This is a genomic window from Anabaena sphaerica FACHB-251 (assembly GCF_014696825.1).
In the GTDB taxonomy this organism is placed as follows: Bacteria; Cyanobacteriota; Cyanobacteriia; order Cyanobacteriales; family Nostocaceae; genus RDYJ01.
On the sequence record NZ_JACJQU010000007.1, the window covers coordinates 1 to 57,671 of the forward strand.

At 39.2% G+C, this 57,671-nt stretch carries 44 protein-coding genes, 1 tRNA gene and 1 pseudogene; 23 read left to right on the plus strand and 23 right to left on the minus strand.

What is annotated here, in order from left to right; all coding sequences use genetic code 11:
• Positions 1-324: 324 nt before the first annotated feature.
• The 9 genes and pseudogenes from priA to H6G06_RS13775 all read left to right on the plus strand — a co-directional run bounded on the left by priA (position 325) and on the right by H6G06_RS13775 (position 14,109).
• Positions 325-3,042: a primosomal protein N' gene (priA, locus tag H6G06_RS13735; RefSeq protein ID WP_190560980.1), complete on the plus strand. Its 2,718-nt coding sequence runs from the start codon at positions 325-327 to the stop codon at positions 3,040-3,042.
• A gap of 965 nt (positions 3,043-4,007) precedes the next feature.
• A complete protein-coding gene (gene kdpA / locus H6G06_RS13740; protein WP_190560982.1) occupies positions 4,008-5,693 on the plus strand; it encodes a potassium-transporting ATPase subunit KdpA in 1,686 nt (561 codons plus the stop codon).
• Positions 5,694-5,762: 69 nt separating this feature from the next.
• Positions 5,763-7,868: a potassium-transporting ATPase subunit KdpB gene (kdpB, locus tag H6G06_RS13745; RefSeq protein WP_190560984.1), complete on the plus strand. Its 2,106-nt coding sequence runs from the start codon at positions 5,763-5,765 to the stop codon at positions 7,866-7,868.
• 162 nt (positions 7,869-8,030) lie between these two features.
• Complete coding sequence (gene kdpC, locus H6G06_RS13750; protein ID WP_190560986.1) at positions 8,031-8,633, plus strand: K(+)-transporting ATPase subunit C; 603 nt, start codon at positions 8,031-8,033, stop codon at positions 8,631-8,633.
• A 44-nt stretch (positions 8,634-8,677) separates the two neighbouring features.
• Positions 8,678-9,802 carry a histidine kinase gene (locus H6G06_RS13755; protein WP_190560988.1) on the plus strand — a complete coding sequence of 375 codons (1,125 nt, stop codon included), beginning with the start codon at positions 8,678-8,680 and terminating at the stop codon, positions 9,800-9,802.
• Positions 9,803-9,986: 184 nt separating this feature from the next.
• Positions 9,987-10,457: pseudogene (locus H6G06_RS13760) on the plus strand (RNA-guided endonuclease InsQ/TnpB family protein); the annotation flags it as partial.
• A 146-nt stretch (positions 10,458-10,603) separates the two neighbouring features.
• Positions 10,604-11,797 carry an anhydro-N-acetylmuramic acid kinase gene (locus H6G06_RS13765; protein WP_190560989.1) on the plus strand — a complete coding sequence of 398 codons (1,194 nt, stop codon included), beginning with the start codon at positions 10,604-10,606 and terminating at the stop codon, positions 11,795-11,797.
• A 191-nt stretch (positions 11,798-11,988) separates the two neighbouring features.
• The gene (locus tag H6G06_RS13770; protein WP_190560991.1) at positions 11,989-12,435 is read left to right on the plus strand and encodes a hypothetical protein; all 447 of its coding nucleotides are present in this window, start codon (positions 11,989-11,991) and stop codon (positions 12,433-12,435) included.
• A gap of 75 nt (positions 12,436-12,510) precedes the next feature.
• The gene (locus tag H6G06_RS13775; protein WP_190560993.1) at positions 12,511-14,109 is read left to right on the plus strand and encodes a serine/threonine-protein kinase; all 1,599 of its coding nucleotides are present in this window, start codon (positions 12,511-12,513) and stop codon (positions 14,107-14,109) included.
• Between the two features lie 478 nt (positions 14,110-14,587).
• Here the strand turns inward: H6G06_RS13775 and H6G06_RS13780 are convergent, their stop codons facing one another.
• From H6G06_RS13780 to H6G06_RS13800, 5 genes are all read right to left on the minus strand, one after another.
• Positions 14,588-14,785, minus strand: a complete 198-nt coding sequence (locus H6G06_RS13780) for an NblA/ycf18 family protein (RefSeq protein ID WP_190560995.1) — start codon at positions 14,783-14,785, stop codon at positions 14,588-14,590.
• A 638-nt stretch (positions 14,786-15,423) separates the two neighbouring features.
• Complete coding sequence (locus tag H6G06_RS13785) at positions 15,424-16,158, minus strand: Stp1/IreP family PP2C-type Ser/Thr phosphatase (RefSeq protein WP_190560997.1); 735 nt, start codon at positions 16,156-16,158, stop codon at positions 15,424-15,426.
• Between the two features lie 18 nt (positions 16,159-16,176).
• Positions 16,177-17,862 (minus strand): ABC1 kinase family protein, encoded by a 1,686-nt coding sequence (locus tag H6G06_RS13790; RefSeq protein WP_190561357.1) that lies wholly within the window; start codon positions 17,860-17,862, stop codon positions 16,177-16,179.
• A 213-nt stretch (positions 17,863-18,075) separates the two neighbouring features.
• Positions 18,076-18,399 (minus strand): DUF6825 family protein, encoded by a 324-nt coding sequence (locus H6G06_RS13795; protein WP_190560999.1) that lies wholly within the window; start codon positions 18,397-18,399, stop codon positions 18,076-18,078.
• A 699-nt stretch (positions 18,400-19,098) separates the two neighbouring features.
• Positions 19,099-21,792, minus strand: a complete 2,694-nt coding sequence (locus tag H6G06_RS13800; protein ID WP_190561010.1) for a CBS domain-containing protein — start codon at positions 21,790-21,792, stop codon at positions 19,099-19,101.
• Positions 21,793-22,116: 324 nt separating this feature from the next.
• Between H6G06_RS13800 and psbZ the strand changes: the two genes are divergently transcribed.
• The 8 genes from psbZ (at position 22,117) to H6G06_RS13840 (ending at position 27,765) form a co-directional block, all read left to right on the plus strand.
• A complete protein-coding gene (gene psbZ, locus H6G06_RS13805) occupies positions 22,117-22,305 on the plus strand; it encodes a photosystem II reaction center protein PsbZ (RefSeq protein WP_190561012.1) in 189 nt (62 codons plus the stop codon).
• A gap of 167 nt (positions 22,306-22,472) precedes the next feature.
• Positions 22,473-23,030, plus strand: coding sequence for a 6,7-dimethyl-8-ribityllumazine synthase (gene ribH / locus H6G06_RS13810; RefSeq protein ID WP_190561014.1), 558 nt, complete (start codon positions 22,473-22,475; stop codon positions 23,028-23,030).
• A gap of 148 nt (positions 23,031-23,178) precedes the next feature.
• Positions 23,179-23,250 (plus strand) — tRNA-Gly (locus H6G06_RS13815).
• Positions 23,251-23,598: 348 nt separating this feature from the next.
• Positions 23,599-24,006, plus strand: coding sequence for a hypothetical protein (locus H6G06_RS13820; RefSeq protein WP_190561016.1), 408 nt, complete (start codon positions 23,599-23,601; stop codon positions 24,004-24,006).
• A 4-nt stretch (positions 24,007-24,010) separates the two neighbouring features.
• On the plus strand, positions 24,011-25,276 hold the full coding sequence (locus tag H6G06_RS13825; protein WP_190561018.1) for a glutamate-5-semialdehyde dehydrogenase: 1,266 nt from the start codon (positions 24,011-24,013) through the stop codon (positions 25,274-25,276).
• Positions 25,277-25,379: 103 nt separating this feature from the next.
• Positions 25,380-26,621 carry a hypothetical protein gene (locus tag H6G06_RS13830; protein WP_190561020.1) on the plus strand — a complete coding sequence of 414 codons (1,242 nt, stop codon included), beginning with the start codon at positions 25,380-25,382 and terminating at the stop codon, positions 26,619-26,621.
• Complete coding sequence (locus H6G06_RS13835) at positions 26,621-27,211, plus strand: ABC transporter permease (protein WP_190561022.1); 591 nt, start codon at positions 26,621-26,623, stop codon at positions 27,209-27,211. The genes H6G06_RS13830 and H6G06_RS13835 overlap by 1 nt, the downstream gene beginning before the upstream one ends.
• Positions 27,208-27,765, plus strand: a complete 558-nt coding sequence (locus tag H6G06_RS13840) for a hypothetical protein (protein ID WP_190561024.1) — start codon at positions 27,208-27,210, stop codon at positions 27,763-27,765. Before H6G06_RS13835 ends, H6G06_RS13840 begins: the two co-directional genes overlap by 4 nt.
• Positions 27,766-27,845: 80 nt before the next feature.
• On the opposite strand, the gene H6G06_RS13845 is transcribed toward H6G06_RS13840, so the two are convergent.
• From H6G06_RS13845 to H6G06_RS13855, 3 genes are all read right to left on the minus strand, one after another.
• Positions 27,846-28,922 (minus strand): fatty acid desaturase, encoded by a 1,077-nt coding sequence (locus tag H6G06_RS13845; RefSeq protein WP_190561026.1) that lies wholly within the window; start codon positions 28,920-28,922, stop codon positions 27,846-27,848.
• Between the two features lie 149 nt (positions 28,923-29,071).
• Complete coding sequence (locus H6G06_RS13850; RefSeq protein WP_190561027.1) at positions 29,072-30,130, minus strand: fatty acid desaturase; 1,059 nt, start codon at positions 30,128-30,130, stop codon at positions 29,072-29,074.
• Positions 30,131-30,387: 257 nt separating this feature from the next.
• Positions 30,388-31,206, minus strand: a complete 819-nt coding sequence (locus H6G06_RS13855) for an acyl-CoA desaturase (RefSeq protein WP_190561028.1) — start codon at positions 31,204-31,206, stop codon at positions 30,388-30,390.
• A 109-nt stretch (positions 31,207-31,315) separates the two neighbouring features.
• Between H6G06_RS13855 and H6G06_RS13860 the strand changes: the two genes are divergently transcribed.
• Positions 31,316-32,545, plus strand: a complete 1,230-nt coding sequence (locus H6G06_RS13860) for a methionine gamma-lyase family protein (RefSeq protein WP_190561029.1) — start codon at positions 31,316-31,318, stop codon at positions 32,543-32,545.
• Positions 32,546-32,655: 110 nt separating this feature from the next.
• Positions 32,656-33,033, plus strand: coding sequence for a GxxExxY protein (locus H6G06_RS13865; protein WP_190561031.1), 378 nt, complete (start codon positions 32,656-32,658; stop codon positions 33,031-33,033).
• A 60-nt stretch (positions 33,034-33,093) separates the two neighbouring features.
• On the opposite strand, the gene H6G06_RS13870 is transcribed toward H6G06_RS13865, so the two are convergent.
• Positions 33,094-34,293, minus strand: coding sequence for a Coenzyme F420 hydrogenase/dehydrogenase, beta subunit C-terminal domain (locus H6G06_RS13870; protein WP_190561033.1), 1,200 nt, complete (start codon positions 34,291-34,293; stop codon positions 33,094-33,096).
• A gap of 252 nt (positions 34,294-34,545) precedes the next feature.
• Between H6G06_RS13870 and H6G06_RS13875 the strand changes: the two genes are divergently transcribed.
• Positions 34,546-35,283 (plus strand): PspA/IM30 family protein, encoded by a 738-nt coding sequence (locus H6G06_RS13875; protein WP_190561035.1) that lies wholly within the window; start codon positions 34,546-34,548, stop codon positions 35,281-35,283.
• A 188-nt stretch (positions 35,284-35,471) separates the two neighbouring features.
• On the opposite strand, the gene H6G06_RS13880 is transcribed toward H6G06_RS13875, so the two are convergent.
• From H6G06_RS13880 to H6G06_RS13940, 13 genes are all read right to left on the minus strand, one after another.
• Positions 35,472-36,245, minus strand: coding sequence for a hypothetical protein (locus H6G06_RS13880; protein ID WP_190561037.1), 774 nt, complete (start codon positions 36,243-36,245; stop codon positions 35,472-35,474).
• Positions 36,246-36,298: 53 nt separating this feature from the next.
• A complete protein-coding gene (locus H6G06_RS13885; RefSeq protein WP_190561039.1) occupies positions 36,299-37,060 on the minus strand; it encodes a cobalt-precorrin-6A reductase in 762 nt (253 codons plus the stop codon).
• A 125-nt stretch (positions 37,061-37,185) separates the two neighbouring features.
• Entirely contained in the window at positions 37,186-37,605 is a 420-nt protein-coding gene (locus H6G06_RS13890) for a DUF1636 domain-containing protein (protein ID WP_190561041.1), read from the minus strand.
• A 129-nt stretch (positions 37,606-37,734) separates the two neighbouring features.
• Positions 37,735-38,229 carry a hypothetical protein gene (locus H6G06_RS13895; RefSeq protein WP_190561042.1) on the minus strand — a complete coding sequence of 165 codons (495 nt, stop codon included), beginning with the start codon at positions 38,227-38,229 and terminating at the stop codon, positions 37,735-37,737.
• A gap of 257 nt (positions 38,230-38,486) precedes the next feature.
• The gene (locus H6G06_RS13900; RefSeq protein ID WP_190561044.1) at positions 38,487-38,861 is read right to left on the minus strand and encodes a response regulator; all 375 of its coding nucleotides are present in this window, start codon (positions 38,859-38,861) and stop codon (positions 38,487-38,489) included.
• Positions 38,851-41,973, minus strand: coding sequence for a PAS domain-containing protein (locus H6G06_RS13905; RefSeq protein ID WP_190561046.1), 3,123 nt, complete (start codon positions 41,971-41,973; stop codon positions 38,851-38,853). The genes H6G06_RS13900 and H6G06_RS13905 overlap by 11 nt, the downstream gene beginning before the upstream one ends.
• 115 nt (positions 41,974-42,088) lie before the next feature.
• The gene (locus tag H6G06_RS13910) at positions 42,089-42,475 is read right to left on the minus strand and encodes a four helix bundle protein (RefSeq protein ID WP_190561049.1); all 387 of its coding nucleotides are present in this window, start codon (positions 42,473-42,475) and stop codon (positions 42,089-42,091) included.
• Positions 42,476-42,563: 88 nt separating this feature from the next.
• Entirely contained in the window at positions 42,564-43,010 is a 447-nt protein-coding gene (locus H6G06_RS13915; protein ID WP_190561050.1) for a response regulator, read from the minus strand.
• Positions 43,000-45,303, minus strand: a complete 2,304-nt coding sequence (locus tag H6G06_RS13920; RefSeq protein ID WP_190561052.1) for an ATP-binding protein — start codon at positions 45,301-45,303, stop codon at positions 43,000-43,002. The genes H6G06_RS13915 and H6G06_RS13920 overlap by 11 nt, the downstream gene beginning before the upstream one ends.
• A gap of 29 nt (positions 45,304-45,332) precedes the next feature.
• Positions 45,333-47,708, minus strand: a complete 2,376-nt coding sequence (locus tag H6G06_RS13925; RefSeq protein ID WP_190561054.1) for a response regulator — start codon at positions 47,706-47,708, stop codon at positions 45,333-45,335.
• Between the two features lie 42 nt (positions 47,709-47,750).
• The gene (locus H6G06_RS13930) at positions 47,751-48,143 is read right to left on the minus strand and encodes a hypothetical protein (RefSeq protein ID WP_190561056.1); all 393 of its coding nucleotides are present in this window, start codon (positions 48,141-48,143) and stop codon (positions 47,751-47,753) included.
• Between the two features lie 570 nt (positions 48,144-48,713).
• Positions 48,714-49,634, minus strand: a complete 921-nt coding sequence (locus H6G06_RS13935; protein WP_190561058.1) for a DUF4344 domain-containing metallopeptidase — start codon at positions 49,632-49,634, stop codon at positions 48,714-48,716.
• 397 nt (positions 49,635-50,031) lie between these two features.
• Positions 50,032-50,520, minus strand: a complete 489-nt coding sequence (locus H6G06_RS13940) for a DUF2243 domain-containing protein (protein WP_190561060.1) — start codon at positions 50,518-50,520, stop codon at positions 50,032-50,034.
• 134 nt (positions 50,521-50,654) lie between these two features.
• Here H6G06_RS13940 and H6G06_RS13945 point away from each other — a divergent pair, with 134 nt between their 5' ends.
• Positions 50,655-51,128: an NADAR family protein gene (locus H6G06_RS13945; protein WP_190561062.1), complete on the plus strand. Its 474-nt coding sequence runs from the start codon at positions 50,655-50,657 to the stop codon at positions 51,126-51,128.
• 489 nt (positions 51,129-51,617) lie between these two features.
• The gene (locus H6G06_RS13950; RefSeq protein WP_190561064.1) at positions 51,618-54,359 is read left to right on the plus strand and encodes a GAF domain-containing sensor histidine kinase; all 2,742 of its coding nucleotides are present in this window, start codon (positions 51,618-51,620) and stop codon (positions 54,357-54,359) included.
• A gap of 214 nt (positions 54,360-54,573) precedes the next feature.
• Here H6G06_RS13950 and H6G06_RS13955 read toward each other — a convergent pair whose 3' ends face one another.
• Positions 54,574-55,824 carry an RNA-guided endonuclease InsQ/TnpB family protein gene (locus H6G06_RS13955; protein ID WP_190561067.1) on the minus strand — a complete coding sequence of 417 codons (1,251 nt, stop codon included), beginning with the start codon at positions 55,822-55,824 and terminating at the stop codon, positions 54,574-54,576.
• A 696-nt stretch (positions 55,825-56,520) separates the two neighbouring features.
• On the opposite strand from H6G06_RS13955, the gene H6G06_RS13960 reads away from it, so the two are divergent.
• Complete coding sequence (locus H6G06_RS13960; protein WP_190561069.1) at positions 56,521-57,291, plus strand: hypothetical protein; 771 nt, start codon at positions 56,521-56,523, stop codon at positions 57,289-57,291.
• Positions 57,292-57,671: the final 380 nt, after the last annotated feature.

Below are 57,671 nucleotides of genomic sequence, written 5' to 3' on the forward strand. Positions count from 1 at the left end.
CAATTATTCGAGCAACTTACTTTTGACGAGGTGATATCTATCTCATCTTATAACTTTATTCTCGAAGCTCTTTTCTATGCAGCTTCATATTAACTTGGTATAAGATACTTTCATTTGTGTAGTTAGCATCAAATATTTATTGCACGTACTGTAGAAATTGATTTGTCTAGTAGATTACATCTAATCAAAGTTATCAAGTATGATGAGTAATAAAAGTATTGCAAAATACAGTTTGTTTGTAGTAAACTAAGAACTTAAAGTTAAGTAATTCTGGTGAAATTTCTCCAGACAAATGAGCGAATATCTATTAAAAAAGCCAAAAATATGTATATTCATGATGTAAGTTTATCCTCTCTAGTTGTAGCTGAACCAGGAGAATCATACCAGTCAAAAACGAATCTTTATCGATGGATTGAAGTCCTTGTAGATTTTCCAGGAAGCTCAGACTTATTTACATATAAATTACCAGAACAGTTAGAAATAAAACCAGGGGATATTTTGACAGTTCCCTTTGGGACACAACAGGTAGGAGCGATCGCAATTCGGTTCTTATCTCAACCCCCAGAAAATTTAGCACCAGAGAAAATTAGGGAAGTAGAAGATGTCGTCAGTAGAGGATTTTTTCCTAGCACCTATTGGGAATTACTCAATCGCATAGCGGCCTATTACTATACGCCCCTAATTCAAGTAATTCGGGTAGCTTTACCACCAGGATTATTAGGGCGATCGCAACGTCGGCTGCGTTTGACATCCTTGGGAAAAGATCAGGATGTCTCTAGCAATACTGCCATTTTCATGTCACCAACAGCGCAACAAGTTATCCAACTTTTGCAGAAAACCCCCACAGGTGACTATAGCTATTACTATATTCAACAAAAAGTTAAATCTGCCTATCGGGGAACTCGTGAGTTAATCCGCTTGGGATTAGCAGAAAACTATTTAGAACCACCACGACTAAACCAACCCAAGCTACAAAAAGCAGTCACACTATTAGATAACAATTACCAGGATTTAACACCCCGTCAAAGAGAAATTGTGGAAGTGCTAAGACGACAAGGTGGAGAATCATGGCAAAGTGAATTATTGCAAACTTGCAGTACCAGTACCTCTACTTTAAAAGCCTTAGAACAAAAAGGCTATATAGTAATTGAAGAACGGGAAATATTACGCAGAGAACAAAGTCCCCTTATGGCTGGGGATCAAGCTAAGTCATTAACAGCAGCCCAAACGAACGCCTTAGAAGCAATACAATCATTAAATGGATTTGCCCAAATTTTATTACATGGCGTAACAGGGTCAGGAAAAACCGAAGTTTACCTCCAAGCGATCGCACCCTTACTTAACCAAGGTAAATCAGCCCTTGTCTTAGTCCCAGAAATTGGACTCACACCCCAACTCACAGACAGATTTCGCGCCCGCTTTGGTAACAAAGTTCAGGTTTATCACAGCGCCCTTTCCGATGGTGAACGCTACGACACCTGGCGACAAATGTTCACCGGAGAACCCCAAGTAGTCATAGGCACTCGCAGCGCCATTTTCGCCCCACTACCCCACTTAGGATTAATCATCCTAGACGAAGAACACGACGGCAGCTTTAAACAAGATTCACCCATCCCCACCTACCACGCCCGCACCGTCGCCCAGTGGCGTGCAGAATTAGAAAATTGTCCCCTCATTTTAGGTTCCGCCACCCCCTCCTTAGAAAGTTGGGTGAGTGTGAAAGAGCAGGGGAGCAGGGGAGCAGAGGAGCAGGGGAGCAGGGGAGCAGAGGAGCAGGGGAGTAGGGGAGCAGAGGAGCAGAGGAGTAGGGGAGCAGAGGAGCAGAGGAGTAGGGGAGCAGAGGAGCAGAGGAGTAGGGGAGCAGAGGAGCAGAGGAGCAGGGGAGCAGGGGAGCAGGGGAGCAGAGGAGTAGGGGAGAATAACTTTATATCTAGTCCCCAGTCCCCAGTCCCCAGTCCCCAATATCTATCTCTTCCTGAACGCATCAACTCTCGTCCCTTACCACCGATAGAAATAATTGATATGCGGCGAGAGTTACAAGCGGGAAATCGTTCTATATTTAGTAAATCCCTGCAAGAAGCCCTAGAAGAGTTAAAAGAAAGAAAACAACAGGGAATTTTATTTATTCATCGTCGGGGACATAGCACCTTTGTCTCTTGTCGCAGTTGTGGTTATGTGCTGGAATGTCCAAATTGTGATGTGTCCTTGGCTTATCATCATGTAGAAGAAGGAGCGCCCCAATTATTAAGATGTCATTATTGTAATTATGGGCGATCGCATCCTCCCCACTGTCCCGAATGTAGTTCTCCCTACCTGAAATTCTTCGGTAGTGGAACCCAAAGAGTAGCCCAGGAACTAAACCGCCAATTTCCCCACCTGAAATTAATTCGCTTTGATAGCGACACCACCCGCAACAAAGGCGCACACCGTAACTTACTCAGCCAGTTTGCCAACGGTGAAGCAGATTTATTAGTCGGTACACAAATGCTCACCAAAGGTTTAGACTTACCCCAAGTTACCCTTGTCGGTGTAGTTGCAGCTGATGGGTTACTGCACTTATCAGACTATCGCGCCAATGAACGTACATTTCAAACCTTAACCCAAGTTGCAGGAAGGGCAGGAAGAGGCGAAGATCCGGGCAGGGTAATTATCCAAACCTACACCCCAGAACATCCAGTTATTGAAGCCGTTAAAACTCATGACTATCAATCTTTCTGTGATGCAGAATTAGAACAACGCCAAGCACTTAATTATCCCCCTTATGGCAGATTAATATTATTGCGTTTCAGTAGCCTTGATCCCATCCAAGTCCAAAACACAGCCCAAATCATTGCTACAACTTTCAGCGATCAAGAAGGATTTGAGATATTGGGACCAGCACCAGCTAGTATTTTACGAGTAGCTAATCGTTATCGCTGGCAAATATTGCTAAAATTTGCTCCTGACGCACTACCAAATTTACCAGATTGGAGAGAAATCAGGGCGCTTTGTCCTACTTCCGTCAGCTTAACAATTGACGTAGATCCAATTAATATCATGTAATCAAAACAGATGATCTCGTTCCCAGTCTCTGACTGGGAATGCCATTAAGAGGCTCTGCCTTTGCTTCAATTGCGGTTATAAGTAAATAGGTCTTTCCCAAAACTTTCTTTCCACCTATATTTGAGGCCGTATTTGCAGACGATATTTCCTACAGAGAAATTTTGCATAAATAGGATGTTTTAAAAGTTTTGAATGTATAAATAAACCCCTCTCCAAACCTCTCCCCGCGTCGGGGAGAGGCTTTGAAACCCCCATTCCCTCTTAGGGAAGGGGGGTTAGGTTGCTGAAGATTATTGGTTTCATCTAATACTTTTCAAACAACCTCTAATACCAAGGTTGGATATCCAAAGTCAAAAAGACTAATGATCAGTTTTTCTCCAGTGCAGAAAATATCTAAATTAGGGTTTCCTGATAGCGTAGCGTGGCATCAGCCATAAAAGTTTTTTGGATAAAGATTTTTGATACATGATAAATTATAGAATGTCCGGCACATCACCCTGAATATGTCATTGCAAGTGAAACTACGCAATCTAAAGGTTTTTAGGATTGCTTCCCTACGGTCGCAATGACGGTTATTTGAACAGACATGATATTATTAATGGTATGTATAAATAAAATTAATGTAATAATCAAGATTTTTTCCCAAACTCAAAAATATAGAATATAATCATCTGCTAACCTCAGTCCTTTTAGTATCAAATTTATCGTATGGTGATAACTTATACAAATAAACAGTATTAGTGTAATAAAAATATCATCTTTTTTATATTCTTGCCAGAGTAAAATTGAAATATTCTTAATACTAAATTCAGTAAACATCCAGAAACCAGTAAAACAATATTGATAAATTGAGATGAAATGAAATATCATCCAATCCCTAGCAATCAAACTTACTTACCAGTAAGTTAGGTATTATTTTTTAGCATTGAGCGGTTATAAATTCAGTTTAATTGAGTAATAAATACATGGGACAAGGTTTTTTACAAATTGCGTTAACGCTGTGTATTGTCATAGCTATCACTCCCAGATTAGGAAAATACATAGCCCGCGTCTTTTTGGGAGAAAGCACAATGCTTGATCCCATCATGAACCCCATAGAGAAAATTATCTATATAGTAGGGGGTGTCAGTAAAAAAGAGGAGATGACAGCTTGGCAGTATATCCGGGCAGTAATATGCAGTAACCTAATTATGGGTATTTCTGTGTATACACTAATCTCTTTGCAGAGACTTCTACCGTGGAATCCCCAAGGATTTAGTACGCCCACGTGGGATATATTACTACACACTACAATTTCTTTTTTGACTAACACCGACCAACAACACTACACTGGGGAAACTACCTTAAGCTATTTTAGCCAAACAGCCGCTTTAGGCTTTTTAATGTTTACTTCAGCAGCAACCGGTTTAGCAGTAGGAATTGCATTTATTCGGGGTTTGACAGGTAGAAAGTTAGGGAATTTTTACGTCGATATTACCTGTGCCATCACACGCATATTGTTGCCCCTGTCTATGATCGGTGCGATCGCTCTCATTGCTTTAGGTGTACCGCAAACATTAGAAGATACTTTAGTTGTCCAAACCTTAGAAGGAGGAACTCAGTATATACCTAGAGGTCTAGTTGCTTCCTTTGAAATCATTAAAATGCTAGGCCAAAACGGTGGTGGCTTTTTTGGTGCTAACTCTGCCCATCCCTTTGAAAATCCCAATGGCGCTTCTAATTTACTAGAAATCATCGCCATGATTGCTATTCCCTCATCTTTAATATACAGCTACGGTGTATTTGCCAATAATCTGAAACAAACTTGGTTACTGTTTTGGATGGTGTTTATTATTTTTGTGATTTTGATATGGGTGAGTGCCGTTGGTGAACTACAAGGAAATCCCATCATTAACCAAGCCCTGTCTACAGAACTACCGAATTTAGAAGGTAAAGAAGTAAGATTTGGCTGGGCTGAAACAGCATTATGGGCAGTTACAACCACCGCTACCATGTGCGGTGCAGTGAACGGAATGCTCGATTCATTCATGCCCCAGGGTATATTTTCCACCTTATTTAACTTATTTTTGCAAATTATTTGGGGAGGACAGGGAACAGGAACAGCTTACTTATTTATTTATCTGATCCTCACCGTGTTCATAACTGGGTTAATGGTAGGACGCACCCCCGAATTTTTGGGACGCAAAATTGAAAAAAGGGAAATATTTCTGGCTAGTGTTGTGCTACTGATTCACCCGATTCTGATTTTAGTGCCTAGTGCGATCGCCCTAGCTTATCCCATCTCCCTATCAGGAATTAGTAACCCCGGTTTTCATGGCATTTCCCAAGTAGTTTATGAATATGCTTCAGCCGCAGCTAACAATGGTTCTGGCTTAGAGGGGTTAAAAGACAATAGTTTATGGTGGAACTTGAGTAGCAGTTTCAGTATTTTAGCAGGGCGTTATATTCCCATTATCGCTATCCTTCTATTAGCTGATAGTATGTCCCGCAAACCCAAAATCCCCGCAACCCGTGGTACTCTCAAAACCGATTCCCTACTATTTACCACCGTCACCGCTGGCGTAACCATCATTTTAGCAGTCCTCACCTTCTTCCCTGTTTTAGCTTTAGGCCCCATCGCCGAAGGTTTTAAACTAGCCTCTGGAAGTTAGGACTCAGGAGGCAGAAGGCAGGAGGCAGAAAGAACCCAATACCCAATCCCCAATACCCAATCCCCGTTTATGAATTCTGCTGCAACTACCCCAAGACCTAAATCTTCTCGTTCGCGTCCTAGCGATCGCCGTCTCAAACGCAAAAAAGCACGAATCAGTACCAAAGGACTCTACACCAGAGTAATTAGAGATACCTTTTTCAAGCTACATCCCCAGTATGCAATTAAAAATCCCATCATGTTTGTGGTCTGGTTGGCAACAATCATCACCCTAGCCGCCACAATTTATCCCCCCATATTTGGACCAGTCAACCAGAAAAACCCCCAACTGTTCAACGGCTTGTTAACAGTGATTTTATTTTCCACTGTTCTTTTTGCCAATTTCGCCGAAGCCTTAGCACAAGGAAGAGGTAAAGCCCAAGCCGATGCTTTGCGGTCTACCAGATCAGCAACCATCGCCAAAAAAATTGTCGTTGATGGCACAATCACAGAAATTTCTTCCACCAGTCTTAAAAAAGGTGATACTGTCTACGTCGTTGCAGGCGATATCATCCCCGCAGATGGGGAAGTGATTTTGGGTGTAGCTTCTGTAGACGAGTCACCAATCACCGGCGAATCAGCCCCAGTTCTCAAAGAAGCAGGTTCAGACGTTGCCAGTTCTGTTACTGGTGGTACGCGCATCATCTCCGATGAATTAATCATCCGCATCACAGCTGACCCCGGTAAAGGATTTATTGACCGGATGATTGACTTAGTAGAAGGGGCAGAACGCACTAAAACACCTAATGAAATTGCCTTAACAATTTTGCTCTCAGTGCTTACCCTGTCCTTTTTGTTTGTGGTAGCAACCTTGCCCGCCTTTGCCTATTATGTCAACAGTCCCGTTAGCGTCACCGTATTAGTTGCCCTCTTGGTAGCACTCATCCCCACCACTATTGGCAGTTTACTCAGTGCTATTGGCATTGCAGGTATGGATAGAGTCGCCCAATTTAACATCATTGCCACCTCTGGACGGGCAGTGGAAGCCTGTGGAGATATCAATACTTTAGTTTTAGATAAGACAGGTACAATCACTCTTGGCAACCGGTTGGCAGAAGCTTTTATCCCCATCAACGGTCACTCAATGGTGGAAATCGCTAACGCTGCTTTGGCAGCCAGTATATTTGACGATACTCCAGAGGGTAAATCTATTGTCCGATTGGCAGAAAAATTTGGCGCAAAATTTGATATAGACCGAAAACAAGCCCAAGGAGTAGAATTTTCTGCCAAAACCCGCATGAGTGGTACTAACTTTCCTGGTGGACATGAGGCGCGAAAAGGCGCAGTGGGAGCAATTAAAGGCTTTGTTCGTTCCCGCAATGGACGCGAAACCCCAGAACTAGATACTGCTTACGAAGAAGTGTCCCACCAAGGAGGTACACCCCTAGCTGTCTGCCTCGATAACGAAATCTACGGTGTTATTTATCTTAAAGATATTGTCAAACCCGGTATCCGAGAACGTTTTGACCAACTACGGCGCATGGGAGTGCGTACCGTGATGCTAACTGGGGACAACCGCATTACGGCTTCTGTAATTGCCAAAGAAGCAGGAGTAGACGAATTTATCGCCGAAGCTACACCAGAAGATAAAATCACTGTCATCCAAAGGGAACAAGCAGAAGGTAAATTGGTGGCGATGACAGGAGATGGGACTAATGATGCTCCCGCTTTAGCAAAGGCTAATGTTGGTGTAGCGATGAATACAGGGACTCAAGCCGCTAAAGAAGCTGCTAATATGGTCGATTTGGACTCTGATCCCACAAAACTCATTGATATCGTCAGTATTGGTAAACAATTGTTGATTACTCGTGGGGCATTGACGACATTTTCCATTGCTAATGATATTGCTAAATATTTTGCCATTATCCCTGTAATTTTTGCGGCTGCTAATTTAGAAAGCTTGAATATTATGAAGTTAACCAGTGTTAATTCGGCGGTATTGTCGGCACTGATTTACAATGCTTTGATTATTCCGGCTCTAATTCCTTTAGCCTTGAAGGGTGTAAAATTTCGACCTTTGACTGCTAATCAACTTCTACAACGCAATATTTTTCTTTATGGGTTAGGTGGGGTGATTGCTCCATTTATTGCCATTAAATTCATAGATATGCTAATTACAGTTGCAGGTTTAGCTTAATCACAGGGGACTGGGAACTGGGGACTAGGGACTGGGTAAGAAAATTTTAGATTTTAGATTTTAGATTTTAGATTGGAGTTGGTTAAATACAATCCAAAATACAAAATCCAAAATCGAATCAACAATCAACAATCAACAATCAACAATTACCACAATTCAATTATGGTATTAATTCGAGAAACTATCCGAGCCATGCGGATCATTTTATTACTTTGGTTGTTAACAGCAATTATTTATCCTTTGGCAATATTATGGTTTGGTCAGTTTGCCTTCCCTTCTTCAGCCAACGGCAGCATAGTTTTAAATATAGATGCTCAACCAATTGGTTCGGCTTTGATTGGTCAAGTTTTTACATCAGATAAATATTTTCATGGTCGTCCTAGTGCTGTGAAATATAGCCAAGGTAGAAAAGCCAAGCCCACGGGTATATCTGGGGGAAGCAATCTTGCTGCTAGTAATCCAGAGCTAACTAATAGAATTATTGAGGAAGCAACTCAATTTCAAGATGAGAATATACAACCTGCGGCTGATTTAATTTACACTTCTGGTTCTGGTTTAGATCCCCATATCTCTTTGAAAGCAACAAGACAGCAGTTAGCAAGAGTCGCACAGTCAAGGGGCATCAAAGAAGATGAAATTATCCCTTTGATTAACAAGTATACTGATGGTAGATTTTTAGGTATTTTCGGTGAATCGGGAGTTAATGTTTTACGCTTAAACTATGCTCTTGACCTGCAAGAACTAAATCGTCAGCAAAATCAATAATTGGTCATTAGTCATTGGTTAGTGGTCATTGGTCATTAGTTTGTATGATTCCCAGCAGTGAAATACAGTTAACACCTGCCAATTATCCCTTGTATTCGGGAAGAAGGGGAAAACACAAAATATTTATTGGTATGGCTCCCGGTGTAGGCAAAACCTACAGAATGTTAGAAGAAGGACACGGACTCAAACAGGAAGGAATTGATGTTGTTATAGGACTTTTGGAAACTCACGAACGTAAGGAAACGGCTGAAAAAGCTGCGGGACTGGAGATTATACCCCCACACTTATTGCCTCGTGGTGATTTGATGCTGCCGGAAATGGATACGCAGGCAATTATTCACCGTTCTCCTGAATTGGTATTAGTTGATGAACTTGCTCATACCAATGTTCGGGGTTCCCTACGGGAAAAACGTTATGAAGATGTAGAAGTAATTTTGGCAGCAGGTCTTGATGTCTACTCGACTATGAATGTTCAACACCTGGAAAGTCTTAATAATATAGTAGCTAGAATTACAGGTGTAGTTGTGCGTGAGCGTGTCCCGGACAGGATTCTGGAAGTAGCCGATGATGTGGTAGTTGTAGATGTGACACCAGAAATTCTGGAAAAAAGGTTACTGGAAGGGAAAATATATACACATGAAAAAATTCCACAAGCTCTAGATAACTTTTTCCAAAGACGTAACTTGATTGCTTTGCGGGAATTGGCTTTGCGAGAAGTGGCAGATAATGTGGAAGAAGATGCTATTGCTTCTACATCTAAAGGTCAAATTTGTAGTGTTCAGGAACGGGTTTTAGTTTGTGTATCTACTTACCCTAATTCAGTACAACTGTTACGTCGGGGTGCTAGGTTAGCTGGTTATATGAATGCTCCGTTTTATGTTTTGTTTGTTGCCAATCCTGATCGGTTTCTTACCAAGGAAGAAAGCCTACACGTTGATATTTGTGAGCAGTTATGTAAAGAATTTGCAGGAAATTTTGTGCGGGCAACCAGCAGTAACATTGCTCAGACAATTTCAGAAGTAGCAGAAAAATATCGCATCACTCAGATAGTCATCGGTGAAAGTCAGCGTTCTCGTTGGGAAATTCTCCTCAAAGTTTCTTTAACTCAAAAATTGATGCGTTTGCTCAAAAATATTGATTTGCATATTATTCCCACTGGGAAAAGTTGATTGTCTAATAACGTAAGTTGCCAGTTAAGAATATGAATCATGATTTTACCAAAAAACTGGGTTTAAAGCCCCGTCCGGAGACGGCTTTTGTTTAATTTCCGGATCAACTCTCGAAGTGCATAGTTTTGAGTACGGTTTGCTTCTGAACAATACTCCACAAGTATCTCGTATTCTTCCTCCGAGCAAAGTAAAAGGGTCAAGTAATCGTGAACGAGCTAGAAAGAACTTAGTTCTTAAACATGAAGATGTTTGTAACCGCAGACGTGATTGGTTTTGGAAACTAGCTCATAAGTTAACAGATAAGTTTGATGTTTTATGCTTTGAAACCTTAAACCTCAAGGGTATGCAACGTCTTTGGGGGAGAAAAATATCAGACTTAGCTTTTGGAGAATTTCTACAAATACTAGAATGGGTAGCTAGAAAGAAAAATAAACAACTTGTTTATATAGATAAATGGTATCCATCTAGTAAAACTTGTTCTCATTGCGGGCATATTTTAGAAAAACTGGATTTATCTGTTAGAAAATGGCGTTGTCCATCTTGTAATTCCGTAAATGGAAGAGATGAAAACGCCACTATAAATATTCAAATGGTTGGGGTATCAACCATTGGGTTAGGTGATGTTAGACTGGCTACGCCAGCAATTGCTGTTTGACCCCAGAATCCCCACGCCTTTAGGCTGGGGAGTATGTCAAAACTATTCTGACTCCTGTATTCTTTGTCAAAGTGGCAACTTCTGGTTTTGAACAAGGTAACATTTGAGTTAAACTACCTTTTGCAATCACACCAGAATCTCTGTAAATGCACCCGACTCGCGTTATAGGTTTAATGAGTGGCACATCTGTGGATGGTATAGATGCTGCCTTAGTAGAGATTGTCGGTACAGATTTGGATCTCAAAGTTGAATTACTCGCAGGGGAAACCTATCCTTACCCTGCTGAACTAAGAGAAAGAATATTGGCTATTTGTGCCGATGCGGCGATCTCAATGGCAGAATTAGCAGAAATCGATGATGCGATCGCTCTCGTTTTTGCCCAAGCTGCCCAAAATATTCAAGTTGGTCATCCACCTGCTACTTTAATCGGTTCCCACGGTCAAACAGTTTACCATCGACCACCCCATTTTTCTGGGCAAGTGGGAAGGTGGGGTGGTGGGGAAAATCAGCCATCTCTTGGTTACAGTTTGCAACTTGGTCGGGGGGCTGTTATTGCTCGCCTTACAGGTATTACTACTATCAGTAATTTCCGTGTGGCTGATATTGCTATTGGTGGTCATGGTGCGCCTTTAGTTCCTAGAGTCGATGCTTATTTACTCAGTCATCCGCAGGAGGGGCGTTGTATTCAAAATATTGGTGGTATTAGTAATGTAGCTTATCTACCTCCACGCCGTGATCACTGGCTTGCTCAAATTCGCGGTTGGGATACAGGTCCGGGAAATAGTCTATTGGATTTGGCGGTGCAGCATTTTAGCAATGGTGCTAAAAGTTACGATGAAAATGGCAGTTGGGCAGCTAGTGGTACTCCCTGCTATCCATTAGTAGAACAATGGCTAAGTCAAGATTACTTTCATTTACCACCCCCTAAATCTACAGGGCGTGAGTTATTTGGTGTAACTTATCTACACCAGTGCTTACAAGATTCCCAAGCCTACCAACTCAGCCCCGCAGATGTGCTGGCAACACTTACAGAACTGACAGCGGCTTCGATTGTTTATAGTTACCGTAATTTTTTACCGCGAATGCCAGAACGGGTATTATTATGTGGGGGCGGTAGTCAGAATCTTTACTTAAAACATCGATTAGAGTTATTGTTGGGGAAAGTAGCAGTTTTAACTACAGATGAAGTCGGCTTAAGTGCAGCGTTTAAAGAAGCGATCGCTTTCGCTGTTTTAGCTTACTGGAAACAGTTAGGTATTCCTGGTAATTTACCTGCTGCGACTGGAGCAGATCAAGAAGTGGTTTTAGGAGAGGTGCATCAGGTGACTGGTGATTGGTGAGGGAAAGACAAATACTTAACTTAGATCTTATGCAGGTAAATGAAGTACAAACAGGAGAGTGGAAAAGCTATGTACCAATAGGGTTTTACTGCTGTAGAGACGTTATAGGGTAACGTCTCTATTGATTGCTGTTGTAAATACTGAACTCCTAATCATTATTGCTTGTTGAAAAAATCAAAGGAATTTATAAGGTGGCTCACAGTTTTTTGTTGGAACCAGGACGCTGGATCATGCAAGGAAGTTGGCTGGAACGGAATAGTATGCCTGTCAGCTTTAAGGGCATGACTTTGGTTGTTTGGGATCGTGATGACTGGTTTTCTATGGCAACAAAGTTGGTATTTCCAGGTAGTGATCGCTCAGAAATATCTTGCCAATACAAAGGAAGACTCCATGATGGTGATCGCCAATATACTTTTTTACTCCAGCACAATATATTGGGACAGATTGAAGGTGAAGGTTGGATTTGTCCCGATACCATCGTACAACGTTATTGGGTACTGGGCGATCGCGAACGTCGCAGCGGTTTTGAAACTCTACACCAGGTTTCAGAGGATAGTTACTACCTTGCAAGCGGTATCTTAGCAGGTCATTTTCTAACCAGTACAATGGAAGCCAGTCTAGAACGTCAACCCCAATAAGCATATTCATCGTCAACCTGTGATGGCAGTAGCCTATTTCATCCACGATTTTTGAACATTGGAGTCGAATTTTTTATGTCAGACCCCAACACTGGTCGCTTACTTAGCAACCGTTACCAGCTTCAAGAGTTAATTGGTACTGGAGCAATGGGACGGGTGTATCGTGCTAAGGATATTTTGTTGGGAGGTGTGCCGGTTGCAATCAAGTTTCTTGCTTTATCCATCGAAAACGAAAAAATGCGTTTGCAAGAGCGTTTTGAGCGAGAAGCAAAAACCTGTGCCTTACTAGGTCAAAAAAATATTCATATTGTCCGCGTAATGGACTATGGCGTAGATGAAAATAACACCCCATACTACGTTATGGAATACTTGCAAGGACAAAGCTTAAGCACTGTCATCCGCACCCAAACTCTTTCTTTACCTAGATTCCTGAGCATGGCACGGCAAATCTGCCTGGGTTTACAATCTGCTCACAATGGTATCCCCGTAGATGGAGTTATCTGCCCCATTATTCATCGTGATATTAAGCCGAGCAATATGCTGGTGATTCAAGACCCCAGTTTTGGAGAATTAGTCAAGGTCTTAGACTTTGGGATTGCCAAGTTAATCATGTCGGATAGTGATCAGACGAAATTTTATTTGGGTACTCTTGCTTATTCTTCTCCCGAACAAATTGAAGGCAAAGAATTAGATAATCGCTCTGATATTTATAGTTTGGGTGTGATGATGTTTGAAATGCTCACAGCTAAGATGCCACTAGTCGCATCAACCCATTCTTTTGGAGCCTGGTATCAAACCCATAAATTTCAAAAACCCATGTCTTTTGCTGAGGCTAATCCTAAATTAGGAATACCAAAGCAAGTGCAAGATTTGATAATGAGTTGTTTGGAAAAAAAACCAAAAGATCGCCCCCAAACTGTCAAGGAAATTCTCAGTGTCTTAGTAGCCGCAGAACAGCAAGACAAAATCAGTCAATCAAATAGTCAAAATATTCCTGCAACCACGCAGAACTTAAAAACTCAACCGCAGCCTGAAAAAAAGACGAAAATTGAACGACCGATATCTACAATATCGGAAAAAAAACTCAAAACTGAACTGCGCTTATCCTCAATCAATGATGATGTTACTCGGCAGCTTTCTTGGCCACCAAATAAACCAATTGCTGATATTGTTTTTCCTCAACCCATTGATAATAATGGCGAATTTTCTCTAGCCTTGTGGGTGATGCTACCTCAGCAGGAAATTCAAAAGCGTTTAGTTTGTACTCGATACAATCAATTCCTTTTTATTTCTCTTCCCCATCCCATGGTGTTATGGATTACAGTCATCTACAACCGCGAACACGGAGCTAAATGGTTGCCTTACTACCTTGATCTCAAAACCAATTTTGGTCAGGAAATCATTCGCTTGCTGCATTATACAGGTTGTTATCGCTTGTTGTTTTTTGCACGAGAAACACCCAGCCGCTGTAACCATGTTCTAGTTTCCAGTATTGCTCCAATTCAACGTGAACGACTGCAAGAGTGGCTAGAAATCAGCAAGGTATCTACATCATCTACGGATGCCCAAACTAGTAAAACTTTGCTGAAACAGGAGTATGAAAAGATTAAACGGCAAATTTTAGCCAAACTGGAAACAATTGATACTGATTCATCTTTTGACATATCTGGTTAAAGTTCAATCAACTATATTACAAGTAGTATATGTGTTGTAAGAGTGTGGTATTCAAAAAAAGTAAAGTTTTGTAAATAAAATATCTTGATTAATCTAAATTAGAGTTATATAAAATGTAAAGCTTAATCACACTGGATATTTTATCTGGTACGATTAGAGTGCAAATAATCCTGCACTCTTCACATCACAACTCAGTAGGTTGCGCCGTCAAAGCTCGGCACACAAGAAAAGCTTGTCATGATTTCATGAGTGGATCTTATGTAAAGACTAGATTAGTTTGGGCTATATGTAAGTAATATCATGCTCTAGAAACTTGGTCAGCCTATTATTAGACTGGGATATGATTGATTGAGTTAACTTTGTGGAATCGGGTGGGTATTAGTGATCGAAGTTGACGCCCCAGCATCCCCAGCTTTTTTCCTCTATTGGAACCAAGCAAGAGAAGGAGGTCGCCCACTGCGACAAAAGCAACCTTACTCTATGCCATAGTGGAACCTGAATCTAATCCCCACTGATGCTTGAGAAGCTCTTTATAAGTTGCTTCCCGCATAACCATTTGCTCATATAGCTTCACTAAAAAGTCTTGGGCTTGTTCATGGCTCATATCCTTGACTTGTGTGGCAAATGAACGGATGTTAAATTGCTGTTCCAAGGAAAGCTCAATTGGTTGATTCATAGTTAAAACCTAAAAAACAACGCGTAAAAGTGAGATCGGTGACAGAAAAGCCAAGGAGGTAATACTTGGGATTATATCTGTCATGAACATTTGTATGTTCCTCCGTATTAAGAAAGATAACAATTGTTTGACAGATTGCCCAGTGCCTTCTGGTTAATTTTTCTGCTTCTGTATCTTGCATTTAAACCTACTGGTATACGACCCCGGTTTACCAAGGTATATTTTGGGTAAATAGACTTATGGAAAAATGAAGGTGTTTTACAGTAGATCCTGTTTGGGCTTTATTTCTATCCTTGCAGTTGGGACTGGCAAGGATGAGCGGTACAAAATATCAGTTTCCTAGATTATGAAAATTGAGCCTCATCAGGTGAATTGAGAGGCTTAAAGATATTTTTAGCAATTTGCGAACAGGAAAAATGCTCAAATTGAACAAAATGCTGAGTATATTTACCTGAAACAGCAAAAAGTCTCACACCTAACCGATAGGGAAGTGTTGAGATGAATTGCGAGTGAGTTGAGTTGCGTAGTTTGATTGTATTTGAGCGTAGCGAAAACAGAGAACACTACAGCGACGTAAAGAACTTTTGCCTCTTGCCTTTTGCCTATTCCCTGTTCCCTGACTAATGACCAAATTAAGATTAAGAATTTTCTTCCACAGCGACCAGGACGACTGTGATGTTGTCGTGTCCACCTTGCTCTTTTGCGGCTTCAATTAGAGAGAAGGCTGCTTTATCCAGGACAGAAAAATCTTCGAGGCAGCTTTTAATCTTTTGCTCAACGAGTTCTTCGGTCAGTCCATCGCTACATAAAAGCAAGCGATCGCCAGATTTTATATCTAGTGGTTGTACATCAACATGATGCAAGTCTTCACGTCCCAAACAGCGTGATAAAACATGACGATAGGGATGTAACCTGGCTTCCTGGGCTGAGAGATCGCCTATTTTGATGGCTCTGGCTATCCAAGTATGATCTTCTGTAATTTGCTCGAGTTGGGATTCTCTCAACCGGTATAGTCGTGAATCTCCGACATGAGCGCACAAAGGTGGTTCTGGAGAACGGAAAACCACGGCTACAACCGTTGTCCCCATATCAGCACGTTGGGGATGATTTTGCTGATCCTGCAAAATGGCTTTATTAGCTGCCCATAAAGCTTGTTCTAATAATTCTGGTGCGGGTTGGGAAGATTGCCAATTTGCCGATAAATAAGCCTTAATTTCTTGGGTAGCAATGCGACTTGCTTCCTCTCCTCCTGCATGACCACCCATACCGTCAGCAACTATAAAAAATCGCCCTTCAGGGTCTATATAGTAAGCATCTTGATTATTAGAACGAATAAGTCCCGGATCAGTAGAACCCGTGAAGTTAAGTTTCATAAATTTTGTTGGCAATAATTAATACTTATGATCATAACGGTCAAGGCGTGAAATTAGCCGGAGAAGTATGAATGAGACTCCGGCAGCAATTAAACCAGCTATTGCGGCTAACCATACATAATGATTAACCAGGAGAATGGTAGCTGAAACAGTAAAAGCACTGATTATCAAAGCATAACTCATTCCCATCTGAATATTACTCTGTCGTCTTAACAGCCGTTCTGTTTCTACAGAACGAACCCGTAGACGAATATCACCGCGCTCTAACTTATCTAGAGTATCTTCTAATCGACGTGGTAAACCTAAAGCAGTGCTACTTACTTGTACTGCTTGACGACTTAATTCATTCAAGAAGCTATTCCCCTCTGGACCACTACTATTAGTCATAAGTTCCATTGCATAAGGCTGGGCAACTTCCATAAAATTAAATTCTGGATCTAAGCCCTTACCTACCCCCTCCAGGGTAGAAAAAGCCCGCATCACAAAAGTGAAAGTTGCGGGAAATCTAAATGGTTGATTGTAAGCTATTTCATACAGGTCTTCACTGATAGCGGCAACTGATTGGTTTTCAAAGGGTTTATCCATGAAATTGTCCAGCATATACTGGACGGAACGCCGCACAGGTCCCATGTCATCTACGGGAGCGATCGCTCCCAAATCGATCAGAGACTGAACCACGCGATCGCCATCTTTTTGGGCGATACCAAACAGAGTTGCCATCAAACCTTCTCGGACATTGGATTTAATCGTTCCCATCATCCCGAAATCGTAGAAAATCAAAGCACCATCGGGGCTAACGGCTAGATTACCAGGGTGGGGGTCAGCGTGGAAGAAACCATTATTTAATAACTGGTGTAAGTAAGCTTGAGCGCCGTAACGAGCGATCGCTTTTCGATCCACACCTGCCGCCTCTAGAGCCTCATACTGACTAACTTTAATCCCCGGTACATATTCCAAACTAATTACCCTAGAGGTAGTATAACGCCAGTAAACCCTGGGTACTTTCACCCAGTCGTAAGCGCGGAAATTGCGGCGAAAAGTATCAGCATTGCGCCCTTCACCCAAGTAATCAATTTCTTCCCAAAGAATGCGACAACATTCTTCATAAATGCCCATCCAATCTCTTCCCTTTCCCCACCGGGGATGGTTTTGAAAGTAACGAGCAATACCCTTGAGAATTTGTAAATCTATTTCAAATAGCTTCTTGAGTCCCGGACGTTGCACCTTGACAACTACTGATTCTCCAGAATGTAAAACAGCTTTGTGTACTTGTCCCAAACTAGCAGCAGCAAGGGGAACAGGTTCAAAACTGTGGAATAGTTCAGGAATTTTTTTACCTAATTCTTGCTCAATAATCGTTTCTACTTGCTCATAGCTAAATGCTGGCACTCTATCTTGTAACTTAGATAGTTCCTCTACATATTCACTAGGAAATATATCCGCACGGGTAGAAAACAACTGCCCAACTTTAATAAAAGTCGGTCCCAAATCTAAAAAGGTATTTCTAATCCAGATTGCTTGAGCTTTACGTCTAGCAGCTTGTTTGGCTTCTGTTACACCACCAGGGTAACTCCAAGCTTTATTATACCGCCAAAGTTTGAACATTAAGGTCAAAACAAAAGACCAAATATCCACATAGCGGCGTTTGCTAGAGTATTTTTCCCGATTCCAACGGTAAGCCTTATCTGAATAACCTTGTTCCATATTTTTTTTGTACCGTTGGGTATTCACCGAATCACCAGTAAAAACAGACACTCTGTTTCCTAAATGTTTTTGATTAAAGAGGATTGGGGACTGGGGACTGGGGACTAGGGACTAGGGACTGGGAAGAAATGAATTCAAAATTCAAAAACGCTTGTCTCTTGTTTCTTGTCTCTTGTCTCTTGCCTGTTCACTGTCACCTGTCACCTGTCACCTCTATTTTGACGTACTGCGATATTTTTGGAGTTCAGTTCGCAATAAGGCTATTTCAGCCCGTAATTCATCTATTTCCGCCTGTAAGTCTGTTGAACCTGAGCCAGATGCACTACTACCTGTAGTGGTGCCAGTTTCGGCGGATTCAGCTGCCCGATTAGCTCGTGCTATCACTTCTTCTGTAAACTGGTGTAGCTGCTCTCTGGCTTCAGCATCAAATTTACCCAGTTCACTCAAAGCATCGGTCAAGGCGATTTCTACACGCTCATTAATTACTTCAGCTACTGCTCTGCCTACAAAAAAGGCTTGCACAAGGGGATTACTCATAAATTTTTGTAAAGTTGCTCCGCAAGAAAATTATAACTTGCATTTAGCATCAGGTGTTGACTATCATTCAGGAGTTTATCCGTACTTGGCTGATTTTTAATTTGTATAATTTTAGATCATATACCCTGGGATACTCATCTGGTTGAGGAGGAACGAAATCTAAACAATTATGAATATACGCGCAAATATTTATTACAATCTATAATTTTAGATATCGGGTACTTTTTTATTCAATTTAAATTAGGTAATATAATTAAATTGTCAGAATCAGGATGTCCAGGATTAAAGGATTTACCGGATTAAATAACAAAAATTAAACGCAGATAAACGCAGATGATTTTTTACCTCATTATCAAAATTTCCAGGATTAAAGGATTGACAGGAAGTAAATTTTCTCTGTGTCCTCTGCGTCCTCTGCGGTATGCCTAATGCCACGCTCTGCAAACGTTTTAAAAAATAGAATTTGTCTGCATCAGGATAACCAGGATTAAACAATTTACAGGATAGTAATTGATTAATTTTTGGTTGGTTGTTAAGGTTGTATTTGTAAGCATCAGGTGATAGGGGGGAACCGGGAACAGGTGACAGCATTTTTTTAAATACAAATTACTAATAGTAACATCAACATCCTGAAAATCCTAAAATCTTGGACATCCTGATTCTGACAAAATCCACATCCTGATGATGACAATGTTAAAATTAACGAGGATAATGCTTGGCTAAAAATTCTCGTGCCTCAGCTTCATCCTTAATTAAACCATCTAAAGTAGCAGTCAATAAATCATCCAGAATTTGCTTATATAAGGGACTAGGTTGATAACCCAGTTGTTTTAAATCATTCCCATTTAATAAAGGTTGTATGTTTGCCAAATAGGTTAAAAAATGCCAAATCTTACGCTTAATTTTTCGCTGACTTTGCAAAGCAATTAAAATCAAAGTCGGTAAATCATACTTTCGCAACAATTGGACAATTTGACTAGGTGATTTACAATTTGGCAATGATGTTATTACTGTTGTTTGCGTTTCAATTAATTTATTTAATCTAGCAATACTATCATCAGATAATTGCAGATTTTTAGCTATCTTTGCTCGATATTTCGGTTCTAAGTGAGTAATTAATAGCTCTAACCGAATTTGCCAATGATTTAAACTTTTTTGTTTGTCAAATCTTCGCAAACAAATTTCTAATAAATGTAATTTTCGTAAAATGTCTCCATCTAATTTTAGGCTAGGATGGATACACTGTAACGCACCTAAATTATCTAATAAATGTAAAGCTGATTGCCAATACGGTGCTTCGAGAATATGTTTTATTTCTGTTTTTAAACGAGTTTGCAAAGCGGGAGTTTTGGTATTTTCTTGAGTTGTTCTGTCATAAACTCCGCTATTTATAGCATAGCGAATATACTCTTCTGTTCTCTGTTCTATTTCAAATCCAAACCTCACAGCAAACCGAACTCCGCGATAAATTCGAGTAGGATCTTCAATAAAACTGTTAGCGTGTAAAACCCTGATCTGCTTTGCTTTTAAATCCAATAAACCACCAAAAAAATCTAATAATTCACCACTCCGAGGAGATGTTAACCTTAATGCCATTGCATTAATAGTAAAATCTCTTCTATATAAATCTTGACGAATTGAACTCGCTTCAACTTCAGGATTTGCTGCTGGATAAGGGTAAAATTCAGTTCTAGAAGTGGCAATATCTACCCATAATGAATCTAACTCTGGGTCTTTATGCCACAATAAAGCAGCAGTTTGAAATGCACCATGAATTTCTAAACGGGCATTTTGATAAATTTGCTGTAGTGCTTTTGCTAGTTCCACTCCTGCACCCACATCTGCTGCTTTATGGAAACCATCAACTACTAAATCAATATCATTAATCATTAATGTGCCAGTTTGGTCTTCTGCTAACAGTAAATCCCGGACTGCACCACCTACTAAATAAAGATGCCAACCTCGTTTTTCTGCTTCTTGAGATGCTATATTTAGTAATTGCCAAAGTTGAGGATTTAATTTAGTTTGTAATTGTGGCAGATTAATCTTAATTTCTCGATCTTTTTTTGTTGCTTCATCGACCGCATCCGCTTGATGTAATTCCCTTAAAACGTCGGTGCGAGTGACAATACCAACGAGATTTTCGTTTTCTAATACTGGTAAACGTCCAATGTCATAAATTACCATCAAAGACTCAATTTGTGGTAAGGTAGTATCTGGTGTAATTGTCTTTAAATTAGTTGTCATGTAACCTTTGACTGGTGCATGACTGAAACCGTGATGTAAAGCAATATCTAAATCACGTCGGGAGATAATACCAACTAATTTATCTTGATTATTAACAACAGATAAACCAGAATGTCCGTAACGTAGTAAAATTCTTTGAGCTTCTGCGATAGTGGTTTCTGGTCGAATAGTACGCACAGGAGAAGACATTAAATCTCTCGCTGTGGGAGGATGGGGAATTTGGGATTTTAAGCTTTCTAAGAGTTGTTGTAAGATTGCTTGTGAGTCAGTGGTGCGAATATTTAAAGATGCGGCTTGGGAATGTCCACCACCGTCAAAAAGTTGAAATAAGAGATTAAGATTTGTATGGGGAATTTTGGATCTACCAATCACCGTTAACCGAAATTCACCATCATCCAAAGGATATTCATGTGCCAAAAGTATGGCATCAATTTCTGTTAACTCAACCAGTTCTGATGCTAAACCTGATAACCCTGGTACAAACTCATCTGTTTTCAGCGTAATCCAACCAATCGTATATCCCCGCAGACAAAGATATTGTAAATTTTCCAGCGCCTGAGTTAATAATTGTTGCAACTGGGGAGATAAACCAGGATCACGGTATGTTGAAATTACAGATAAACTTGCCCCTTGCTGCATCAACCAAGCTAAAGCTAAAGCATCTCTAGACGTAGACTGGTCATAAGTTAAAGAACCAGTATCAACATGAATCCCCAAAGCCATCACCGTTGCTTGAGCAGAAGTGAGGGAAATACCACGTTTTTGCAGTTCTTCCACCATTAAAGTTGTAGTAGCACCCACCCGATCAACATATAATTGCGTAGTGGGAATATCGCTATCTTGTCCAAGATGATGGTCATAAACTACAATTTCTTGAACATTGGGTAAATCGAACCATTCAGCAGCTTTACCCAAGCGATCGCGCTGTTGAGTATCCACCACCATCAAAGAACGGATTTTTTCAGGATTGACAGCACGCCTTTCAATCAGCGAATATTCATCCCGATACAGAGCCAAAAAATCCCTCACAGGTGGATGCGCTCCCCCAGTTAACACAATCTTACTTCCCGGCTTGAGACAAGTTAATCCCACAGCCGCCCCTAAAGCGTCAAAATCAGCAGTTGTGTGACAAAGAATTATATCCATAAATTGGTGACTGGTGATTGGTGACTGGTGACTGGGAAGAATAAATAATTCAATTATCTACACCCTGTTCCCTGTTCCCTGTTCCCTGTTCCCCGTTTCCTATTCCCTGTTCCCTGTTCCCTGTTCCCTGTTCCCTGTTCCCTGTTCCCCGTTTCCTGTTCCCTGATTGATAATTGATCAACTGTTACAAAGCAGCTTTAAAATATTAATTGTTCAGAAGACCAAGTGAGTAGTTCACAGGGGTCACTGAGCAACCTAGTCTGTCCATCATACCGCGACAGTCTGGGGGAAAGTTACGATTTCGCTGTGTTGGGAAAAGTAAAAATGACCATAGTATTCCAATTTGCTTTAGTATCTCTAGTTCTGATGTCCTTCGTCCTAGTTGTTGGTGTTCCTGTTGCTTACGCAACTCCTCAAAACTGGGTTGAATCTAAAAAGCTGCTTTGGGTTGGTTCTGGTGTTTGGATTGCCTTAGTGCTTTTAGTGGGTTTATTAAACTTTTTTGTGGTGTAACTTACCAATGCGGACAGGCAAAAGCGCATAGCATAAATAGCAAAAGAGCAGAAAAGCTAAAGTAAACAGGTCAAAGTGCCTTTTTCCTGAACTGCTTTCCTGCTCTTCTGTATTCAACACAGAAAAGTGTATTGGCTGAGAAGTTATAGTTAATTTAAGAGGCAGTCATGGCAGTTTTTGAGGGAACATTTACTCAAACAGAGCCTTTAAAGTTTGCGCTGGTAATAGGTCGATTCAATGACCTAGTTACCGTCAAGCTTTTAGAAGGATGTCAAGATTGTCTAAAGCGTCACGGTATAAATCCTGACCCTCAAGGCAATCAAGTAGACTATGTATGGGTTCCAGGCAGTTTTGAAGTTCCTACGGTAGCTCGCCAGTTAGCACTCTCCCATCGCTATGATGCCATAATTTGCTTAGGTGCGGTAATTAAAGGGCAAACACCCCATTTTGATTATGTATCTGCTGAAGTAGCTAAAGGTATTGCTGCTGCCAGCTTTCAAACTGGTGTACCTGTGATTTTTGGCATTTTGACTACAGATACCATGCAGCAAGCATTGGAAAGAGCAGGGATTAAAAGTAATCACGGCTGGGATTATGCCATGAACGCCATAGAAATGGCCAGTTTGATGCGTCAGTTACGCTCTAACCTAGCAGAACCTTATGCTCTTAATGCCCAATCTTTACCAGCATCACTACAAAATCCTGTGGAGTCAGAAGTAGTTTAGTGATTGGGGACTGGGGACTGGGGACTGGTGATTGGGTTATTAACCTCCCTCTATCCCTGCTCCCTGCTCCCTGCCTATTCCCAAAAAAAATCAATTCAGGGGTTGACAAACCAAAATAAATTTGAGAAACTAATATTAAGTTGAGATTGCGGGTATAGCTCAGTGGTAGAGCGCAACCTTGCCAAGGTTGATGTCGCGCGTTCGAATCGCGTTACCCGCTCTGAAAGTTACATCTAAATAATATCAAACATTGTGATCAGGTCTGTGAAATCGTTTTTGAATTTCCAGACCTAAAATTTGTATCAGGGTTAATTCACGGCTGGGTTTAAAGCTGACCGCTGACTGCTGCTGTATATTCAGTTGGGCATTTTGTCTAATTGATAATAGCGGCTACAATGCTGGCAGAAATATACTAGAACTAGTGCTAATTGTGGGAATGTTGGCCACGATGAAAGCTGAGAGTCACCGAACTAAGCTGACTTGTGGAAACAGATCATCCAAGAAGCAATTTTTGGTATTCCCACCCAGAACTATTAACAAAAACACGCTCAAGTTATTTAAACTGTTTGTGCCATCTCAAAAACCTGAAAAAATAGACTTAAATACGGATTATACTTGTCCTTGTCGTCGTCGGGGGCGGTTAATTCCTATCACCCTGACAGACGCATTTGGCTGCGATCGCTGTCAGCAAATATTCGTTGTTGAAGATAATGGATATGTACTGGAGCAACTTTCCACTACTTATCCCTATAAGCGGGCTTGGCGCTGGACAGGCAATAGTTGGAATGTGATCCAACCCCGATTGGGAGAAAATTATCTGCCGATAGCGTTGGGCATTATTTTCGTGCTAGTGATTATATGGCTACCATTAGCATTACGCCTGGCAAATGGTTCGAGTATTATTGCTTGGGCAATAGTGGCGGTGCTATTAGCTATTCTGCCAGCAATTATGGTCTGGCTTACCTACAGACGTTAACTTAATGACTGTTGAAGTTTTTGATGATTGTCCCGAACCCATGAACAGCGCCAAACGCGCTTATCAAGCCTCCTTGAAATTAGGGACTACCAAAGGGGCAGACCGGAGTCGCGCTGTCCTGGCAATGGCACGGGCGCTCGAACGCTCATTTGACGACATTCTCGAAGCCAATACCCTGGATCTAGAAGCCAGTCGAGAAATGGCAGTACCAGAATTAATTTTGGACTGGCTGAAACTAACTCCCTCTAGGTTAGAGAATACAGTTGATATTCTCCAACGCTTGGGGGAATTATCCGATCCGCTGCGACGGGTGAGAAATGCCGATTATCAACAGGAAGACTCCCAAAGTTATACCCAGTTAATGCCCTTGGGAGCGATTGGATTTATTTATGAAGCTTTCCCAGAACTAGGGGCGATCGCTGCTGGTTTTTGTCTGAAAACTGGTAATACTGTGATTCTCAAAGGCAGTACAGAAGCCAGTCATTCTAATGCAGCGATCGCCGAAGTCCTGCAAACAGCCATTACCGACGTTGGTTTACCAGCAGGCTGTGTAGAACTAGTTACATCTGAACATGGTACTTCTGTACGCGATTTAGTCACTCAAGACCAGTATTTAAGTTTAGTCATTCCCTACGGACGTTCTAGCTTAATCCAGCAGGTGGTAAGACAAGCAACCTGTCCAGTTTTAAAATCAGCAATGGGTAATTGTTACCTTTACTGGTCTCTCAATGGCAGTTTAGAGATGATCCGCTGGATGATTTTAGATAGCCATGAAAGCGAACCAGATCCAGTCAATGCCATTGAAAAAGTTTTAATTCATCGTCAAGCTTTACCATCTTCCTTGTCTGTGCTGTGGAATAGCTTAAAAGAAAAAGGCTTTGAACTCAAAGCAGATGCAGAATTAGTGGAAGCTTTTCCCCAATTACAACTAGCAAAAGATGGAGAATGGGGAACAGCTTATTTAACCAAAACAGTCGCTTTTAAATTAGTAGATAGTTTGGAAAGTGCGATCGCTTGGATTAATCAATATAGTAGCGGTCATGCTGATTCCATAGTTACAGACTCTTACCAAGAAAGTCGTCAATTTGCTTTAGGAGTCAATAGCGCCTCTACTTATATCAATGCTTCCCCCCGTTTTGCCCGTAACCCCTCACGGGGAGATTCCGTATTTTTGGGAATGTCAAATCAAAAAGGACACCGCAGAGGCTTCATTAGTTTGGAAACCCTGACGACTGTGAAGCATATTATCCAGGGGAATGGGCGGTTTTAAAAGTTACGAGTGAGGAATAAAACTGTTATATATTTATAATGATAATTAAAGATATTCAGCTATTTCTCACATCACACACAAATTTGTAGAGAGTTGAAATTATATGTCTAATCGACTAAAGCTTTTTCGGGAAAGAATGGCGGCTTTTGAGGGTGCAGCAAATCCATCAGAAGCAATTGAAAGTGGTTATTATGTACACGCACCAGGAAAATTACTTGTAGATGATATTGCGAATCGTATAGCTTTGCGTCCGTCTTCTTCACATCTTCTTTTAGGAGGAATTGGATCTGGGAAAACAACTCAATTATTAGTTGCTTGTCAGCAAATTAATGAAATAGAAGATATTCATGCAATATATATAGATGTTAGTCAATATACGGATATTTCTAAAATCACAAGTGGTGTTCTAACTGCGATTGCTGGATTAGAACTTGCTAATCTTATGAAAGATAGTGAGGATGTAAATATCAAGGAATCTATCAGCTTAATTCATAAGCTTGCCTTGGGTTATGAAGAAAGTCGTATTACAAAATATAGAACTTTATTTGATCCAATTGAACTTCCTAAACAAAAAATAGAAAAGGTAAAACACGAAGGTATTATTCCAGCCATATCAGGTCAATTTAGTATAAAAACAGATTTACTGAAAGTAGTTAGTACACTAGCTAAAGAAGCTAGAAATAAGTGTGGTTATATAGTTATAATATTCGACGGACTAGATAGACTAGATTATGCCAAAAGTTTTATCCAACTTCTATATTCAGATGCAAAAGCTATTTCATCTATGGGTATTGGTCTATTATTAGTAGGTCCATTAACTGCCATTTATGGTGACTATCGTGATACAGTAGATAAGATTTTAGATTACTTCTACTATCAGCCTTTTTTTGATGTAGAAAATGATTCTGAATCATATAAGTTTTTTGAAAAAATTATTCAAACTCGATTATCTGAAGATTTTATAGAAGAATCAGCAATTAAAGCACTTATTCATTATTCTGGTGGAGTTTTACGAGACTTTATTAGCTTTACACAAGCCGCAATTGAGGAAACATATTTATCAGGTGAAAATAATGTGAAAGAAAACCATGTATTAAAAGCAGTTGATTCTTTTAGTAGAAGTCAATTGCTTGGAGTTTCAGATCAAGAGTTGATTATTATTGAGAAAATTATCAAGACAGAAATTTTTATCCCCAGAACTGATGAAGAATTGAGATTACTGGTAAGAAGAATAATTATTGAGTATAGAAATCCCAAAATACGTTACGCAGTTCATCCATCTGTTAAGTCGGTAATTGAACAAATAATAGAAGCAAGTTTAAATGTCCAACAGCTTATTTTTTAATGATGAATTTCCTTACATCACTTTCCATAGATGAATTTTTACAGAGAATTGGAACACAACCAAACGGAAATACTTGGTCAGCACTTATTACTTCAAATTTAGATAGTCAGCAATTAGTAGATGATTTACAAGAAACACTTAGCATTTTTGCAGAATGTCAAGTAGGATGTTTTTCTGCAAATTCTGAAACTAATACTCTAGTAGAAACAATTATTAATGCAACTGAAGATTATTTAATTCTTTGGAACTTTGAACAATGGGATAAAAATAATTGGTATGAATTTGATTGTATGCGAAGTTCACTGATGAGAAAACGCGGAGTAGTTCTGATTTTATCACCAGAATCAGCAAAAACTATGTTTTCTTATGCTCCAAATATTGTTAGTTGGCTCGGTTCTAGGGTATATTCATTTTTAAAAGACACAGAATTACTCAGTGTTAAAGAAATTCAGGAAAGACTAGCAGCACTTAGAGAATGGTCAGGTTTAACAGACTCTCAAATAATTGAAATGGCTGAAATAGGAACTTTACCACCTGAACCTGAATATGCTGAATGGCTTGTTTTACTGGAACGGGGGGATTTAATTTGAGTAGTAAAAGTGACTGGGTGCAAATTTGTGAGGATGTCCAAGAACGAATATTAAAAATAACTCCCTTAACAGTAAAAAGTGCAAAGATGCTTAGGGGGGAAATTCTCAAATCTTTAATAGCAGCCCGTGATGATAAGTTTTTAAAAACAGAATTTCATCAAATTCATAATTTATTAAAAATTACACCATCTAAAGATAAAGGAATTATTGAAATTACAGGAGGACAGCGAAACTTTAATCGCATTAAAGAAACTCCTCATTTTGAAAGATGTGATGGTTGCTGGTTTGATTTTGCAATTTTAGTAAATGAAAATATTAAACCTGCTGAAATTATTGCATTTAACTTTGAAATCAGATTTTTAGAAGATAACCCAACAAAATTTTTACGTTTTGACCTAAACTTACCAGAACATAATAATGAGGATAAAGGAAAACGATTTCATTTACATCCAGGTAATGATGACTTGATGGTTCATGCTTCCCCAATGTCACCACTAGAAATTCTACATTTATTTTTATATGACTTAAAAATACCTGAACGTCCTCGCACTTAATAGCAAGAGGATAAGAGGAATAATAGAAACAAAAAAAAGCCCGCACTTGCGGACTTTATGAATCTCAAACCATCTAGGAATTACTTCACATTCTCATGATGATAAGTGTGATAAACCTTAGCACCCTCATCTGGGACAAAACGGCAAACCTTAGCAGAATGCAATAAAGACTTCCAGATGGGTTCTTCAGACTTGTAGTAATAATCGCCCAAAATTGGTTTAATAGCCTCAGTTGCCTTCAACAAATTGTAGTGAGGCATATTCAAAAAGATGTGATGGGCAACATGAGTACCGATATCATGATGGATATGGTTAAAAATGCCATAATCCCGATCAATCGTAGAAATTGCACCCTTTAAAAAAGTCCAATTATCACCACGATACCAAGGTAATTCCTGTTCAGTGTGATGTAAATAAGTTACTAAATCCAACCAAATGATAAATACAATGTAAGGACCAGCGTAGTATTTTAGCAACCACATCCAACCCCATTGATAGGTGAGAAAACCTAACAAACCCACAAAACTAATCCATAGGGTAGTGCTAGTGATAATGTCCCATTTTTCTGAAGGTTTAAAAAGGGGACTTCTGGGGTCAAAATGTGAACCTTCCTTACCAGGAGAACGCTTAAACAAATAAATCGGATAAGCCAACAAGAACACATAGAAACGCCCTATTTTTTGTAATAGGGGCATTTTATTGTATTCAGATTCAGACACAGGATACCAGCTTTCATCATTTTCCAAACTGCCAGTATTTTTGTGGTGAGTTCTGTGGCTAATTCTCCAACCGTGATAAGGAACAAGAATTGGTGTATGGGAGAGATGACCAATCAAATCATTCAGCCATTTATGCTTAGAAAAAGATTGGTGTCCGCAGTCATGTCCAACCACAAATAAAGCCCAAAACATTGTTCCTTGCAATACCCAGAAGATTGGCCAGAAATACCAAGAATCTAGATAATTTGCAACTGCATATAAAGCAGCGACAATGACAACATCACGGAAAAAGTAATAGAGTGATTTAGCCACACTAGGCTGAAAACATTCAGCAGGAATAGCAGCTTTTAAATCTTGGAGAGTAAACGGAAGTTTATCTTCACCCTGAGATGATTCCAAGCTAGGACTTTGGTTGAACTGAACTGTATCTAATTGCACTGGATTTGGTGATGTTAAAAAAAAATCAAGTTAGGGTAGACAATGTTCACTGAATACCGCAAACATTGTAAATTGAAAACTAAAATGATTTAATAAATTTTGATTAATTAAATCATTTTGCTAATTGTCGAATTATTAGCTAGAGACTTTTATTTCTGCGCGTAATATTCGTCAAAGGTTGTATAACCAATGTCAGTTTTATAAAGTTGACATTCATTGGTAATTTGTTTCATTAAATTCCAAGAGAACTTATATTCCTCATGGAGATATGGTTGCCAATTTTCCTTGATGCTGTCGTAAGCTAACCGCAAATTGTAGGAAGGAATAGCGGTAGAAATATGATGGGGAACGTGAACGTTAATATCGTGACAAAGAATTTCCACCCAACGAGGATAATCACAATGAACTGTACCAAATAACTGTGCCATAGCCTCGTTCCATTTGTCAGCAGTTGTAAAAGGAACATCTGGAAGAGTATGGTGAACAATAGTGAAGGTACTCATCCAGAAATGGTAAACCATCCAGGGGATAAACCAGAACTTAATAAAGCCCCAAACACCAGTTGTAATAATCAACGTTGGGAAAACAATAGCCGCAAAAGCTACCACTACAGCCACAGAAAGTTTAACACTAGCTTGGTCTTTTTTCTGGAACTTCCGCGCATCAAAATGCACAACTGCCCAATGTCCAATAGAACCTACCCACCACAAACGCTTCTGCATAAAAAATTGAAATGCAGACTGTCTGGTTTTATCCCAAGCTTCAAAAACTTCAGGTCTGATGGGATGCCATGCGTTATCCTCATCTAGTTTATTTGTATGTTTATGGTGATGATTATGTTTAATTCTCCAGCTGTGAAAAGGATAAATTAAAAACATCATGAAAAAATGACCAACCACATCATTTACCCAACGACGCTTGGCAAAAGAACGATGTCCGCAGTCATGGCCTATAACAAAAAATCCTGTTAAAGCAGTTCCTGTGAAAATCCATGCTATAGGTAGAAGAAACCAGGGAGAAATTGCTATAAAATAATAGCCTAATGCAGCCATAGACAAACTGAGAACTACAGTAGTCCATGCTTTGCGGCTATTTTTTTGGAAACATTCCTTGGGCAGACTTTTGATAATATGTTTTAGTTTTATTTCGTCTTTACCAAGGCTTGTGGAGACGAAAGTTTCCTGGTTTTTGATGATTGATGTAGTCATGAATACCTAAAAAACAACAAAAGGTGATGCAAAGTCACTTTAAAAAGCATTTTGCAGCAAAGTTTTGTAACGTAACATTAATGTCTGAGATTATAGCAACCTAAGAGTAACTTAGGGTAGGTAGTCAGCAATTTAAATTAAAATTTAAAATTTAAAATTTAAACAATTTTCAATTGCTGTCGTTGCACACAAAAAGTCAATAGTTTCGCGCCCAAATTTTGAACATAAAACTATTGACTTTAAAGATAAATTATGCGTTATGCTTTTTTCTCTGCCAGCTTGACATTTGTAGCTAGACCTAGCAGTTGGAGTAATTGAATTGTCATCCAAGTCATATCAATTTCCCACCATTCCAAGCCGTGACGGGCTGAATACTGAAAAGCATGGTGATTATTGTGCCAGCCTTCACCAAATACCAGAATCGCCACCCACCAACAATTAGTGGAATTGTCACCAGATTCGGGATATGTGCGATAGCCGAACTTATGGGTAGCACTATTAACTAACCAAGTACAGTGGTAAACCCAGATGATACGAGCAAAAATTCCCCAAACAACAAAAGACCAGCCACCTAAGGAAAACAGTACCAAGCCCAGGGCAATTTGTAAGAAAATGAAATTTTTCTGTAAAAACTGATAAACTGGGTCATCAAAAATATCTTTCGTAAAGCGAGGAACTTGTTCGTGAGCGGGGGCGAAATGGATCATCCAGCCCATGTGACTCCACCAGAAACCTTTATTAGAATCATGGGGATCATTTTCTGTATCTGAGTGCAGATGATGGATACGGTGTGTACCTACCCACTCAATAGGTCCACCTTCACAGGATAATGTCCCGAAAATAACCAGGACATACTCCAACCATTTGGGAGTTTGAAAACTGCGGTGGGTGACAAGGCGGTGATATCCCAGGGTAATGCCTAAACCGCCAGTCACCCAGTAAAGAAATAAAGCAACACCGACAGCTTTCCAGCTAAAGTTACTAGGAACTAAAGCGAACATAGCTCCGATGTGTAGTGCAACGAAAAATAGGGTGTTAACCCAGTTAATTTGAGGTTTAGAAGTAGCAATTGTCATGCAGTATCCTGAATAGAAATTTGTTCAGCCTAATCTGCGCGATTTTTCGAGTAGCTAGGCGCTACGCGCCATAAATCCGCATATCTATATTTTTTTGAATGAGGAAACAATGAACAGCATAGAAAAGCTACGGCAAGCAGAACAGGCACTATTAGAGATTTTTTCTGGAATTGACGCTCAGGTCAAGCATAATCTGAAACGGGTACTCGATGCTTTTCGTAATCACCGTGTAGGCTCACACCATTTTGCAGGTGTAAGTGGTTATGGACATGATGATTTAGGAAGAGAAACTTTAGACAAAGTATTTGCCGAAGTGATGGGTGCCGAGGCTGCGGTGGTGCGAGTGCAGATTGTTTCGGGAACTCACGCGATCGCCTGTGCGCTATTTGGTGTACTCCGTCCTGGGGATGAAATGTTAGCAGTAGTCGGTTCTCCCTACGATACATTGGAAGAGGTAATTGGCTTGCGGGGGCATAACCAAGGTTCCCTTATTGAGTTTGGCATAAAATACCGCCAATTGGAACTAACCAAAGAAGGAAAAGTAGATTGGCCAGCTTTAAGCATAGCAATCACCGAAAACACCCGTTTAGTCCTCATTCAGCGTTCCTGCGGATATTCATGGCGGCCTAGCCTATCCATAACCGAAATTGAAAAAATCGTCCACATAGTCAAACAACAAAATCCCAACACCGTTTGTTTTGTAGACAACTGCTACGGAGAATTTATTGACACCAAAGAACCAACCCATGTAGGTGCTGACTTAATGGCAGGTTCATTGATAAAAAATCCTGGTGGAACAGTCGTTAGTGCAGGTGGTTATATAGCCGGACGTGCTGACTTAGTAGAAGCAGCAGCTTGTAGACTAACCGCCCCTGGTATTGGTAGTGCAGGAGGAGCGACCTTCGACCAAAACCGTCTTTTATTCCAAGGCTTATTTTTAGCACCACAGATGGTAGGGGAAGCCATGAAAGGAACCTACCTGACAGGATACGTATTTGACAAACTCGGATATCCAGTTAACCCCGCCCCCCTAGCACCGAGAGGAGATGTGATCCAAGCTATCAAACTCGGTTCAGCCAAAAAGCTAATCGCCTTCTGTAAAGCCATCCAACAGTATTCACCCATTGGTTCTTATCTCGACCCCATACCCGACGATATGCCAGGGTACGAAAGCCAAGTAGTCATGGCTGGGGGGACATTTATCGAGGGGAGTACCTTGGAATTATCAGCCGATGGACCTTTAAGAGAGCCTTATATAGTTTATTGCCAAGGTGGGACGCATTGGACTCATGTATCTTTGGCGTTACAAGCTGCTATTGAGGCTGTAGGAGAAGGTTAATAAAAGCTCACGCAAAGACGCAAAGTCGCAAAGGAAGAAAATAGTTTTATACTGTGTCTATGGAATAATGCTCACGCAAAGGCGCAAAGTCGCAAAGGTAAGAAGTGGAGATGAATGATAATGAAATCGCTAAGGAAGTTGTTGATGCTGCTTACAAGATTCACACCAGCTTGGGTCCTGGGTTGTTGGAATCTGCATATCAGGCAATTCTCAAATATGAGTTAGAAAAGCGGGGATTACAGATAGAAGCGGAAAAAGCTATACCTGTAATTTATGACGGTGTACATCTGGGGGATGGTTTTCGAGCAGATTTGATTGTTGAAAATAAGGTCATTGTTGAACTCAAATCTGTGGAAACTCTACATCCTGTACACAAAAAGCAACTCTTCACTTATCTAGTTCTGGCTGATAAACGCCTTGGCTTACTCATCAACTTCGGTGCATCCCTGATCAAAGACGGAATCTCCCGCGTTGTCAACAACTTGTAAAATCACACCAAAGACACAAAAACTTCTTACCTTTGCGCCTTTGCGTCTTTGCGTGAGCTATTATTCCGGTAATTTATACTGTCCCACGATCCGCTTGGCAAACTCCGGTACATGAGCTTCTAATTTCTCTGGATGATTCCGCTTGACGTATAAATAATTTCTCGCAAAGTGGGAATCTATGGAAAATCTTCCGTATTCTAAACCTTTGGGTCCAATTTTATCTATCACTACTCCCATTAATTGCGCTACCCACATCGGTAATGTCACCGCATCATCATAGGCTTTTATACCCTGTTGTACTGCGGGTTTACGGTTGCCTTCTGATATCACAGGTTGGTTGTCTAGTTGATCTTTGACGAGTTCTAACATTTCTTTCCCGGTATCATTTCTCACCACTATCCATTGCCAGGGGTAGGGTGCGCCCATATACCCGACGACGATATCAGCGAGGGAGTTGACGTAATCAAAGCAACTCATACATGATGGGGCAAAGATGTCTTTTAATACGTTGGTTTTTAAGCCAAAGAAGGGTACTTTTTCTTCTGATCCGTCTTCGTGTTTGAAGTGTACCCGGAAGTCTTGCATAAATTCGTAACTAACTACTGTTTCGGGGGATCTGCTGGTGGTTTCTAGGAATTTTTGCAGTCCGGCGCGGGTAACGTTATCTACGCAGGGTGTTCCGAGTACATAGAGTTTTTCTAGTCCGAGTTTTTTCTCGACGGCGCGTAATGCTTGTATTTGACATCCTACTCCGATGACTAATAACCGTTTCATTCCTGATTTTTCGATTTCTTCTAATACGGAGAGGTTAGGGGATAGGGTAGGTTTATTTACTTTGGCTGCTAGTATTTCTTCGGGGGTGCGGGCGATGATGGGCATGGGTTGAAAGCGGTCTTCTTTGGTGTTTTGTACACAGACGACTCCTTCAACTAAACCCCGGTTAAGCATTGCTATGGCGATGGTGCTGACTATTCCTGTCCATTGTGCGCCTTCGATGGGTTGTTGTTTGCGGGCGGCTATCATTTCTTGATGTACGCCAAAATAGAGTTCATTTTCGTCTTCTAGGTTGCGGGGGCGGTTATGGGTGCTGGTTTCTAGTTCGTCTATTCTTTGGGTGATGAAGGCGCACGCTTCTTTGACGTAGTGGATATAGTAGGTGTCGCATAGTCCGCATTCGCTACATAGTTCTTTGGCGGGGCGCACGCTTCCGGGTTTGAGGGCTTTGGCTTTTTTGTGTTTGTTGGTGTCTATGGATGTCATTTATTTTGTTTATTTTGCTGGAATATGGCTTTTATTACCTTACCGTTAGGGGTTGTGATGTGGGTGTTTTGATTTGGGTAAGAGGTTTTTTTCACGCAGAGACGCGGAGGTGGGGAGAGAATAAAGAAAATAATTATATAGTGATAATTTTATTTATGTGCTAACACTTCAGTAAATGTAGGATAGTGATTATTCATAGATTAGCTGTTAGAATTAACATATTTTTGATGTTCAGCAAATACAAAAACAATTATGAGTCAACTTTTTCATCGCCTTAATAGACTCATTAAATCTGAGATAAATTATTCTCAAACTAAAATGAATGTTCCTAAATATCAAGAATTTACAACAGATTTTTCATTATTAGAAGGTAATGATTTGAATGTAACAACTGTTCCTCTCAGTATTACTAATGCGTTGACTGGAGTTAAGTTATATGAAGCAATAATATTTATAGTTGAAGGTGAAAATTCTGTATCTATTGATTCGAGTTATAACTTTGGTGTTACTACTTTAAATAGTTTAATTGCACAAGGAATTACTCTGGCAGAAATTTTAGATTTAGCTATTGAAGATATGGAACAAGAATTAGCAAGCACCCGTGAAGCTACTGTTTCGGCTATGTCTATAGAAAAAATTAATATAAAAAAGTATAATGAAGCTGACGCAGAGTTTAAAAAATGGCAATATAGAACTGATTTAGCTATTGAAAAAGGTAATGATTATTTGGCAGCAGAGGCGTTAAAACGTCAAAAGTTTTTCTTTGTTAAGGTTAATAATTTAAAGGTTGCTATCAAAGAACAGATGATTTTATCGAATTGTTTAAAGCTGAGTTTATTTGCTTTGTCTAATAAAGTTGCTGAAGCTAAGACTTTTCGAGATAATATTGCTAATTTTGAAGAACAGGAAGTATCGGAGATTAAGATAATGGAATCAGATGATTTCGCTGATGATTTAAAAATATTAAAAAGACAATTGGATCAATTATAATTTAAACAAAAGCGTTTATTTTTTTGTGAACTAAAATTAATCAACCTTCGGTTAATTTATCGAGGGTTTTTGCTGTTTAAATACATCTTCTATTATCCCACAAACTCGCATGAATAAAGAATAAATGAAGCGAGAAATTGCAATTATGCTGTTTCAAAAAGAAAAGTTAACTAAAAAATATTTTTCATTTACCCCTTCATCCCCACAATACCTAAAGGACATTTTTCCGGTTTTCTAAACTCCCACGCAACACCACCATCAGCTTCCAACTTAGGTACAGGTAAATCCTCAACTACAGGAGATAATCTAATAATAAAATCAATATAATTTTCTTCTACAGCAGCTTGATAAAATTCTCTTTTCTTTTTCTCATCTTCCGTAATTTCATAACCTATCCAAGCCGTCATTTCTTCCGGTTGACGAGTTCTCAAAAAATAATCTTTAATTGATTCTGGTTCAATACCTGGTTGCGGTCTAAATAATTTAGGATTGGTAATTTGTCCCCAACCTGTAGATAAATCTCCAGGTGCATAACTATATATTTCTATTTGATATATTCCCGGTGGAACTTCTACATAACATTGTAAACCATCACCATCTTCTATTTCCTCTGCTGATGGTAAATTTTGAAATTCCTCTTCATCTTCATCTAGTATTCCTGAAACCACCATCGCACCACAAGAAAGGTCTAATTTCCATCTCACTCTTGCTACCCATTCTTCTGTTTCTTGTGGGTTTAACTCTCCCATCACTACCCGCACTCGATAACCATCATCTTGATAAAGATTCATGGCTAAAAATGCTGGATTTTCCAGAATGAATGGTTTTATTTTTTCGGGTTCGTTTCCCCAAATTAAATTACAAAATTCCTGATAAGGAAGTCCACATAAATCTTTTGCACCTACCCAAATTAAACATCCTGCTTCCCAAAAGCTAAATTCAATTCTTTCACCACTTTTCATATTTTCATTTGATAAATATTATTCATGTTGTTATTATACAACAATTCAATTTCTCAAATCCTCGACTTTTCTAACAACCATTTTACCGCACTTTCCACATCTGCAACTTGTTCTCCTGGTGGTACAGGTGGACGTTTCACCATCACCACTTTTATTCCCATTTCTCGCGCTGCAATAATTTTAGGATATGTGGCATTTCCACCGCTGTTTTTACTCACAATAGTATCTATATTATATTTAGTTAAAATTTCTCTTTCATCCTTTAAAGAAAAGGGTCCTCTATCAAATAACATTAAACCAGGAGGTATCACCACATCTGCATTTGGTGGATCTATCATTCGCATTAAAAACCAGATTTCCTGTAAATGGGAAAAAGCAGATATTTCTTGTCTACCAATAGTTAAAAAAACCCTTTTTATTTGATTTTCTAAAGCTTGATTTTCTAAAGCTGCTGCTGCTTCTGTATTATTTTCTACTTCAATCCAAATATCATCCGGTTGTTGTTCCCAAGGGGGACGATTTACTAATAATCTAGGAATACCCGTTTCTGTTGCTGCTGCGGCCGCATTCCAAGAGATATGATTAGCAAAAGGATGAGTGGCATCAATTAACACATCTATTTTTTGATGTTGTAAATATTCAACTAAACCAGTTACACCACCAAAACCACCAACGCGAACATTACCAACAGGTGCAACAGGTTCACGGGTACGACCGGCTAAAGATGCGATCGCCTCAATTGTGGTAATTTTATTTATACTTGCAGTCAATTCTGCTGCATCACCAGTACCACCGAGAATCAAAACGCGAAGCATAACAATTTTAGATTTTAGATTTTGGATTTTAGATTGATAACCGTTGACAAGGCCGTTAGAACATTAACCAAAACTAAAACCTAGACAATGGAAAGCTTTTACCACTGTCACCTGTCACCTGTCACCTATAAACTGGGAATTCTGGCTAAAATCCCTTTTTTCAAAGGTTCAGGACGTTCTGACCAAGGTAAAACACCATCAGGCCTATTGTAGTATTTACTTGCACATTCCAGCACTGCCTCAGCACAACCATCAACCGGCAAATCACCGAATAGATAAGTTAGCTTACCTTGACCAGCAAAAGCTACCACACAGGAACGGTTACAAGCACTCATACATTCAACTTCTTCAATAGGGAACTCATCCCGTAAATCCCAATTTTGCGCCAGTTCCTGTATTTGTTGTAATAGTTTTTGACCACCACTTTCACCGATACGCTTACCATCTTGCCAAACACTAGCGCAGGTTTTACACACAAATAAACTATGAGCAGTTACACCAGCGTTACTGGTTAGAGAAATGGGAGAAATATTAGCAGCAGTCATTTGTATCCTCGCAGATTGGCACAATTTTTTATTATATAGCCGTAGATAAAGTAGTTAGGACATCAGTTCATAATCAAACTATGACTAAAAGAGGGTTTTACTCCTGACTCCTGACTCCTGCTATATGAGTTAAAATCTTAAACCGACACCACCCTGTAAAGATAAAGCCGTACCTCCACCATTGCGGTAAGCATCAAAAGCGATAATAGCGTTACCAAAAATCACCGTATTACTATTAGGTACAACATAATCAATTCCTGGTTGCAAAGCAAAACTAATTTTATTACCTACAGGGGAAGCGGTATCACCACTGGTTAATACCATTCCAGCACCCAAATAAACATCAGTTTGCCAATTGAGGGGAACATCATAAGAAACTGTAGGTACTACTGCTGTACCTTGACCAATTAAAGCTTGAGCGCGAAAGGAAACAGGGGTTTCTAGTAACTTGTAGCGAAAAGCCAACACTCCACCCAGTTGAGTACCATCACTTAACCCAACCGTCGGACCAATACCCACATAGCTACCATAAGCTACTTGAGCTTGTGCAGGTTGACTGTTAATTAACAAACTAAAAACCGCACCAGTCCCCAGAACTGAAATTAAATATTTAAGATACTTCATCACTCTACTACTCCTAACACCATCTAAATAAATATGTTACCAATATTACTCTTAATAGTGGGTAACTGGGGATTGGGGTTTGGGAAAGAATTTTCTCCCCTGCTCCCCTGCTCCCCTGCTCCCCTGCTCCCCTGCTCCCCTGCTCCCCTGCTCCCCTGCTCCCCTGCTCCCCTGCTCCCCTGCTCCTCTGCTCCTCTGCTCCTCTGCCCCTCTGCTCCCCTGCTCCCCTGCTCCCCTGCTCCTCTGCCCCTCTGCTTCTACCAGTTGAGAAGCGATCGCATTTGCTTGACTAAATCCGGGGCTTTGAAGGGTTTGCTAATGACTCCAGTAATAGGGAGTTCTGTAAATTGACATTGTTCAGTGGTCTGAGCTTTGGCAGTAAGTAAAATGGTTGGTATAGATTGCAATACAGGATTGGTTTGCATTTGTTCAAACGTAGCAATTCCATCCATTTCGGGCATCATCAAATCCAAGAGAATAGCATCAGGAAGTTCTGCGATCGCCATAGTTATTCCTTCTAGTCCAGAAGCCGCAAGCAACACTTCCCAGCCAGCAATAGCTTTAAGAGAAATCTGCACAATCTGACGAATACCTGGCTCATCATCAATAATTAAAACCCGTTTATTTTTCATTGCTAACCTCCTCAATTGGCAGAGTAAAGTAAAAAGTGCTGCCCTCTCCCAAAACACTTTCTGCCCAGATAGTACCACCGTGCTGTTCCACAATATTACGGCAAATAGCCAGTCCTAGACCAGTTCCACCTTTAGAGCGCGAGTCAGAAGCATCTACTTGATGGAAACGATCAAAAATACTTTCTAAGCTGTTAATTGGAATACCTCTTCCCTGATCTTTGACTGTAAAAAGTAAATAGGGAATTTGTTGAGTGCTAAGTTCTCCTTCTGCTCCTCTGCTCCCCTGCTCCCCTGCTCCCCTGCTCCCCTGCTCCCCTGCTCCCCTGCCTTTTACCTCTACTGTTAACCAGACATTTGAGCGAGGAGGAGAAAATTTAATAGCATTGCTGAGAAGATTAATAATGACTTGCAATAGACGATCTGGGTCAGCATCAACTTGGTAGGATGAGGGCGTAGCATTAAGGATGATACCAGCGAGAATTGCCATATCTTGCATTTGAGCAATGGCAGTATTAATTAAATCAATAGTGTTAAAAACAGATTTTTCGAGATTGATTTTGCCAGATTCTAAGCGTTCTAAATCAAGAATATCATTAACGAGGCGGACTAGACGATCTACGCCTTCTGTAGCGATTTCGATAGTAGCTTCGCCTTCTGGAGAATTGGCATCTATTATTTTGTCATGGAGTAAACTCAGTCCTGCTTGCATAGAAGTTAAAGGAGTTCGCAATTCATGGCTGACGACAGCGATAAACTCAGCTTTTATTCGTTCTAGTCTATAACGCTCGGTAATGTCTTCACCAATGCTAATAGTACCGATGGGATTTCCTTCTACATCTCTCAATAAAGTGTTACTCCAGGAAATCATCCGTTCTTCACCTGATTTAGTTAAAATGGGATTTTGATAGTGAGGATAACAATTCTTTTCTATTACCTCTAGAAAGGTAGTTTCCATTAGATGATTTTGATTTGGAGGTAAGAAATTATTAAACCAGTTGTTGCCTAAAATTTCTGTTTCGGTATAGTCGGTGAGTTGCAAAAAGAAAGGATTGGCATACTCGACATTACCATTAGCATCTAAACCAATTACTACTAACTGCACATTATCTAGGAGTGATTTCCAGCGTCGATCTGATTCTTTCAGAGCGGCTTCACTTTGCTTTTGTTGGGTAATATCACGAGCGATGGTAGATAGATATTGTGTGTGATTGCTATCAAAAGTTTGAGCAATCAGCACTTGGGAAATAGGAACTTCTCGCCCTTGATGGTTGATCAAAGCTGTTTCTCCTACCCAAACGCCATATCTAACTGCGGCTGGAATGCCCTGATTTTGAATAATTTTTAAAGACCACTGGGGATGGATATCGGCAATAGAAATGTGATCAATTGGTGCATCATCAGCTAAATTTAAAAGACGACGACCAGCTTTATTAATATATTCTATTTTTTGGGTGTCAAATCGAACTGTACTAATAATATCGGAAGTAGCTTCGATAATCCCAATCAGTTTTTCCCGCTCTAGTTCTAGGCGTTTGCGATCGCTAATTTCAATAACAATAGTACCCAATGCGATAGGATTTCCCGTTTCTCCCAAAATCGGAAAGTAAGATACAAGCCAATAACGGATCACTTGCGGCTGACTAGGAACTATACCACTAATTTCTAAGTTAGCAATTGGTTGTTTTGTATCCAGAACAGTTTGTAAGATAGGTAAAATTTCTGATGAAATCTCTGGTAACAACTCCATAGATGATTTTCCCAGATGTGCCTCAATGGAATAGCCGTTGATTGCTGCTAATGCTTGATTAATCTTTAAAAAACGGAGGTTAGTATCAACTATTGACAATCCTACATTTGCTTGGCTGGCAGCATAGAAAAATCCATCTAATAATTTTTCTCGATTTCTTAATTCTCGCTCCAACTGATCTCGCTGTAACAGTTCTATTTGTAGTTGATCATTCGCCTGAGCTAGTTGTGCTGTGCGTTCTGCAACTCGCTGTTCTAATTGTATATTCAATTGTTGCAGTTCTACTTCTACTCGTTTGCGTTGTGCTAGTTCTGTTTGTAGCTTTTCTATTAATGATGCTTGTTGAATAGCAATACCCACCTGAATTGCCAATTGATTCATAAATTCTACATCGGCAGTTGTCCAATTACGGGGGGCTGTACACTCATGGGCAATAAGTAATCCCCAGAGGTTTTCTCCTTGGATAATGGGAACTATTAAATTTGCCCGAATCATCAAAGAGGTTAAAAATTCTCGATGGCATTCTGTTAAACTGGGATCTGTATTTACGTCATCAATAGTTCTATTTTTTCCCTGTCGGTAGGGTTCTATCCACATTTCAGGAAAGCATTCTTCTTTAATTACCCAGTTGAGAATGGAAAAAGCTTGATCAGCAGCAGATTCTTTGATCACTAAGCCAGTACCATCGGCTTGAAATTGATAGATAATTATGCGATCGCTCTCTAGAATAGCTCTAATTTCTGTAACTGTAGTTTGCAGAATATCATCTATCTTGAGACTATTACGAATAGAAAGTGCAGTTTTGGTAATCAGTTGTTGTCGCTGTTGTTGCCATTCCTGTTGTTGAATCAGTTGGGTTTGGCGTACAACATTGGTAATAGCTTGATGTAAATTTTCAGCATTAATGTGGTTTTTATCTAAATAATCCTGTGCGCCACTTTTGAATAAATCAACAGCTACTTCTGTGTTACCTTGTCCCGTAATCATAATAACGGGAATTCTATCTTTATCTGTCTGTTGCCGTAATTCCTGCAAAAACTCTAACCCATCCATATCGGGTAAAAAGTAGTCAATCAGCATCACATCTGGTAGCTGATTTTGACACCAAAGCAAAGCTTCTTCCCCATTATCAAACTCGACAATTTTGTAAATATGAGGGTGATTTTGGCTAAGATATCGGTGGTAAGTGAAGCGATCAGTTTCTGAATCATCTACGATCAAAATAGTATATTGCCTTGGTTCAACAGCCTCAAGAGTTTCAAGATTTCTCCTACTCAGTCGATCTTCTTTTAGTGCTGCTACTTCTGCTCGTAATGCTTCTAATTCAGTAATTAGTTGTGTTTTTGTTTTGTGATGATCATTCATAAGCTATTACACCTTTAATTTGCACATTAAGGCAAGCAGAGGAGCAGGGGAGCAGAGGAGCAGGGGAGCAGGGGAGCAGAGGAGCAGAGGAGCAGGGGAGCAGGGGGGGAAATTTTCAACGTTTCATTAACCAAGGTGAGGGGTTAGTAATCATATTGACTAAACTGCCTAAGATTTGATTGTAAATTCTATATAGTTCTCGACCTGATTCAACATCCAAATATTTGCACTTAACAGCAAATTCAATCCAAGTCTGAGTTTCAGCAGATTCTGCCTCACAATCATTCAATTTAGCCACAAAAGCTGCCTCATATCTACGTTTTCTCCAAGCTTCTGCCAGATTTGCACAAACAGAACGTGATGACCGACGAATCTGATCAGTTAATGAAAAGCGTTCCTCAACAGGAAACTTTTTGGTGAGTTCAAAGATTTTCATTGCTGCATCAAATGCCATTTGATAAACTCTCAAGTCTTGATGATTTTTAATTGCTTCTTTTTCCATCTCCCTCACTCCCCTGCACCTCACTCCCCTGCCCCTCTGCCCCTCTGCCCCTCTGCCCCTCTGCTCCCCTGCACCTCTGCCCCTCTGCCTATTCAGGTAAAATAGAAAATTCAAACCAATATCGCATTAAAATATTGACTGTCTCTGTTAAAGCTGATGCGCCCATTGGTTTTAAGATATAGTTGTTTACCCCTGTTTGATAACAAAATTTTACGTCTTTTTGATTAGAAGATGTGGTAAACACAACAATGGGAATTGATTTTAATTCTTCATGGTTTTTGACAGCTTCTAATACTTCTCTGCCATCGGTTCCAGGTAAATTTAAATCTAAAAGAATTAAATGAGGACGCGGGGCTATTTCTGGTTCAATATAATCACCTTCTTGAAATAAAAACTCTAAGGCTGTATCCCCATCACTACAGCGATAAATGGGTTTAGTAAAATTTAAAGATTTCATAATCCGTTTGAAAGATTCAAAATCTTCATCGCTATCTTCTATCACTAATATATTTATAGATTTATCCTCACTGTTCATTTTCTTTGACAAGTGTAAAATAAAATGTCGTTCCTGCTTTTAATTTTGACTCTATCCAAATTTGTCCTCCATGTCTTTCCACAATTTTTTTGACTATGGTTAACCCTGCACCTGTTCCTCCTCCATATTGATTTTGTCCATGCAAACGCTTAAATATGCGAAAAATAGTATCTAAATGTTTTTCTCTGATGCCAATGCCATTATCTTTTACATAAAAAATTGGAATATTTTGCTGAAAACAAGGATGATCAATTAATGACCATTTTGGTTTACCTATTATCCACCCAATTTCTATTTGTTTTTCAGGCTGTTCATTATACTTAATGGCATTGCTCATTAAGTTGGTGTAAATTTCTTCTACTAAAACGCGATCAGCTTTGACAACTGGGAAATTCTGAGCTATTTGGATATTAAGGTTAAACTCAGATTGACTGATTTTGAAAATATTAAAAACATTATTAACTAAATCATTTAAGTTAATATTAGTCCGGTTTAATTCAGCACGAGATAAGCGAGAAAAATGTAGTAAGGCATTAATTAGATTTTCCATTCGCGTTGTTAATTGCATTAAAGTATCTAATTTATTCACCCCATCTGCATCTAATTGATGACGATAATCTTCTAACAAAAAATTTGCATAATTGTGAATACCTCTTAACGGTTCTTTCAAATCATGGGAAGCGATATATGCAAAAGCATCTAGTTCATTGTTGAGGTCTTGTAATTGTTCATTTATTAATGCTAATTCATCTGCTTTTTTCAGAATTATTCCGACAATCACACTGCGTAATTCAATCACTGCTTCAAGTTCATATTTTTGCCAGGGTAAGCTTTTCAATTTGACAATTTCTTGCCATTTTTCAAAGGATTTACGCGGTGAAAGTGTGAGATTACCATCCTCATCAATGTTTTTTTGTTTATCAGGTTCACCTCCCCAATTTACAGTTTGCATAACTTCAGGACGAAACCAGATAATAAAATTGCGTTGCAGTTTAGTAATAGAAATAACGATTACACCAGATGCTAATTCTTTAAACTGTTCTGCGTTTGGATAAACTTTGGGTAAACAGTCCGTATAATAAATATTATTTTGCAGACGAGGAATAACCCAATCTAGTAATTCATGAATTTGATTTTCCGAGGGAGTTTTTCCCAATAGCATGACTAAATCATGAGAAATAATCGCTGCGCCACTGGCTTTAACTAAGTGCAGTAAATTTTCTTGATTTTGTGTTAACACTTCAACAAAATTTTCTGATTCTGAGATATTTTCCACAAAATCAGATAACAGGTTTTTTAAGTGTATTTTATCAGTTAAATTTTCCGTTTCTTCCTTATTTTTTAATTCGATAGACATCAATTGTCCAACCAATTCACAGAAAGTTCTGATATGATAATAAATATATTTAGCTGTTTGATGATGACAAGCAATTAAGCCCCATAACTGATGATTTTTCAATAAAGAAATAGACATAGATGCACCTAATTTCATATTTTGTAAATATTCAATATGCAGAGGTGACACACTTCTTAAAACCGAAAAACTTAAATCTGGTGAAGTTTGAGTTAACGGAGAAAGGTTAGGAATTAAAGCAGCAGGTTGATAATTAATATCAGGAATTAAGCGTAATTTATTTAGACGATAGAGTTCTTTGGCTTGTTTGGGAATATCGCTATCAGGATAATGTAAACCTAAAAAAGGCGTTAAATCATCGCGCTTAGTTTCAGCAATAACTTCTCCTGTACCATCTTCATCAAACCGATAAATCATCACTCGATCAAATCCGGTAACTTCTCTAATTTCTTCAGCAATTAATTGACTTAAAGTGCTGAGATTATCTGCGTTTTGAATTTTGGTGAGCAGTTGACGAGTTAATTGATAAAATCGGAAGAAATCATAAGGTTCATCTCCATTGCAGGGTTCAAGTTCCAGGATTAATAAATTATCCAGTGAGCGATGAACTATCCCATAAAAAGGAATGATTTGTTGTTGTGAATTTAATACTTTTAAATTTAGGGGATTTATTGCTTCAAAATCTCTTGCTAAACATTGAATTATTGAATTGATATCTTCTGCATTGAAGAGTTTATTTAAACTTTGATTTAATAACTCATGGGGTGAATATCCTAGAATTAATTCAGTATTATCGCTAATTTGCGAAATCTGTAAATCTTCTTCATTAAAAATCAAAAAAATGCCATGCGGTTGAATAGCATTAGGAATATGAATTGGTTCGCGATCGCAATTAGTAAGAGTAATCGGTTGATCAACAATGTAATCAATAGAAATCATATTTTTATTTATACTCATTTTATGTTGTTTCAATGTGCTGAACAAATACAATTTCTTCCCTGTGCTTTTGCCTGGTAGAGTGCAATATCTGCTTTTTGGTAAAGTGTTTGTAAATCTTTGGCATCATCAGGAACTTGAGCGATTCCTGCACTAAATGTTACTTTAAATTTAGTTCCATTTTGTACAGTAAATAAATTCTGACTAAATTGCTGAAGCACTTGTGCTAATCGTCCTATTCCATCTTCTCTAGATGTACCATACATTCCTACCACAAATTCTTCACCACCCCAACGCCCAACGACATCTTCCTGTCTAAAGGATTGATTGAGAAGTTTACCAAAATAATTGAGAACACGGTCTCCCATTTCATGCCCATATTGATCATTAATAGATTTGAAGTTATCTAAATCCAACATTGCTAAACTAAAAGGTTGTTGTTGTCGTTGTGCTAACTGTAGCAATCTTGTTAAGTCCTGTAATACTTTTCGCCGCAGACTTAATCCTGTGAGCGCATCTATTTCTGTCAATTTCCACAGTTGGCGTTGTTCTAACCTGGTTCGCACACGGGTTAGTAATTCCGTTGGTACAATTGGTTTAGTTAAAAAATCATCAGCACCAACTATAAAACTACGTTGGATAGTTTCAATATCAGTGTGAGCAGATAAAAACAAAACAGGTAAACGATTCCATCGGGCATCAGTACGGACTACTGAACACAAATCAAACCCACTCCAAACGTTAACTTGTTCACTGTTCTGATGAGAGAGATAAACTACACTAAATTCAACATCCAAAATTAACAAATCAGGAACTGTTTGCTCTAGTGTTTCCCAGAATTTATGAGGTTGATCTAAAAGAGTCAAGTGATAGCCAGATGGTTCTAACAAAGTACGGAGAAGATTTAGCAAACCTGGATCATCATCAACAATTAATAACCTAGCGATAGGCTGCTTCACTTGCTGTATTGCTTGGATTACAGTTGCTAATACTTGACTTGGGGAAATGGGTTTTTGTAAAAAACATTTACTTCCTAAACGTGCTGCCTCTACTCGTTGAGCAAAAGAATTTTCAGCAGTCAGCATGACAACGGGAATTTCTGGGTATTGCTTACGTATTATTGCCAAAAAATCTAACCCATTTTCTGTAGAATCAGGAAAATTGATATCCAATAAAATCACATCAAAATGATGAGCTAAAAATTCCTGTGCTTGTTGGAGATTAACGGCAATTTTAGCTTGAAAACCCCAATTTGTTGCTTCCATTGCCATCTGCTTGGCTAAGGGCAAGTCATCATCTACAATCAGCAGTGATGCTGAAGGAATAGTAGAGGCTGAAGATAAACATTCTGCTTGATTTTCACAGCCGTATTGTGAAATTTCCTGCTGTAACTGCGTTATCAGTTGTCCCAAATGTGCAATTTCTGTTGCTTCTAATTCTTGCTCTTGTTTAAGAAGTTGCTGAATTTGGCGGGAAATTTGCGAAGCTGTATCTAAACCAAAACAACCTAAAGAACCAATTAGGGTATGTGCTTCTTTTTCCGCTTCCCGTTGTTGTGTGGGTGTGAGTGTGCCATTTTCTAAAGAGGTAATGGCTTGTTCTATGATAGAGAGGCGATCGCTATAAGAATCGCGATATTTCTCCCAAATAGCTTTTAGTTCCGACGCAACACTAACAACAGAGGTAATTTCTTCTTGACAGTCTTTGCTTAAAAGTTCCGGCTGTTTGAGCCGATACCCTTGTTTATAAATCGTTTCTAATATATCTCGAACACCCGCTTTTTTAAGTTTTTGCCGTAAACCTTTAATATGTGCGCGGACTGCTCCCTCACTGGGAAATTCATCTCCTGTCCAGAGCCGATCTAGTAAACGATTAGTGCTAAAAATTTGCTCAGGATGTCGCAGAAATAATTCTAGTATTTCATATTCTTTAGCAGCTAGATAAATCGGCTTTTCTCGATATGTGACTTCACAACTATTCGGGTTTAGTGACAAATCACCCCAAGTTAATAAAGGTGTTTTTTGTGTTTGATTTCTTCTGAATAAGGCTCGAATTCGAGCTAATAATTCATCTATCTCAAAAGGTTTGGCTAAGTAATCATCAGCACCAGCATCCAAGCCCATGACTTTATTTGTCACTGCGTCTAATGCTGTCATTAATATTACTGGTGTGTCTCGATTAGGATTAAGGTTAGAAGACTGATTAGTGCGGAGTTGTTTACAGAAAGTAATGCCATCCAATTTCGGTAACATCACATCTAAGAGAATCAGATCATAAGTATAAACTTCCGCTAAATTCCATCCTGCTTGTCCATCTTGGGCTAACTCAATCTGATAGCGTTGTTTGGACAACGTTATTTGTAGCAGTTGGGCAATATTTCTATCATCTTCAACACAAAGAATTTTCACATGGGTTAATCCTTGGTGCTTTTATCTAATTGCGTGTTTAATTCATACTGTTATGTACTCAAGATTAGCATTTTCTAGCCAATAGAGATACCAGTCTTCATGAATAGGGAGCCAGCAAGGATTAGTTGCTTGTCCACCATACCAGTCAAAAGTCACTAAACTGAAGGCAGCAGAAGACAAGGGTTCGCACTGTGAAAAATCATGCTCAATCCAAACTACAAACTTCGGATTCAGACCAAATTCCTTTACTACCAGATTTGCTAGATTCTCAACCGCTGGGATTGTCAAGAAACCTATTTTTGCACTAATTTTGGAAAAGATGACTATTTGTATTTGTGGAGCAGGTAAGTAGATACGCAGTTGATATTGGTGTTTTTCTGCGCCAAATACTTCCTGAATCACACTGTAAGGTGAAATTTGGTGAATAAATTTCATGATATTTTGACTTTTGAAATATTTTCTCTAAGGGACAGTTAAACTAAAACCAGAGGGCGTTTTGCTAATGGATTAACCAGCGTATTCAGACTTTTTTGCTCGAATAATGGCATTTCTTGCCAGCAACTGCGACAGAACCAATAAATATGATGTTGGTGAAAGTTGCGCGTCATGGTGTTGGAGCAGCAAGGACAGGTATTCATAAAATTCTCAAAATCTTTTACTAAATTTGTTTGGCTATAAATAGAGAGAGAATTGAAGCAATCTCATTGAATTTGAAGCTATGACAAATTTGTGAAATATTTGTGAATAGGGGTTAAATATTACAGAAATATAATTAGGACTTACGCAAGATTGAACTCAAAACCTGATTCTTGCGTAGGGGTAATACCGCAACGGGCAAGCAAGCTACATGAATTACCCCTACTTCCGTTCTGTTTTGCGTAAGTCCTGTAATTAAATAAATTTTTTTATAAATAATTTTAGCTTTTTGTGTATTTAAGTCACAAAAATATCAAATGTTCAATAGATCCCCGACTGCTCAAGCGTAAGTCCTTATTAAACTACTTATTACAATAAATTTACACTTTCTCTGAGGTGAGGACTTAGCAAAGTCCGCCAAGCTTTCAGCTTTTTACTGTAATCTATTCGGCAAGTATTCTGTCTTTGCGGAGGTATACCTATCTTCTCTACCAAAACATCATATTTTTGTGGTTCTTTACCATAAACCAAACAAATAATATTATAAAATCTCTGATAATTCAAAGAGTGTTCATCCCAAAAAGATAAATCTTGACTTACACTTGCTATTTCCTGGTTGCCAGATAATCCAAATTGAATAGCAGATGCTAAAGCAGCATATTCCTGTCCTAATTCTGATAATAAAATTGTCGAAAATTCATCAACAGTATCTTCTTCTTTGCCAGTTACAGGTAAATCTAATTCTTCGATGAGTGTATGTCCCAATTCATGGAAAAAAGTAAAAACAGTTGTACCAGCTACCCGTCGATTAACTTTATTGATGACTTCAGGTTGATTTATATTCAATTCCCTTGATTGATAGTAGTCCATAAATACCTCAGTGAATCTATCTATTAATTCATAGCAAATAGTAATACTATGTTCAGAAGGTTTATAGTATGCGTTGACAGCACCACAGTCACCCAAAATAACTTTGACATCATTGGGCATAATTAAAACTCTATTTAGCTTTTGGGCTAATTTTTCAAATGATTGATATTTTTGAAATCTTTCTTGTCTTTGTATAGAATGTTTGCGCTGTAAAGGAGTATAAACTACTTGAAATTTTCCTGTAGCATCTACACTACTATTTGTGCTTATTGCGTTAGTATTACTAATTAACTTAACTTGAGTTGGCTTGACAATAGGATTGATAAAAATAATAATTATCCCCACAGTTAGAATACTGATAAATAATAAAATTTTCAGTTTCAGCCCAATAGGATGTAAATATTTAAACAGGTCAGACATACTGTGGGTTAGACATTTTGATTAAAAGATTCAAAATTGAAACCAGTTTGAGTCTTGGTATGAACCCAAAAATTACGAATTATGTTTGCGTAGCGTATCCGCAGGAAATAAGTAAGTCAACTTCATTAAATGTAAAATGCTCATGATACATATACCCAACTGTTCCATGAAGTCGGGAATCTGAGTATTACATTTTTTAAGTCGAAGCCGCTTGCTAAATCTCAGATCTATCTATAGGAGGATGATAATAAACTAAACTTTTGCAATATTTTTGTCAACTTTTTAAAAATAAAAACAGCAAATTGCTGTTTATTAGGCGAATGGAACTTGATAAATTACCGCAGCTATTACCGCATCAAGTTATAAACCGCCTAGAATAATTCATAAGGACTAATGACTAATGACTAATGACTATTTTATTTCTTTGGATCATGATCCAGCCTATAATTATCAGCAATGCTCCCAAAGCCAAGAATCCTAAATCCCAAGCTAACTGATTGGGACCTGGTTTTACATGATGGATACCGAGAATTTGGTGGTCTATAAGTCCTTCAACCAAATCAAACAACCCAGTACCGATAAGTAGTGACCCAACAAAAGTCTGTGATGACCAAGCAACATCTTCACGCTTGCCAGCTTGCCACAGTAAAATTACACCTATCACAGTCAATATCCAGTCTAAAGCATGAAATAAACCATCCCAGACCATGTTTAAATCTATATTTGAGATGGTTGTTAGTGGTTGAACGTTACTGATCATGTGATGCCATTGGAGAATTTGATGCAGCAAGATGCCATCAATAAAGCCTCCCAGTCCTAAACCAAGGAAAATTCCCGCAGCAATTAGTAGTGTAATTCCTTTATTTGCCTCATTCTTAGCCTTCATATCAACCTCAAAAATCAATGTAGGCTACCAAAATAAAACTGTTCTGCGAGTCATATCTTCTCTCTTGAGGCTAGTACCGCTGCGCGGAAGTGAAACAGGAATATAAAATTTAAATATAAAAGAGCAATTTTCAAATGACTATTTACTTTTACAAAGTTTGGCAGCCCTATGGCTGTTTTTCTAACTTTTCTCTTCACCCTATCGAAATCGAGGGTGTTTACTGGCCAACAGTTGAGCATTATTATCAAGCGCAAAAGTTTGTTGGTAGTGACGATGCAGTTATTATACCCTTAATTCATGCTGCTCCTACCCCTGACGAAGCAGCCGCTTTAGGAAGATGTAGCACTCGCAAACTTCGCCCAGACTGGGAGATAGTCAAAATTGATGTAATGCGAGCAGCTGTACTTAAAAAATTTCTTACTCATCCAGAAATCCGAGAAGTGCTTTTGGTGACAGGTGATGAAGTTCTGGTGGAAAACTCACCCACAGATTATTTTTGGGGCTGTGGTGCAGATAAGACTGGTCAAAATCATCTAGGTAAAATCCTCATGAGTGTGCGTGAAGAAATTCGTCAGTTACTGTTTTTAACTGCAATCACCAATTCATAAGTCAAAACTATGAAAATTATAATGCCTTTGCCGCTATGAAAAATTGACATATTTTGTAACGTTTACAGACTGGTAAAATTATTTAGTAGCGCCCATATGGGAAGGCAAAACGCCTACATGGGAAACCCCCTAAACCTGCGCTGACTCATCTGTTTCTGGAAAGTTAACAGAATTTTTATGAAGGAGGAAATTCTTTCAGCAAAATTACTTAAAAAATAGCGGGATGTTTTTTGAAGAAATCATAATAAAACTTTAAAAAAAGTAACAAAAAGTAGATGATTTGGCTTTGATTACTGTAAAACAAAGAAAATTAAAATAAGTGAATATACCGAGAATTTTTATAAATTCTAGATATAAATTTTGTGATATTATGTAAAAAATGATAAAATTTATTCAATAAAAGATAATAAATCTACAAGTGTTAAAGTTATAACTTTACATAAGACAAAAGATTAAAAAATTATATTTTTGACAAGGTGAAGATTAGTAATGACTTTTACCGAGAAGCCAGAAAGTTGGCCGCAAAGCTCAGATCAAGAAACTTTACTGCATCGGATGATCAAGCAGATTAGGCGATCGCTTGATCTCCAAGAAATATTAACCACAACTGTGACTGAAGTGCGTTCATTCTTGGGAACCGATCGCGTAAAAATATATAGATTTGACGCTGATGGTAGCGGTGAAGTCATTGCTGAATCTATTCATCAACAACGTCTGCCATCATTATTAGGACTTCATTTCCCAGCAAATGACATTCCAGCTTCAGCCAGAGAGATGTTTTTGTTAGCGAGGCAACGCTCAATAGTAGATGTGGCTGCGGGGATAATCGGGTTATCGCCACTCAAATCAGCAAAAAATGGCAAAGCCTTACTTACACAGAATATTCACTATCGGCAACTAGACTCATGTCATATTCAGTATTTAAAGGCCATGGGCGTACAGTCTTCCCTGGTAGTACCAATTTTAGAATATGACCCAAGAGGAGAATCGAAACAGCCAAAACTTTGGGGGTTGCTGGTTTCCCACGACAGCCAAGCGCGAACTATTTTGAAGCGAGAACTCAAAGTAGTACAACAAATAGCCGATCAAGTGGCGATCGCCATTTCTCAAAGTAACCTACTGAGCGAAGCTAGAGCCAAGCAACAGCGAGAAGCCATAATTAACCAAGTCACAACCCTCTTACATCAACTGCCAACAATTCGACTACAGCAAGCACTAGAAACCACAACAGCATCCTTTAGTGGCATAGGTGGCAGGCTTTATATTGAACAGAGTGGAGAACTATATACCTGTGGAGAACAACCGCAACTAGCTTATGAACTAGAAGATAGTGTGAATGAACAGCATCCCGTGTGGGAACACTGGATGCTAGAGTACAAAAGAGGTGAAATTTGGGCAATTTCCGACCTTTACAAAGAACCTAACTTGAGTGTTTTATTCCCGGCCTTTCAATCCACTCGGATTCGGGGGTTCATGGTCATTTCCCTAAACTACCGCGAAAAATTTATTGGTGTGTTAACCATTTTTCGCCCAGAATTTGATAGTGAAATTCTCTGGGCTGGAAGATACGACGATAATAAGCATCAAGAATTACCGCGTCTTTCTTTTGAGGTGTGGAGAGAGGAAAAAAAAGGACAAGCACCTGCCTGGAAACCGGAAGACATATCACTAGCACAAGCTTTGTGTCATAACTTCTCAATGGCAATTCAGCAGCAGTTAACAACCCAAGAACTACAGGTGCTGAATACCAACCTAGAAATCAGAGTACAGGAACAAACTGCTGAGATAGAGAAAACCTTACTGCTAACCAAGGCACTCAAGCAAGTCACAGATCAGATTCGCAGAACCTTGGACTTGAATACAATTCTACAAACCATCGTCCGAGAAGTCCGTCCCTTACTCAATTCTGACCGGGTGCTGATTTATCAGTTAATGAGTGAATTTGATGGTGAAGTGATTGTGGAAGAATTCAATGGTAATTGGCAGTCAGTTTTGGGGCTGAAGTTATCATCGGAATGCTTTCCTCAAGACTATATCCAACTTTACTTGGAGGGTAGGGTCAGGGCGATTAACGATGTCTCCACAGATGTCTTGAGTCCTTGCCATCGAGAATTCTTGGTAAGTATGCAAGTCCAAGCTAACTTAATTGTACCCATCAAAATGGGAAACCAACTTTGGGGTTTATTAGTTGCCCACCACTGTGAATCTCCTAGAATTTGGCAGGATGCAGAAATTGATTTACTGCAACAGTTAGCAGACCAAGCAGCGATCGCAATTCAGCAAGCGCAACTATATGAACAAAGCTGTGCAGCCGAAGCTAAAGCCACAGCCAAAGCGGCACAGCTAGAGCAGACCCTACATCAACTGCAAGAAACCCAGTCTAAATTAATTCACACTGAAAAAATGTCCGGTTTAGGACAGTTAGTGGCAGGTATAGCTCACGAAATCAACAACCCTGTTAACTTTATCTATGGCAACCTCTGTCATGCCAGCAACTACACCAAAGATTTGCTCAAGCTTTTAGAACTCTACCAGTCCCAATATCCCAATCCCAATAGTGAAATTCGTTCCACTATGGAAGCCATCGACTTTAATTTTTTGGTGCAAGACCTACCAAAAATTATGTCATCAATGCGATTAGGCTCAGATCGCATCCGTTCAATAGTGCTGTCATTACGTAATTTTTCCCGCCTGGATGAAGCTGAAAACAAGCGTGTTGATTTGCATGAAGGCATTGATAACACTTTATTGATTTTGCAACATCGGCTGAAACCACATGGACATTTTCCGGGCATTACGGTGATCAAGGACTATGGTGAGTTACCAAAAGTAGAATGCTATGCCGGACAAATGAATCAGGTATTCATGAATGTCATTAACAATGCCATTGATGTCTTAACCGATGAGATAGAACAAAATACCCAATTAATTGATACTAAACCTTTACCCACTATTCGTATTTCTACCAGAGTCACAACACAAAATCCCTATTTGTTAATCAGCATTGCAGATAATGGACCAGGTATGAGTAAAGACGTGAAAAAACGGATATTTGATCCATTTTTTACTACCAAGCCTGTAGGTAAGGGTACAGGACTAGGATTGGCAATAAGCTACCAAATTGTTGTAGAAAAACATGGTGGACTGATGGAATGTATATCAGAACCAGGGAAAGGTACAGAATTCTGGATTGAAATTCCCTTGAAATTACAAGGAGGTAACAGGGAATAGGTGACAGGTGACAGAAGGCAAGAGGCAAGAGGCAAGAGGCACAGAGATGGGGAAAATAAATAATTGCCTATTCTCTATTCCCTATTCCCTATGACTGTCTGAAATCATACTGTTAACAGAGTTGTTTCAAAACTTAAAATATTAATGAGTAAATCCTATAAAATATCAATAAACTATAAACCCTGGCCAATAAATTATTTAAGTCGTGAACTACCTACACTGACTCTTCGAGTACAGTGTAGGCTTCCTGTCCAACATAAAGCGTAGTAGTAGATTTCTTGCGTCCTCTATTACTGCGACTTACATCTGGGCGACAGGCTTTATCCCCCGTTCCAGAGGAGCCAGCGCCGTGGGCGGGTTTCCCGACTTGAGGCGACTGGCGTGTCAAAATCCGTAGTCCCTCATCTCTGAGGTTAATAGCTGCGTTCACATCCCGATCATGCTTTGTATAGCAGTTTTCGCAAGTCCAGAATCTTACATCTAGGGACAAACTACCAACTTGGTTTAAGCACAGATGACAGGTTTTTGAACTAGGGAAAAATCTATCTACTTCTTGGTAAATCTTTCCCTCTATCTCTGCCTTATATTTCAGCATTGTGCAAAACATTCCCCAACCAACCTGATGGATGGATTTAGCTAGGCAGTGGTTTTGCATCATGCCCTTAATATTAAGATTTTCAACCACAATCACTTGGTTTTCGTTAACTATCCTACGAGATAGTTTGTGGAGAAAATCTTCACGGCAGTTAGTAATTTTTCTGTGAACTCTAGCAACTTTTTTTCTAGATTTAATCCGGTTATTAGAACCTTTTTGCTTTCTAGATAATTGTTGCTGTTTGAGTTTTAAATTTCTCTCATGTCTATTTAGTATTCTAGGGTTATCAAACTTAGACCCATCACTGGTAATAGCAAAATGAGTTATTCCCAAATCAATTCCTATAGCTTTACCATCCATGCTACCAACTGGTTTATCCTTGCCGTCATCAAGTAGAATCGCTGCAAAGTATTGGTTAGAGCAGTTTTTAGAGATAGTTACGGTCTTGACTTTTCCTTCAATAGGTCTATGAATTATTGCTGATACATCCCCTATTTTGGGGAAGGTTAAGTAACCGTCAGCAATCTTTACATTTTGAGGATACTGTATTGACTGTTTATTATACTTTGACTTGAAGTTCGGATATTTGGCTCTTTTTTCAAAGAAGTTATTAAAAGCCACTCCTAGATTTAAGCAGACTTGTTGTAAGCACTGAGAGTAAGTTAACGCCAGCCAGTCATGCTCTTTTTTAAGTTGGGGAATTAGCTTTTTGACTTCATATCCAGATAGTCCTTTACCCGTTTCTTTGTATGTTTGGTTCATCAAGTTCAGGCAATAATTCCACAGCCAACGACAAGAACCAAAAGCTTGTGCTAGTGATTGCTGTTGTTGGGCATCTGGATATAACCTGACTTTGACTACCTTTAGCATTTTAGAGTGAAATCAATTTTCTATAAATCATCCTAGCACAATATTTTGTTCGTTTCCGACCTATCTCCTCCCTCTCTGCGAGACGCTACGCGAACGCTTTCAGCATTGGTCGGAAGATTGTCGTCAACTCACGCCCAATTCATCTCATCACTTCCGCTATCGCGGTAAGTGAGAGGCTTCTTGCTGTTCAAGCTAAATCAACCTAGTTGCTCAACTTTTCTTTACTCATATTTAATCGAAAAGTAAAGTTTAGTTGCAAATATACCCACTCAAATTTAGAGGTGTTATTCTAATAATTGAAGCTACAGAAGAAAGCTTCCCTGGCAGATCAAACAGCTAGAGTTGAAATGTAGTAAGAGGTTAAAACGCTGTTAAATTCCTATCTGTCTCGTCAAAACAACACAACACCCAACGCGAACGCTGATATTCCCTCAAATTTTTGAGAATCAGGGGGCAATGTAACTGGTTTTCATTACTTGTTTATCAAGGTGATGAAAGGTAGTACATCCCTGGCTAGAATAAACAAGGGGAGGGAAAAACTAAGCTAGTAGATGTTGGGTGTTGTTGTTGTTGTGTTTGGGAATAGGCAAGAGGCAAAAGTTGATGGATTTTCTCCGGTCGCCAGTCCCCAGTCCCCAATTTATGCGTAAGTTTGTACTACAATTGAATAGGAAAAGACAGTTTAAATAGCGATTTATGTCAATAATTGCGCTCAGAGCGTGGTATCTACAGGATTATGAACCAATTACGGAATTGGAAAAACGTCCTCCAGACATTCGTCTGAGTAAAAAAAGCCTGCTCAAATCAGGATTGCGTGCCGACTTTTTAGAAGATAGTGATGAAGTCAAAGCCTCAACTTGGTTTAGGCGCTATCTGGAAGGTGAAAATATTGAATTTTATATTGAGGGTAGCGGGGGTTATTGTGTAGCGAATATTGACTTGATTAGTCATGAAATTTATTTGACTAAACAGGCGTTGTTAGCGCAGTTAGAACCAACGATTTTTTTCTGCTATCAAACTGAGTATGCAAAAGCTAGTGATCTGCTGAGAGAAGAACTGCAAGAAAGCTTGAAAACTTTAAATGGGAAATCCCGTCTACCCCTAACATTAATAGAATCATCCCGTCCCAGCAATGCACCTCTGCGTCTGAATCGCACCATGATGCGGAAAATCCGTAAGAGTTTATTATTTATTGCGGATACCACACCTATTACCAGCGTTGATGGGAAAGAAACCTGTCAATTAATTCCCAGTCCTAACGTCTGTGTAGAAATTGGTTATGCGGTTGAAAATAAGCGGTCTGAACAAATTTTACTAGCACAAATGCAACGTCCGGAATTAGAGGGGCAGTTTCCCTTTGATTTACCTATGCAGCAGTTTTTACCATTTTCGGACAGTGCAGAACTGAATAAAATCCTCACTGTGACTATTGAAAATCAATTAGCACGATTTAAACTATTTTTTTGAATTTTTTAGGCTTATATCATGTTCGCCTGAATCCTTACGATAAAATTGATGCTGAGATTTTGAAATATAAAAACTCTGACAATTTTATCTCGTAATTGATTTACCGAACCTGATATTAAGTAAGTGGGCGTTAAAAAATATAATATAAACCTAACCCCCCAACCCCCTTCCCTGCTAGGGAAGGGGGAGTCAAAGCCTCTCTCCTGGTAGGGGAGAGGTTTGGAGAGAGGTTTTATATTTAATTGTGCCAAGTTACTTACGCAAAATGTAGCTGAAAACCTTATTCTTACGTAGCGGTAATTCATGAATTACCGCTACTTTCGTTCTGTTTTGCGTAAGTCCTGTTTTTTCTCAATACCCAGATCCCCCTCAATCCCCTT

Bases quoted from the DNA above. Each gene is read 5' to 3' on its own strand.
- H6G06_RS13860 (WP_190561029.1), top strand. From the start codon at position 31,316: ATGAACAGCATAGAAAAGCTACGGCAAGCAGAACAGGCACTATTAGAG.
- kdpB (WP_190560984.1), top strand. From the start codon at position 5,763: ATGAATTCTGCTGCAACTACCCCAAGACCTAAATCTTCTCGTTCGCGT.
- H6G06_RS13955 (WP_190561067.1), bottom strand. From the start codon at position 55,824: ATGCTAAAGGTAGTCAAAGTCAGGTTATATCCAGATGCCCAACAACAG.
- H6G06_RS13910 (WP_190561049.1), bottom strand. From the start codon at position 42,475: ATGGAAAAAGAAGCAATTAAAAATCATCAAGACTTGAGAGTTTATCAA.
- H6G06_RS13850 (WP_190561027.1), bottom strand. From the start codon at position 30,130: ATGACTACATCAATCATCAAAAACCAGGAAACTTTCGTCTCCACAAGC.
- H6G06_RS13940 (WP_190561060.1), bottom strand. From the start codon at position 50,520: ATGAAGGCTAAGAATGAGGCAAATAAAGGAATTACACTACTAATTGCT.
- H6G06_RS13865 (WP_190561031.1), top strand. From the start codon at position 32,656: ATGAATGATAATGAAATCGCTAAGGAAGTTGTTGATGCTGCTTACAAG.
- H6G06_RS13785 (WP_190560997.1), bottom strand. From the start codon at position 16,158: ATGAAACTTAACTTCACGGGTTCTACTGATCCGGGACTTATTCGTTCT.
- H6G06_RS13855 (WP_190561028.1), bottom strand. From the start codon at position 31,206: ATGACAATTGCTACTTCTAAACCTCAAATTAACTGGGTTAACACCCTA.
- H6G06_RS13960 (WP_190561069.1), top strand. From the start codon at position 56,521: ATGTCAATAATTGCGCTCAGAGCGTGGTATCTACAGGATTATGAACCA.
- H6G06_RS13915 (WP_190561050.1), bottom strand. From the start codon at position 43,010: ATGAACAGTGAGGATAAATCTATAAATATATTAGTGATAGAAGATAGC.
- H6G06_RS13875 (WP_190561035.1), top strand. From the start codon at position 34,546: ATGAGTCAACTTTTTCATCGCCTTAATAGACTCATTAAATCTGAGATA.
- H6G06_RS13775 (WP_190560993.1), top strand. From the start codon at position 12,511: ATGTCAGACCCCAACACTGGTCGCTTACTTAGCAACCGTTACCAGCTT.
- H6G06_RS13930 (WP_190561056.1), bottom strand. From the start codon at position 48,143: ATGAAATTTATTCACCAAATTTCACCTTACAGTGTGATTCAGGAAGTA.
- H6G06_RS13765 (WP_190560989.1), top strand. From the start codon at position 10,604: ATGCACCCGACTCGCGTTATAGGTTTAATGAGTGGCACATCTGTGGAT.
- H6G06_RS13905 (WP_190561046.1), bottom strand. From the start codon at position 41,973: ATGAATGATCATCACAAAACAAAAACACAACTAATTACTGAATTAGAA.
- H6G06_RS13945 (WP_190561062.1), top strand. From the start codon at position 50,655: ATGACTATTTACTTTTACAAAGTTTGGCAGCCCTATGGCTGTTTTTCT.
- H6G06_RS13935 (WP_190561058.1), bottom strand. From the start codon at position 49,634: ATGTCTGACCTGTTTAAATATTTACATCCTATTGGGCTGAAACTGAAA.
- ribH (WP_190561014.1), top strand. From the start codon at position 22,473: ATGGCAGTTTTTGAGGGAACATTTACTCAAACAGAGCCTTTAAAGTTT.
- psbZ (WP_190561012.1), top strand. From the start codon at position 22,117: ATGACCATAGTATTCCAATTTGCTTTAGTATCTCTAGTTCTGATGTCC.
- H6G06_RS13950 (WP_190561064.1), top strand. From the start codon at position 51,618: ATGACTTTTACCGAGAAGCCAGAAAGTTGGCCGCAAAGCTCAGATCAA.
- H6G06_RS13835 (WP_190561022.1), top strand. From the start codon at position 26,621: ATGATGAATTTCCTTACATCACTTTCCATAGATGAATTTTTACAGAGA.
- priA (WP_190560980.1), top strand. From the start codon at position 325: ATGTATATTCATGATGTAAGTTTATCCTCTCTAGTTGTAGCTGAACCA.
- H6G06_RS13830 (WP_190561020.1), top strand. From the start codon at position 25,380: ATGTCTAATCGACTAAAGCTTTTTCGGGAAAGAATGGCGGCTTTTGAG.
- H6G06_RS13755 (WP_190560988.1), top strand. From the start codon at position 8,678: ATGATTCCCAGCAGTGAAATACAGTTAACACCTGCCAATTATCCCTTG.
- kdpC (WP_190560986.1), top strand. From the start codon at position 8,031: ATGGTATTAATTCGAGAAACTATCCGAGCCATGCGGATCATTTTATTA.
- kdpA (WP_190560982.1), top strand. From the start codon at position 4,008: ATGGGACAAGGTTTTTTACAAATTGCGTTAACGCTGTGTATTGTCATA.
- H6G06_RS13825 (WP_190561018.1), top strand. From the start codon at position 24,011: ATGACTGTTGAAGTTTTTGATGATTGTCCCGAACCCATGAACAGCGCC.
- H6G06_RS13890 (WP_190561041.1), bottom strand. From the start codon at position 37,605: ATGACTGCTGCTAATATTTCTCCCATTTCTCTAACCAGTAACGCTGGT.
- H6G06_RS13885 (WP_190561039.1), bottom strand. From the start codon at position 37,060: ATGCTTCGCGTTTTGATTCTCGGTGGTACTGGTGATGCAGCAGAATTG.
- H6G06_RS13780 (WP_190560995.1), bottom strand. From the start codon at position 14,785: ATGAATCAACCAATTGAGCTTTCCTTGGAACAGCAATTTAACATCCGT.
- H6G06_RS13895 (WP_190561042.1), bottom strand. From the start codon at position 38,229: ATGAAGTATCTTAAATATTTAATTTCAGTTCTGGGGACTGGTGCGGTT.
- H6G06_RS13900 (WP_190561044.1), bottom strand. From the start codon at position 38,861: ATGAAAAATAAACGGGTTTTAATTATTGATGATGAGCCAGGTATTCGT.
- H6G06_RS13870 (WP_190561033.1), bottom strand. From the start codon at position 34,293: ATGACATCCATAGACACCAACAAACACAAAAAAGCCAAAGCCCTCAAA.
- H6G06_RS13880 (WP_190561037.1), bottom strand. From the start codon at position 36,245: ATGAAAAGTGGTGAAAGAATTGAATTTAGCTTTTGGGAAGCAGGATGT.
- H6G06_RS13795 (WP_190560999.1), bottom strand. From the start codon at position 18,399: ATGAGTAATCCCCTTGTGCAAGCCTTTTTTGTAGGCAGAGCAGTAGCT.
- H6G06_RS13920 (WP_190561052.1), bottom strand. From the start codon at position 45,303: ATGATTTCTATTGATTACATTGTTGATCAACCGATTACTCTTACTAAT.
- H6G06_RS13800 (WP_190561010.1), bottom strand. From the start codon at position 21,792: ATGGATATAATTCTTTGTCACACAACTGCTGATTTTGACGCTTTAGGG.
- H6G06_RS13790 (WP_190561357.1), bottom strand. From the start codon at position 17,862: ATGGAACAAGGTTATTCAGATAAGGCTTACCGTTGGAATCGGGAAAAA.